Annotated in this window: 40 protein-coding genes, 1 other RNA gene and 1 pseudogene; 16 read left to right on the top strand and 26 right to left on the bottom strand. The window is 60.3% G+C overall.

Annotated features, from left to right (window positions below):
• Positions 1-34: 34 nt before the first annotated feature.
• From ACW9HW_RS10650 to argE, 4 genes are all read right to left on the bottom strand, one after another.
• Positions 35-1396: an OprD family porin gene (locus ACW9HW_RS10650; protein ID WP_457399772.1), complete on the bottom strand. Its 1362-nt coding sequence runs from the start codon at positions 1394-1396 to the stop codon at positions 35-37.
• Positions 1397-1779: 383 nt separating this feature from the next.
• Complete coding sequence (locus ACW9HW_RS10645) at positions 1780-3105, bottom strand: OprD family porin (protein WP_207267669.1); 1326 nt, start codon at positions 3103-3105, stop codon at positions 1780-1782.
• Positions 3106-3655: 550 nt separating this feature from the next.
• Positions 3656-4954, bottom strand: coding sequence for an amino-acid N-acetyltransferase (gene argA / locus ACW9HW_RS10640; RefSeq protein ID WP_095196287.1), 1299 nt, complete (start codon positions 4952-4954; stop codon positions 3656-3658).
• Between the two features lie 265 nt (positions 4955-5219).
• Positions 5220-6389: an acetylornithine deacetylase gene (argE, locus tag ACW9HW_RS10635; protein WP_095196286.1), complete on the bottom strand. Its 1170-nt coding sequence runs from the start codon at positions 6387-6389 to the stop codon at positions 5220-5222.
• A 157-nt stretch (positions 6390-6546) separates the two neighbouring features.
• Here argE and ACW9HW_RS10630 point away from each other — a divergent pair, with 157 nt between their 5' ends.
• A complete protein-coding gene (locus ACW9HW_RS10630) occupies positions 6547-7914 on the top strand; it encodes a CYTH domain-containing protein (RefSeq protein WP_457399770.1) in 1368 nt (455 codons plus the stop codon).
• A gap of 97 nt (positions 7915-8011) precedes the next feature.
• Here ACW9HW_RS10630 and ACW9HW_RS10625 read toward each other — a convergent pair whose 3' ends face one another.
• On the bottom strand, positions 8012-8476 hold the full coding sequence (locus ACW9HW_RS10625; protein WP_095196284.1) for an Lrp/AsnC family transcriptional regulator: 465 nt from the start codon (positions 8474-8476) through the stop codon (positions 8012-8014).
• 126 nt (positions 8477-8602) lie between these two features.
• Here ACW9HW_RS10625 and ACW9HW_RS10620 point away from each other — a divergent pair, with 126 nt between their 5' ends.
• The 3 genes from ACW9HW_RS10620 (at position 8603) to ACW9HW_RS10610 (ending at position 11197) form a co-directional block, all read left to right on the top strand.
• On the top strand, positions 8603-8932 hold the full coding sequence (locus ACW9HW_RS10620) for a hypothetical protein (protein ID WP_457399768.1): 330 nt from the start codon (positions 8603-8605) through the stop codon (positions 8930-8932).
• Between the two features lie 90 nt (positions 8933-9022).
• The gene (locus tag ACW9HW_RS10615) at positions 9023-10807 is read left to right on the top strand and encodes a GspE/PulE family protein (RefSeq protein WP_457399766.1); all 1785 of its coding nucleotides are present in this window, start codon (positions 9023-9025) and stop codon (positions 10805-10807) included.
• Positions 10808-10879: 72 nt separating this feature from the next.
• Positions 10880-11197 carry a DUF2388 domain-containing protein gene (locus ACW9HW_RS10610; protein ID WP_457399765.1) on the top strand — a complete coding sequence of 106 codons (318 nt, stop codon included), beginning with the start codon at positions 10880-10882 and terminating at the stop codon, positions 11195-11197.
• Positions 11198-11374: 177 nt separating this feature from the next.
• Here the strand turns inward: ACW9HW_RS10610 and gcvP are convergent, their stop codons facing one another.
• From gcvP to ACW9HW_RS10560, 10 genes and pseudogenes are all read right to left on the bottom strand, one after another.
• Positions 11375-14248: an aminomethyl-transferring glycine dehydrogenase gene (gene gcvP / locus ACW9HW_RS10605; protein ID WP_457399763.1), complete on the bottom strand. Its 2874-nt coding sequence runs from the start codon at positions 14246-14248 to the stop codon at positions 11375-11377.
• Between the two features lie 268 nt (positions 14249-14516).
• Positions 14517-14900, bottom strand: a complete 384-nt coding sequence (gene gcvH / locus ACW9HW_RS10600; protein ID WP_457399761.1) for a glycine cleavage system protein GcvH — start codon at positions 14898-14900, stop codon at positions 14517-14519.
• 49 nt (positions 14901-14949) lie between these two features.
• On the bottom strand, positions 14950-16032 hold the full coding sequence (gcvT, locus tag ACW9HW_RS10595; protein ID WP_095196278.1) for a glycine cleavage system aminomethyltransferase GcvT: 1083 nt from the start codon (positions 16030-16032) through the stop codon (positions 14950-14952).
• Between the two features lie 156 nt (positions 16033-16188).
• The gene (locus ACW9HW_RS10590; RefSeq protein WP_457399758.1) at positions 16189-17805 is read right to left on the bottom strand and encodes an ABC transporter permease; all 1617 of its coding nucleotides are present in this window, start codon (positions 17803-17805) and stop codon (positions 16189-16191) included.
• A gap of 197 nt (positions 17806-18002) precedes the next feature.
• Positions 18003-19007, bottom strand: a complete 1005-nt coding sequence (locus ACW9HW_RS10585) for an extracellular solute-binding protein (RefSeq protein WP_095196276.1) — start codon at positions 19005-19007, stop codon at positions 18003-18005.
• Between the two features lie 221 nt (positions 19008-19228).
• Positions 19229-20446, bottom strand: a complete 1218-nt coding sequence (locus ACW9HW_RS10580) for a 2-octaprenyl-3-methyl-6-methoxy-1,4-benzoquinol hydroxylase (RefSeq protein ID WP_457399774.1) — start codon at positions 20444-20446, stop codon at positions 19229-19231.
• Between the two features lie 9 nt (positions 20447-20455).
• Positions 20456-20596 (bottom strand): annotated as a pseudogene (locus ACW9HW_RS10575) (tetrameric acyl-CoA thioesterase); the annotation flags it as partial.
• 4 nt (positions 20597-20600) lie between these two features.
• Positions 20601-21788: a 2-octaprenyl-6-methoxyphenyl hydroxylase gene (gene ubiH, locus ACW9HW_RS10570; RefSeq protein WP_095196274.1), complete on the bottom strand. Its 1188-nt coding sequence runs from the start codon at positions 21786-21788 to the stop codon at positions 20601-20603.
• Complete coding sequence (gene pepP / locus ACW9HW_RS10565) at positions 21785-23119, bottom strand: Xaa-Pro aminopeptidase (RefSeq protein WP_457399756.1); 1335 nt, start codon at positions 23117-23119, stop codon at positions 21785-21787. The genes ubiH and pepP overlap by 4 nt, the downstream gene beginning before the upstream one ends.
• A 26-nt stretch (positions 23120-23145) precedes the next feature.
• Positions 23146-23706 carry a YecA/YgfB family protein gene (locus tag ACW9HW_RS10560; RefSeq protein WP_095196272.1) on the bottom strand — a complete coding sequence of 187 codons (561 nt, stop codon included), beginning with the start codon at positions 23704-23706 and terminating at the stop codon, positions 23146-23148.
• 194 nt (positions 23707-23900) lie between these two features.
• On the opposite strand from ACW9HW_RS10560, the gene ACW9HW_RS10555 reads away from it, so the two are divergent.
• From ACW9HW_RS10555 to ACW9HW_RS10540, 4 genes are all read left to right on the top strand, one after another.
• Entirely contained in the window at positions 23901-24110 is a 210-nt protein-coding gene (locus tag ACW9HW_RS10555) for a TIGR02449 family protein (RefSeq protein WP_007982902.1), read from the top strand.
• On the top strand, positions 24107-24424 hold the full coding sequence (locus tag ACW9HW_RS10550) for a cell division protein ZapA (RefSeq protein ID WP_008055229.1): 318 nt from the start codon (positions 24107-24109) through the stop codon (positions 24422-24424). Before ACW9HW_RS10555 ends, ACW9HW_RS10550 begins: the two co-directional genes overlap by 4 nt.
• 30 nt (positions 24425-24454) lie before the next feature.
• Positions 24455-24633, top strand: a non-coding RNA gene (gene ssrS, locus ACW9HW_RS10545) — 6S RNA.
• A gap of 104 nt (positions 24634-24737) precedes the next feature.
• A complete protein-coding gene (locus tag ACW9HW_RS10540) occupies positions 24738-25343 on the top strand; it encodes a 5-formyltetrahydrofolate cyclo-ligase (RefSeq protein ID WP_095196271.1) in 606 nt (201 codons plus the stop codon).
• A 35-nt stretch (positions 25344-25378) separates the two neighbouring features.
• On the opposite strand, the gene ACW9HW_RS10535 is transcribed toward ACW9HW_RS10540, so the two are convergent.
• Positions 25379-25534, bottom strand: coding sequence for a hypothetical protein (locus ACW9HW_RS10535; protein WP_095196270.1), 156 nt, complete (start codon positions 25532-25534; stop codon positions 25379-25381).
• A gap of 195 nt (positions 25535-25729) precedes the next feature.
• Between ACW9HW_RS10535 and ACW9HW_RS10530 the strand changes: the two genes are divergently transcribed.
• Both ACW9HW_RS10530 and ACW9HW_RS10525 read left to right on the top strand, forming a co-directional pair.
• A complete protein-coding gene (locus ACW9HW_RS10530) occupies positions 25730-26182 on the top strand; it encodes an EVE domain-containing protein (RefSeq protein ID WP_095196269.1) in 453 nt (150 codons plus the stop codon).
• Between the two features lie 109 nt (positions 26183-26291).
• Positions 26292-26750 (top strand): GNAT family N-acetyltransferase, encoded by a 459-nt coding sequence (locus ACW9HW_RS10525; protein WP_457399752.1) that lies wholly within the window; start codon positions 26292-26294, stop codon positions 26748-26750.
• On the opposite strand, the gene ACW9HW_RS10520 is transcribed toward ACW9HW_RS10525, so the two are convergent.
• The 5 genes from ACW9HW_RS10520 to ACW9HW_RS10500 form a co-directional block, all read right to left on the bottom strand.
• Positions 26723-27619, bottom strand: coding sequence for a protein kinase (locus ACW9HW_RS10520; RefSeq protein ID WP_457399751.1), 897 nt, complete (start codon positions 27617-27619; stop codon positions 26723-26725). The genes ACW9HW_RS10525 and ACW9HW_RS10520 overlap by 28 nt on opposite strands.
• 181 nt (positions 27620-27800) lie before the next feature.
• Positions 27801-29450, bottom strand: a complete 1650-nt coding sequence (locus ACW9HW_RS10515; protein ID WP_095192662.1) for an arylsulfatase — start codon at positions 29448-29450, stop codon at positions 27801-27803.
• 521 nt (positions 29451-29971) lie between these two features.
• On the bottom strand, positions 29972-31471 hold the full coding sequence (locus tag ACW9HW_RS10510; protein ID WP_457399749.1) for a transglycosylase SLT domain-containing protein: 1500 nt from the start codon (positions 31469-31471) through the stop codon (positions 29972-29974).
• Between the two features lie 262 nt (positions 31472-31733).
• Positions 31734-32039: an NIPSNAP family protein gene (locus tag ACW9HW_RS10505; protein WP_457399747.1), complete on the bottom strand. Its 306-nt coding sequence runs from the start codon at positions 32037-32039 to the stop codon at positions 31734-31736.
• A gap of 20 nt (positions 32040-32059) precedes the next feature.
• Entirely contained in the window at positions 32060-32950 is an 891-nt protein-coding gene (locus tag ACW9HW_RS10500) for an AraC family transcriptional regulator (protein ID WP_457399745.1), read from the bottom strand.
• Positions 32951-33103: 153 nt separating this feature from the next.
• On the opposite strand from ACW9HW_RS10500, the gene ACW9HW_RS10495 reads away from it, so the two are divergent.
• From ACW9HW_RS10495 to ACW9HW_RS10480, 4 genes are all read left to right on the top strand, one after another.
• Positions 33104-33823 carry a cysteine hydrolase family protein gene (locus ACW9HW_RS10495; RefSeq protein WP_457399743.1) on the top strand — a complete coding sequence of 240 codons (720 nt, stop codon included), beginning with the start codon at positions 33104-33106 and terminating at the stop codon, positions 33821-33823.
• A 61-nt stretch (positions 33824-33884) separates the two neighbouring features.
• Positions 33885-34127 (top strand): DUF2798 domain-containing protein, encoded by a 243-nt coding sequence (locus tag ACW9HW_RS10490; protein WP_457399740.1) that lies wholly within the window; start codon positions 33885-33887, stop codon positions 34125-34127.
• 193 nt (positions 34128-34320) lie between these two features.
• The gene (locus ACW9HW_RS10485) at positions 34321-34806 is read left to right on the top strand and encodes a (2Fe-2S)-binding protein (RefSeq protein ID WP_095192656.1); all 486 of its coding nucleotides are present in this window, start codon (positions 34321-34323) and stop codon (positions 34804-34806) included.
• Positions 34803-36965 (top strand): molybdopterin cofactor-binding domain-containing protein, encoded by a 2163-nt coding sequence (locus ACW9HW_RS10480; RefSeq protein ID WP_457399738.1) that lies wholly within the window; start codon positions 34803-34805, stop codon positions 36963-36965. The genes ACW9HW_RS10485 and ACW9HW_RS10480 overlap by 4 nt, the downstream gene beginning before the upstream one ends.
• 6 nt (positions 36966-36971) lie before the next feature.
• Here ACW9HW_RS10480 and ACW9HW_RS10475 read toward each other — a convergent pair whose 3' ends face one another.
• Together ACW9HW_RS10475 and ACW9HW_RS10470 are read right to left on the bottom strand one after the other, a co-directional pair.
• Positions 36972-37898: a LysR family transcriptional regulator gene (locus tag ACW9HW_RS10475; protein ID WP_095192654.1), complete on the bottom strand. Its 927-nt coding sequence runs from the start codon at positions 37896-37898 to the stop codon at positions 36972-36974.
• A gap of 289 nt (positions 37899-38187) precedes the next feature.
• The gene (locus ACW9HW_RS10470; protein WP_457399736.1) at positions 38188-39093 is read right to left on the bottom strand and encodes a LysR family transcriptional regulator; all 906 of its coding nucleotides are present in this window, start codon (positions 39091-39093) and stop codon (positions 38188-38190) included.
• 130 nt (positions 39094-39223) lie between these two features.
• Between ACW9HW_RS10470 and ACW9HW_RS10465 the strand changes: the two genes are divergently transcribed.
• Positions 39224-40054, top strand: coding sequence for an oxidoreductase (locus tag ACW9HW_RS10465; protein ID WP_457399735.1), 831 nt, complete (start codon positions 39224-39226; stop codon positions 40052-40054).
• Between the two features lie 221 nt (positions 40055-40275).
• Here the strand turns inward: ACW9HW_RS10465 and ACW9HW_RS10460 are convergent, their stop codons facing one another.
• The 3 genes from ACW9HW_RS10460 to ACW9HW_RS10450 all read right to left on the bottom strand — a co-directional run bounded on the left by ACW9HW_RS10460 (position 40276) and on the right by ACW9HW_RS10450 (position 42425).
• The gene (locus ACW9HW_RS10460; protein ID WP_457399733.1) at positions 40276-40953 is read right to left on the bottom strand and encodes a phage infection protein; all 678 of its coding nucleotides are present in this window, start codon (positions 40951-40953) and stop codon (positions 40276-40278) included.
• Between the two features lie 256 nt (positions 40954-41209).
• Positions 41210-41614 carry a cupin domain-containing protein gene (locus ACW9HW_RS10455; protein WP_457399731.1) on the bottom strand — a complete coding sequence of 135 codons (405 nt, stop codon included), beginning with the start codon at positions 41612-41614 and terminating at the stop codon, positions 41210-41212.
• Positions 41615-41672: 58 nt separating this feature from the next.
• On the bottom strand, positions 41673-42425 hold the full coding sequence (locus tag ACW9HW_RS10450; protein WP_137805697.1) for an SDR family oxidoreductase: 753 nt from the start codon (positions 42423-42425) through the stop codon (positions 41673-41675).
• 244 nt (positions 42426-42669) lie between these two features.
• Between ACW9HW_RS10450 and ACW9HW_RS10445 the strand changes: the two genes are divergently transcribed.
• Positions 42670-43059: a c-type cytochrome gene (locus ACW9HW_RS10445; RefSeq protein ID WP_457399730.1), complete on the top strand. Its 390-nt coding sequence runs from the start codon at positions 42670-42672 to the stop codon at positions 43057-43059.
• The last annotated feature ends 78 nt before the right edge of the window (positions 43060-43137 follow it).

Genomic DNA, 43137 nt, shown 5'->3' with positions numbered 1-43137 from the left:
ACACCGCTTCGCGAGCAGGCTCGCTCCCACAGTATTACAACAGCGGGATCGAGTAGCTGACGATCAGGCGGTTTTCGTCCTGCGAGCGAGTGTTCGGCAGGTCGGTACGCCACATGGCGTTTCTCCACTGCAGGCCGAGGTTCTTCAGCGGGCCCGACTGGACGACGTAGCCTACGGTCAAGTCGCGTTCCCACTCGGAAGCACCCTTAGCTGCTTGTCCACCGGCCGCGTTGACGGTATCGATATCATCACCGCGCAGGTAGACCACGCCCGCCGTCAGGCCAGGAACGCCGACCTTGGCGAAGTCAAACGAGTAGCGTGCTTGCCAGGTTTTCTCGCCGGCACGGGCGAACTTCTGGATTTGCATGTCAGTAATGATATAGGCCGACGAGCCATCACCCTGGTTCAGAAACGGGAAGTCGCTGCTGCCGTTGCTGACCTGATAACCACCACCGAAGGTGTGACCTTCAACGGTGTACAGGAACAGGCCGCTGTACAGGTTGTTGTCGACCTTGCCTTTACCATTAGGCGCGTTGTAGTCGCCCGAGGTGTAGTAGAACGGATCGTGACCGTTGGCACCGTCATCACGGCTGTTGAAGTAGCGCAGATCGGATTTCAGTACGCCTGGCCCGATTGCCCAGTTGTGTGTCAGACCCAGGAAGTGCTGTTTGTAGAAGTCTTCCAGATTGCCGTAATAGTACTGGGCAGTCAGGTCTTTGGTGATTTTATAGTCACCGCCACCGTAGATGAACTTGTTGCTGTCGCGACCAGCAGCCGTGCGACCGTTGGCACCGGCAATCGACAGCTCTTCATTGTTGCTGGAGTTACGACCCTTGGCGTGTTCGATCTGACCACCGATCAGTGTCAGGTCTTTGATATCGCCCGAGGTGATCTGGCCACCCTGGAAAGTTTGTGGCAGCAGACGACCGTCGTTGGTCACGATCACCGGCAGTTTCGGCTGCAAAGTACCGAGCTTCAGCTCAGTCTGGGAGATCTTGGCCTTGGCTGTCAGGCCCAGGCTGGAGAAGTTATCAACTGCTTCGCCGTTGGATTTGCTTGGGAATACAGTGCCGCCATAAGCGTTACCAGAGGTGCCATTGGCGTTAACGTTGCCATTAGTGCCGCCGCCCGAATCCAGACGCACACCCAGCAGGCCGATGGCGTCGATACCGAAGCCAACGGTGCCTTGGGTGTAGCCGGAAGTGAAACGCAGATCGAAACCTTGGCCCCATTCTTCGTTTTTGTTCGGCTCGGCACTCCCGTCACGGAAGTCCTGGTTGATGTAGAAGTTACGCAGCCCCAAAGTAGCCTTGCTGTCTTCGATGAAACCGGCGGCGCTTGCTTGCTGCGCCAGAACCCCTACGGCCACAGCCAGGGCCAGGGTGGACTTGTTCATGTGTTTCGCTCCTATCGTTTCTAATTTTTTATGTTGCTGGTCCGGGGTCGAACGCCCTGGATCCTTGAATTTGGGCCGCGCAGGATACCTGTTCATAAATCCAAAAAGAATCAGCACATCGTTATTCATATCGCAATGGAATATGGATTGGCAGCAGTTGCCCGAGCCGGGACATCGGTATCGGCTCAAAAACCAATTCCTGAAGTGTTCTTCTTTGGAGGACTGAAACAGGTAGTGCGGGGCCTGATGTGTCAGGTGGGCCTACTGTAGGTGTTCACGATAAAATCTAAAAAGAATAAAAAATCATCAGCATCGCTATTTATGGAATATAAAAATCGACCCGAAAAAAAGCCTCGTCCGCGGACGAGGCTTTTCGCTACGGCTTACTTGAAGGCGTAGGTGTAGTTGAAGATCAGACGGGTCTGGTCCTTGTCGGGCAGGCCGGCTGCGTCGCCACGGTAGACGCCATGACGCACGGTTGCGCCCAGGCCTTTGAGCGTGCCTTGCTGGATGGTGTAGTCCACCCGCATGTCGCGTTCCCACTCGGATGCATCGCTACCGCCGGTAGCGGACTTGATGTTTTCACCCTTCAAGTACGCCACGGACGCTTTCAGACCTGGCACACCCGCAGCGGCGAAGTCGTAGGTGTACTGGCCGAAGGTGGTGTTTTCACCGGCACGAACGAAGCCGTTGATCATGGCATCGGTGAACAGGTAGAAGCTGGTACCACCGTTCCCCTCAGGGCGACCGTTGCTATCAACCACGTTGCCCTGGTTCAAATAAACGAAGCCGCCGTCATCGTTGACGCGCTGATGACCGAGCAGGAAGGCGTTGCCACCCAGGGTGTAGGTGAACATGGCGCTCCAGGTCTTGTTATCGACCTCGCCCGGGGTCTTGGCGAAACCACCGTTGTTGTTGAAACGATAACCGGCGTCACCGTTCTTGCCGTCGGAACTGCTGTCGAAGTAACGAACATCGGTCTTGAAAGACTGATTGGCACTGATCGGGTAAACGTGCACCAAGCCGAGGAAGTTCTGCTTGTAGTAATCTTCCAGGTTCGCGTAGTAGTACTGCAGCATCAGGTCTTTGGTGACCTTCCAGTCAGCACCGGCGTAACGGAATTTGTTGCTCTCCTCGGTACCGCCAGCTACAGCCAGGCCAGTGGAGTTCGACGAGGCGCGACCGGCCGAATGCTCCAGCTGACCGACGTTGAAGGTGACGTTGTCGATTTCCTTGGAGGTGATGGTGCCGCCTTCAAAGGTCTGTGGCAGCAGACGGCTATCGTTCGCTACCAGGATCGGCATGTTTGGCTGCAGAGCGCTACCGTAGTGGGCTTCGGTCTTCGAGAAGCGTGCCTTGACGTTCCCCCCCACACGGCTCCACTCGTGCACTGCCGAACCGTCAGTGTCGCTTGGGAAGAAGGTGTTGGCGTCCGGATGGTGGCCCTTGCCACCGTCCAGATGGATACCCACCAGTGCCTGGGCGTCGAAACCGAAACCGACGACACCCTGAGTGAATCCAGACAGGTAATCGAACTTGAAGCCCTGAGCGGTCTCGCGCTGATCTGCGCCACCGTCACGGTTATCGTCGTTGTAATACATGGTGCGCGAACTGATGGAAGCCTTGCTGTCTTCGATGAAACCCGCGGCGCCTGCCTGCTGCGCCAAAACCCCTACGGCCACGGCCAGGGCCAAGGTGGACTTGTTCATTGTTAAGCTCCTCTCGTCTCTAATTCTTGTAGTCCTGGTCCCGGGTCCATTGCCCGAAATCCTAAGATGCGCGATTAGCGCCGGACGGTGACTCACAAGTCAATCGTAACCATGTGTGTCTACGACCATAGTCTAATCCCCAGATTTTTGGTCCATGCAGGGTCATGAGTTCGTCATGAACCTGAAAAGAATGGGTGGATTCTTTTCTCATACCGTTTAGGAATTAAGCTCCCCGTCCTGCGACTGCTCAGAATAGAGCGGCGGCTGATCAGCTAATTCCTAAAGGGTATTCTCCAAACGATCTATAGATCGATCCGGCCTTGACACAATGCCGCAACAATTACTGTCGAAATGGCCAACGCCCTGCCGAACAAACGCGCACTATCCGGCCCATTTGTTACAGTTTATGTATCGGAGATTTTATTTTTCGCAGGACTTGCAGGAGCGAGCTTGCTCGCGATGGACGTCAACGATGACGAAGGCGTCCTGGATGAACGCGGTGCCTTCGAGTTCATCGCGAGCAAGCTCGCTCCTACAGTGAGTGGGGCGATCAGAGGGCTTTTTCGAAGATCTTCGAGTTACGCTGATAGTTGTACAACGACGCCCGCGCTGACGGCAGGCGTTCGACGCTGCTCGGCGCAAAACCACGCTCGCGGAACCAGTGGGCCGTGCGAGTAGTTAGGACGAACAAGGTTTTCAATCCCTGGGCCCGGGCGCGGGTTTCAATGCGCTCCAGCAGTTCATCGCCGCGACCGCCATGACGGTACTCCGGGTTCACCGCCAGACACGCCAGCTCACCGGCATCCGAATCGGCAATCTGATACAGCGCCGCGCAGGCGATGATCATGCCTTCACGCTCGACCACGCTGAACTGCTCGATCTCGCGCTCCAGCACTTCCCGGGAACGCCGCACCAAAATGCCCTGCTCTTCCAGCGGGCTGATCAAATCCAGCAATCCACCGACGTCTTCAATGGCCGCTTCGCGCACCACTTCGAACTGTTCCTGGGCCACCAGCGTACCGCCGCCGTCGCGGGTGAAGAGTTCGGTCAGCAGCGCGCCATCCTCGGCATAGCTGACGATGTGGCTGCGGGCCACACCGCCCCGGCAGGCTTCAGCTGCGGCATCGAGCAGCTCCGCCTGGTAGTTGCTGCCCAGACGCTGCAGATGCGCCGGCACCTGTTGCGGACGCAACTCACGCACCAGTCGCCCGTGTTCATCGATCAAGCCTTCTTCAGCACCGAACAGCAGCAGTTTGTCCGCGCCCAGGTCGATGGCGGCGCGGGTGGCGACGTCTTCACAGGCGAGGTTGAAGATTTCGCCGGTCGGCGAGTAACCCAATGGCGACAGTAGCACGATGGAACGCTCGTCCAGCAGGCGGTTGATGCCCTTGCGGTCGACCCGGCGCACTTCGCCGGTGTGGTGATAGTCGACGCCTTCAAGCACACCGATCGGTCGTGCGGTCACCAGGTTTCCGCTGGCCACCCGCAGGCGCGAGCCCTGCATGGGTGAGGAAGCCATGTCCATCGACAGCCGTGCTTCGATGGCGATGCGCAGTTGGCCAACGGCGTCGATCACGCATTCCAGGGTCGCGGCATCGGTGATGCGCATACCGTGGTGGTAATGCGGGGTCAGGCCACGGGCGGCGAGGCGCGCTTCAATTTGCGGGCGGGAGCCGTGCACCAGCACCAGCCGCACGCCCAGGCTGTGCAACAGCACCAGGTCGTGGACGATATTGCCGAAGTTGGAGTGCTCGACACCGTCGCCGGGAAGCATGACGACAAAGGTGCAATCGCGGTGGGCGTTGATGTAAGGCGAAGCGTGACGAAGCCAATTGACGTATTCGGGCATGAACCTGGGCCTGTAATAAATAGCAGCCTAAAAAAGGGCGAAACAGAAAACGCACAGCGGGCTGATGGTTATCGTCGGAACAGGCTTGGCGACACGCGCGCTCTCCTCATGAATACGGGTTGGGATACCGGCAATTTATACGGCCTTTCGGCCAAAACACAGACCTTGTGGGAGCGAGCCTGGTCGCGAAGGCGGTCTTTCAGTCGACATCGATGTGCCTGTCCCATCGCATTCGCGAGCAGGCTCGCTCCCACATTGATCGCATTTAACCCATTGGCACAGAAGTTTTGGCCGGTGTCAGGCAGTAATGTTCAATCAACTGACGTAATAGATGCACCGTAGGCTGCAAACGTGACATTTCGAGGAATTCCCCCGGCTGGTGGGCGCAGGCGATATCGCCAGGGCCAAGCACCAGTGTTTCACAGCCAAGTCGCTGAAGATAAGGCGCTTCGGTGCCGAACGCCACCGCTTCGGCACGATGGCCGGTCAGCTTTTCGGCGATTCGCACCAGCTCCGCGTCCTCGGCCTGCTCGAACGGCGGCACTTCGGGGAACAGCGGCGCGTAATCGATCTTGACCTGATGCCGCTCGGCGACCGGCCTGAGCCTCTGCAAAATCTCTGCACGGAGCGCCTTGGGGTCCATGCCCGGCAAGGGTCGCAGGTCGAATTCCAGCGAACACTGGCCGCAGATGCGGTTCGGGTTGTCGCCACCATGGATGCAACCGAGATTCAGGGTCGGGGTCGGCACGCTGAACTGTGGGTTGCGAAATTCACGCTGCCACAGCAAGCGCAAGCCGCGCAGTTCGCCGATGGCATCGTGCATGGCTTCCAGGGCGCTGTGGCCCAGGCGTGGGTCTGAGGAATGACCGCTCTGCCCAAGGATATCGATGCGCTCCATCATGATGCCCTTGTGCATGCGGATCGGTTTGAGTCCGGTCGGTTCGCCGATCACCGCTGCCCGTCCCAAAGGGCGCCCCGCTTCAGCCAGCGCCCGGGCACCGGACATCGAGCTTTCTTCATCACAGGTGGCAAGGATCAGCAGCGGCTGTTTGAACGGTTGATCGAGCAGCGGCTTCACCGCCTCGATGGCCAGGGCGAAAAAGCCCTTCATGTCGCAACTGCCCAGGCCGACCCAACGACCGTCGACTTCGGTGAGCTTCAGCGGATCGGTCTGCCACAGCGCGCCATCGAACGGCACCGTGTCGCTATGACCGGCGAGCACCAGGCCGCCGGGGCCGCTGCCGAAACTGGCCAGCAGATTGAATTTGCCGGGGCTGACCTGCTGGATGTCGCAGGCAAACCCGAGGTCACCGAGCCAGGCGGCCAGCAGGTCGATCACCGGACGATTGGATTGATCGAGACTCGCCTGGGTGCAACTGACGGACGGTGCAGCGATCAGTGCAGCGAACTGATCTTTCATGGATGGCAAAGGCATCGCTGGCTCCAACTCCCGAATTGAAGTCCATCATAGAGCCATCCAATGACAGGAATAAACCGTTGCGGCACGCAGCGCCGATCAGTCCTGTACACTGCACAGCCTTGGCAGCCACACATTCCCCCCGGCTGCGCTCCCGATCCTGGATTTTCCGGCCATGCAGAAAGAAACCGAAATCAAACTCCGCGTCAGCCGCGAAACCCTCGCCGCCCTGCGCGAGCACCCGTTACTGAAAAAACGCAACAAAAGTGGCTGGGAAAGCCGTGAGTTGATGAACCAGTACTTCGACACGCCCGAGCGCGACCTGGCCCGCGCCAAGGTGGCCCTGCGCCTGCGCAAAGATGGCGATGCCGTGATTCAGACCCTCAAGACCCGCGGCCAGAGCGTCGCCGGTCTGTCCGAGCGTAACGAGTTCGAATGGCACCTGCCCAAAGCCAAGCTCGATGTGAAGAAACTCGACGGCGAATGCTGGCCCGAAGCGCTGGCCGAACTGGACAAGAAAACCCTGAAACCGATTTTCACCACCGATTTCGTGCGCGAATACGCCGAGATCGCCTGGGGTCGCGGCAAGTCCAAAGTGGTCATCGAAGCCGCGCTGGACCTGGGCCAGGTGATCGTCGGCAAGCAGAAAGAAGAAATCTGCGAACTGGAACTCGAATTGCGCGAAGGCGAACCGGCCGCGCTGCTGGAACTGGCCGCTGAACTGGCCGCGACCCTGCCACTGATGCCGTGTGACATCAGCAAGGCCGAACGCGGTTATCGCTTGCACGACGCCAACAGCTATTCGTTGAGCTTGCCGGCACCACAACTCACTGCCGAAACGCCGCTGGACGACGCCTTCGCCGCCCTGTGCTGGCATTTGCTGGCCAGCAGTCAGCGTCTGGCCGAGCAGTATCGCTTCAACGGCCACTGGCGATTGCTGCAAGACTGGGTGGAAAACCTCGCCGAGTTGCGTGCACTGGTGAGCAGCCTCGGCCAGGCCGCGCCGCGTCAATCGACCCACGACCTGCGCGCCGCACTGGATGCCTTGCTGGAAGACTGGCGCCCTCTGGTCCAGGCCGGTATGGATGATGAAGACGTGCGTAAAGCCGCGCCGGAACAGTTCCTCGAAGAACTCGAAGATCCGCGCTGGGGCCTGTTCTCCCTGAGTACTTCACGCTGGTTGCTGGCCCGCACCTGGACCGCCGACCGCAACACCCGCGGCAATCGCCAGGGCGCGGCGCAGTTGGGCAGTTGGTTGCCGCGACTGTTGGGCGAAGAAGCCAACTCGCTGCAATTGCAACGCTACCAGCAACAACCGGAAGACCTGGCCGAGCAACTGCCGCGTATCGAACGTATCCAGGCCTGGCTGCACCACGCGCGCAACGTGCTGGAAATCCCGGAAATGGATCGCCTGTATGGCGAGCTGAACAAACTGGCGCAACTGGCCAACGAACCGATCACCGACGAAGCCCTGGATGCGCGCAAGCAGCAGGCGATTGCGGTGTATCAGAATCGGGCCTGGAAGACTTTGCTGCGCCTGTAATACCGCCTTCGCGAGCAGCCTCGCTCCCACATTGAAATGCGTTCTCCCGTGGGAGCGAGCCTGCTCGCGAAGAGGCAGCCACATCCCCCGCAAAACATCAGACCGGCAAACTCGTCGTGGACTTGATCTCTGACAAAGCCACGATCGAGTTGACCTCCTGAATCCCCGGCACCATCGACAGCTTCTCGAAGAAGAAGCGTTCATACGCCTCGATGTCCGCCGCGACGATCCGCAACATGAAATCCACCGCCCCCATCAATACGTAACACTCCAGCACCTCCGGAAACCCACGAATCGCCTCGGTGAATTCGGTGAAGTTCGAGCGTCCGTGGGCGTTGAGTTTGACCTGGGCGAAAATCTGCGTATTCAGACCGATTTTCTTGCGGTCAAGCAGGGTCACCTGGGCGCGAATGATCCCCTCCTCTTTCATCCGCTGGATCCGCCGCCAGCAGGGCGACTGCGAAAGTCCCACCTGCTCGGCGATCTGCGCACTGGAAAGCGAAGCGTCCTCCTGAAGCAACGCCAGGATCTTGCGGTCGTAGCCGTCCAGTTCGCTTTGCATAAAAAAACCTGTGATGGATGACTTTATGAATCATGCGATTCGATTTAACCGCGATTCATCCCATCATAGATAAGAAATACCCGCCACCGAATGTAAAAATTTCTCCATTGATTTTGGAGAACGACCATGCCGCACCTGGAAGCCGTGAACACCCGCGCCGATGTCTGGAATGTCAGTAACGTGCACTCCCGCGTGCGCTACCAATTACTGGCCGAAGCCGAGCCCGACCTGCTGTGCCGCGCGCTCAACTTGTTCGCTTTGCAGTTCTTGACGCCCGAAGAGGTGCACGTGCAGCGCCAGGACGACTTGCTGGCCATCGAGGTTGTCATCGACGGACTGAGCTGGCACCGCGCCCAGGTGATCGCAGAAAAACTTCGCAACCTGATCAGCGTCTGCTCGGTGGATCTGCAAAGCGCCGACCCTGCCTGGGTTGAAGCCGCTCAGGCAACCGGCTGAAAAAAACCGATACGGCTTCGTCGGGTAGTGGCCCAACGGTCTGTGGTGCCACGACTATCCTTTGCGCACTGTTGTTCAAAAGGAGCCCGCATGTCCGTTCAACTCACCATTCAGGACCGCTGGCTGGATCTCAATGATGTGCTGCGCGAACTGGTCGCCCAGGGCTTTATCAGCCAGAACTCGGCTGAACACGCGCTCAATGCCCGTCGCCGCCACGCCAACCATGGCCAGATGCACCCACTGGAGTTCATCGCCAGCCAACAGCTGAACGACCTCAGTCGCCCCGGCAAGCACCTGGACCTGGAAAACCTGACCCTGTGGCTGTCCCAACAGGCTGGTCAGCCTTACCTGCGTATCGACCCGCTGAAAATCAACGTCGCGGCCGTGACACCGCTGATGTCCTACGCCTTCGCCCAGCGCCACAAGATTCTCGCGATCTCCATCGACCGCGACGCCGTGACGGTGGCGAGCGCCCAGCCCTACGTCAACGGCTGGGAAGCCGACCTGACGCATGTGCTGAAATTGCCGATCAAGCGCGTCGTGGCCAACCCGGTGGATATCCAGCGTTTCAGCGTTGAGTTCTTTCGCCTGGCCAAATCGGTCACGGGGGCGAGCAACGCCGATCAGCAGACCAGCACCCTGGGCAATTTCGAACAGTTGCTCAATCTCGGCGCCAGCGATCAGGAGCCGGATGCCAACGACGCGCATATCGTCAACATCGTCGACTGGCTGTTCCAGTACGCCTTCCAGCAGCGCGCCAGCGATATCCACATTGAACCCCGGCGCGAACAAGGCACGGTGCGCTTTCGCATCGACGGCGTGTTGCACAACGTTTACCAATTCCCGCCGCAAGTCACCATGGCCATCGTCAGCCGCCTGAAAAGCCTGGGGCGGATGAACGTCGCGGAGAAACGCAAACCCCAGGATGGCCGGGTCAAGACCAAGACCCCGGATGGCGGCGAAGTGGAGCTGCGGCTGTCGACCCTGCCGACTGCCTTCGGCGAAAAAATGGTCATGCGGATCTTCGACCCGGAGGTGTTGCTCAAGGACTTCGATCAGCTGGGGTTTTCAGCCGATGACCTGCGCCGCTGGCAGGACATGACCCGTCAACCCAACGGCATCATTCTGGTCACGGGGCCGACCGGTTCCGGCAAGACCACCACGCTGTACACCACACTGAAGAAACTGGCGACGCCGGAGGTCAACCTCTGCACCATCGAAGACCCGATTGAAATGGTCGAGCCGGCGTTCAACCAGATGCAGGTCCAGCACAACATCGACCTGACCTTCGCTTCCGGGGTGCGTGCACTGATGCGACAAGACCCGGACATCATCATGATTGGCGAAATCCGCGACCTCGAAACCGCCGAGATGGCGATCCAGGCCGCCCTCACCGGTCACCTGGTGCTGTCGACGCTGCACACCAACGATGCGCCGAGCGCCATCAGCCGCCTGCTGGAACTGGGCGTGCCGCATTACCTGATCAAGGCCACGGTGCTCGGGGTCATGGCCCAGCGGCTGGTGCGAACCTTGTGCCCGCATTGCAAGGCTCCGAACACCCTGGGGGAAGAAGACTGGCAAACACTGACCCGGCCCTGGCAAGCCCCCCTGCCCACCAACGCTCAACGCGCCATCGGCTGCCTGGAATGCCGCGACACCGGCTATCACGGCCGCGCCGGGGTGTACGAAATCATGCAATTGACCGACGGTCTGAAAGCGCTGATCAGTCCCGACACCGATTTACTGGCGGTGCGGCGTCAGGCATTCAAGGAAGGCATGCGCAGCTTGCGCCTGTCAGGCGCACAGAAGGTGGCGGCCGGCGTGACCACGGTCGAGGAGGTCCTGCGCGTGACGCCGCAGAGCGAGCAGAAGTAGGTAAGCGGCAATGGAACTCGATTGGGGGAATCGCTATCAAAGGCGGTAGTTTATCCAGTGGAGTTACCTTCTATGCGTCTCAAACTTGCTGTCGCTACCATCGTCCTGTTGTCCCTGCCTGTCGGTTCGGCGATGGCTGATAGCTTTTGGCGTAACGTTCTTACTTCCGGTGCAACCACCGGTTCGACCTACCTGACCTTCAAGGATCACAAGCTGATCGTCGCTGCCCAGGACGATGCCGGCAGTTTCGTCGCCAGTGACGGCGGCATCCGCGGCCCGTATCTCGAAGCTGCGATGCAGAAAGTCCGCGCCGACAACCCGGGCCTGCAGGCCACGGACATGGAACTGGCGAATGCGATCCTGGCAAAGAATGCCGTGGCTTCGGAATAAGCTTCCAGCCAAACAGAAAATGCCGCTCACTTGAGCGGCATTTTTATTGGCCTACAGAAATCCCCTGTGGGAGCGAGCCTGCTCGCGAAGGCGATAGGTCAGTCGAAATCATCGTGACTGTTGAAACGCTTTCGCGAGCAGGCTCGCTCCCACAGGGGTTATGCGTAGCCAGAAGTCTCAGCGGTACTCATCCAGCGGCACACAGGCACAAAACAGATTCCGGTCGCCATACACATTGTCCACCCGGTTCACCGCCGGCCAGTACTTGTGGGCCTTGGTGTGAGCATCCGGCGTCACGCCTTGTTCGATGCTATAGGGACGTTCCCAAATCCCGGTGATATCGGCCAAGGTATGCGGCGCTCGTTTGAGCGGGTTGTCCTCGGCCGGCCAGTTGCCGTTCTGCACCTCGGTGATTTCCGCGCGGATGCTCAGCATTGCGCCGATGAAGCGGTCCAGTTCCGCTTTCGATTCACTTTCGGTCGGTTCGACCATCAACGTGCCCGGCACGGGGAACGACATGGTCGGTGCATGGAAGCCATAGTCCATCAGGCGCTTGGCGACGTCTTCCTCGCTGATGCCGGTCAACGTCTTGAGCGGTCGCAAATCGAGAATGCATTCGTGGGCCACCCGCTCGTTGCGCCCGGTGTAGAGCACCGGGAACGCCCCGGACAAGTGCCGAGCCAGGTAATTCGCGGCGAGGATCGCCACTTCGCTGGCATCGGCCAGCTGCGGGCCCATCATGGCGATGTACATCCAGCTGATCGGCAAGATGCTCGCGCTGCCCCAGGGCGCGGCACTGACGGCACCGTTCTGCGCCAGCGGCCCCTCGATCGGCACCACCGGGTGATTGGCCACGAACGGCGCCAGGTGCGCACGTACGCCAATCGGCCCCATGCCCGGCCCGCCACCGCCATGGGGAATACAGAAGGTCTTGTGCAAGTTCATGTGGGACACATCGGCGCCAATGTCCGCCGGTCGCGCCAGCCCGACCTGGGCATTGAGGTTGGCGCCGTCCATGTAGACCTGGCCGCCATGGCTGTGGATAACTTCGCAGATCTCGCTGATGCCTTCCTCGTACACGCCGTGGGTCGACGGATAGGTCGCCATCAGGCAGGAGAGCTTGTCGCCGGCTTCGGCGGCCTTTTCTTTCAGGTCATCCAGGTCGACGTTGCCTGCTTCGTCACATTCGACAATCACCACACGCATCCCGGCCATCTGCGCCGAGGCCGGGTTGGTGCCGTGGGCCGAAGACGGGATCAGGCAGACATCCCGCCCGCCCTGCTGACGGCTCTCATGATATTTGCGAATCGCCAGCAGCCCCGCGTACTCGCCCTGGGCACCGGAATTGGGCTGCATGCAGATTGCATCGAAACCAGTGATCGCGCAGAGCCAGCGCTCCAGTTCTTCGATCATCAATGAATAACCGACCGCCTGCTCTTTCGGTGCGAATGGATGCAGATTAGCGAACTGCGGCCAGGTAATCGGAATCATCTCGCTAGTGGCATTGAGTTTCATGGTGCAAGAGCCCAGCGGGATCATCGACTGATTAAGTGCCAGGTCCTTGTTTTCCAGCTGCTTGAGGTAGCGCAGCATCTCGGTTTCGCTGTGGTGGGCGTTGAACACCGGATGGCGCAGATAGGGGGTGGTTCTTTGCAAAGGGCTCGGGATACCGGGAGCCAGCACCTCGGCATCGAGTTCATCGACACTCAGCCCATGATCGGCTCCCAGGAATACATCGAACAGCTTGGCTACGGTGGATTCGTCGCAGGTTTCGTCAAGACTCAAGCCCAATTGCCCGCGCCCCAGAATGCGCAAATTGATCTGCGCGGCCTGGGCGCTTTCGATGATCGCGGTCTGGGTGCCGCCGACTTCCAGGGTCAGGGTGTCGAAGAAATGCCGGTTGAGGCGCGTGACGCCCTTGCGTTCAAGGCCCGCGGCGAGGATGCAGGTCAGTCGGTGCACGCGCTGGGCTATGCGCTTGAGCCCTTCCGGGCCGTGGTAGACCGCATAGAAACTGGCGATGTTGGCCAGCAGCACTTGCGCGGTACAGATGTTCGAGTTGGCTTTTTCACGGCGAATATGTTGCTCACGGGTTTGCAGGGCCATGCGCAGGGCAACGTTGCCGCGTGCATCTTTCGACACGCCGATGATCCGCCCGGGAATCGCCCGTTTGTACTCGTCGCGACTGGCAAAAAAAGCCGCATGCGGACCGCCATAGCCCATGGGCACGCCGAAGCGCTGGGAAGAGCCAAACACCACGTCAGCGCCCAACTCCCCAGGCGGCGTCAACAGCAGCAGGCTCAGCAGATCAGCCGCCACACAGGCCAGCGCCTGCTGGGCGTGCAGATGATCGATCAACGGACGCAGGTCGCGGATCTCGCCATGGGTGTCGGGATATTGCAGCAGCGCGCCGAACACCTGGTGCTGCTTCAAGTTATCCACAGCGTCGATGATCAACTCGAAGCCGAAGCCTTCGGCGCGGGTCTGCACCACGGAAATGGTCTGTGGATGGCAGTTTTCATCGACAAAGAACACATTGCTTTTCGACTTGGCCACCCGTTTGGCCAGGGCCATGGCTTCCGCCGCCGCGGTAGCTTCATCCAGCAGCGAGGCATTGGCCAGCTCCAGCCCGGTCAGGTCGATGGTCAATTGCTGGAAATTCAGTAGTGCTTCGAGCCGCCCCTGGGCGATTTCCGGTTGATAGGGTGTGTACGCGGTGTACCAACCGGGATTTTCCAGCACATTGCGCAGGATGACAGCCGGCGTGAGTGTGCCGTGATACCCCATGCCGATCAGGCTGGTCCAGACCTGGTTCTGTTCGGCGTAGCCTCGCAGCTTGGCCAACGCGGCCTCTTCGTCGAGGGCCGGCGGCAAATCCAGCGGCCGGTTCAGGCGAATCCCCGGTGGCACTGTCTGCTCGATCAGCTCGACCCGGCTACCAAGGCCGAGACTGTCGAGCATGGCCTGCTGCTCGGCGGTATCCGGCCCGAGGTGGCGGCGAAGAAAGGCATTGGGGTCGCGTAATTGGCTCAAGGACGGCAACTGGGACATGACGGGCTCTCTCTTGACTGGCGCTCAACGTCGATGCAACACGGTCAAACCAGCATAGCAGTCACTGCCAACAGCGAACCTGCAGGAAAACCTGATTCCCTTGTGGGAGCGAGCCTGCTCGCGAAAGCGGTGGGTCAGTCGAAATCAATGTCACATGTTAAGCCGTATTCGTCGGAACGCCGCCCGGAGCCGGCTCGCTCCCACAAGAAGGAACCGGGCAGACAAAAAAGCCCCGACAAGTCGGGGCTTTGGGGATGACGCTAAAGGCTTATTCGCCGATGGCGGCCTTGTATCCGGCCGCATCGAGCAGCTTGTCCAGCTCAGCCTTGTCGCTTGGCTTGAGCTTGAAGATCCACGCGCCGTACGGGTCGCTGTTGAGCAGTTCCGGCGAAGCGCTCAAATCTTCGTTGACCGCGATCACTTCACCGGCAATCGGGGCGTAGATGTCGGAAGCGGCTTTGACCGATTCAACGACACCCGACTGATCACCGGCAGCAAACACGTTGCCGACTTCAGTCAGCTCGACGAACACCACATCACCCAGCGCTTCCTGCGCGTGATCGCTGATGCCCACGGTGACGGTGCCATCGGCTTCCAGGCGAGCCCATTCGTGACTTTCGGCAAAACGCAGGTCGGCAGGGATATCGCTCATGTTCTGTGTCCTCAAGGATATTGTCAGCGGTGATTGCCGCCAGAAAAGGTTAGATCAAGGTTTTGCCATGGCGTACGAAGGTCGGTTTGACCACTCGGACCGGGTACCACTTGCCACGGATTTCCACTTCCGCGCGGTCGGCAGTTGCCATCGGCACGCGCGCCAGTGCAATCGACTTGCTAAGCGTAGGAGAGAAACTACCACTGGTGATCTCTCCTTCGCCAACATCGGCGATACGGACCACTTGATGAGCGCGCAAAACCCCACGCTCCTCAAGGACCAGACCGACCAGTTTGTGCTGTACGCCAGCGCTGCGCTCGGCTTCCAGCGCGGTGCGCCCGATGAACTGGCGGGCGGCCGGTTCCCACGCAATGCTCCAGGCCATGTTGGATGCCAGCGGTGAAACGTCTTGATGAATATCCTGACCGTACAGGTTCATGCCGGCCTCGACCCGCAAGGTATCCCGCGCGCCCAGGCCGATCGGGGAGATACCCGCGCCCACCAGGTCGTTGAAAAACCCCGGCGCCTGATCGGCCGGCAGGATGATTTCCAGACCGTCTTCACCGGTGTAACCGGTGCGCGCGATGAACCAGTCACCGTCGGGCTGCCCTTCGAAGGGTTTGAGCAGCTGGATCAGGTTGCCGCGGGACTGGGTCACCAATTCAGCAACCTTTTGCCGGGCGTGAGGGCCTTGAATCGCCAGCATCGCCAACTCGGAGCGTTCGCTGAGCTGCACGTCGAAGCCGTCGAGATGGGCTTGCATCCATGCGATGTCCTGATCGCGGGTTGAAGCATTGACCACCAGACGATAACCATCGTCCAGACGGTAGACGATCATGTCGTCGACGATGCCGCCGCGCTCGTTGAGCATGGTGCTGTACAACGCGCGGCCGGAGCTGTGCAGGCGCTCGACATCATTGGCCAGCAAATGCTGCAACCAGGCTTTGGCCTGGGGGCCGTCGACATCGATCACGGTCATGTGGGATACATCAAAAACACCGCAATCGCGGCGCACCTCATGGTGCTCCTCGACCTGCGATCCGTAATGCAGAGGCATATCCCAACCGCCAAAATCGACCATCTTCGCGCCGAGGGCGAGATGAAGGTCATACAGAGGCGTACGCTGTCCCATGGGTTTCTCCTTCCGGGCGTGGCGAAGGTGCGGGCGAGTGCTCTATCGAGTAAAAGCCTTGAAACAAAAGGCTTCCAGCCGACTTCTACTACCTTGTCTGTCAGACAGACCGCACCGAATGCCGCGCATTGTAGCCGCAAGGTGTAGGACTGACACCTAGCTGTTTCGATGCGCCGAACGTCGTATCAATCCGATGACCGGTAGCAGTCCGACCAAAACCAGGGTCAGTGCCGGCAAAGACGCCCTCGCCCACTCGCCCTCGCTGGTCATTTCGAAGATCCGCACGGCCAGTGTGTCCCAGCCAAACGGGCGCATCAGCAGGGTCGCGGGCATTTCCTTGAGCACATCGACGAACACCAGCAGCGCCGCGCTCAACGAACCAGGCAGCAACAACGGCAGATACACTTTGAAAAACAGTCGCGGCCCACTGACGCCAAGGCTACGTGCCGCTTCGGGCAAAGATGGCCGTATACGCGCCAGACTGCTTTCCAGCGGCCCGTAAGCCACGGCGATGAAGCGCACCAGGTAGGCCAGCAGCAACGCCGACAGACTGCCCAGCAGCAGTGGTTTGCCGGCGCCACCGAGCCAGCCGGAGAGCGGGATCACCAGTTCGCGGTCCAGGTAACTGAACGCCAGCATGATCGATACCGCCAGCACCGAGCCGGGCAAGGCGTAGCCAAGATTGGCCAGACTGACCCCGGCGCGGATCCCTTGGGTCGGCGCGAGGCGTTGGGCAAATGCCAATATCAGCGCGACACTGACGGTGATCAACGCGGCCAGCGCGCCCAGGTACAGGGTGTGGAGAATCAAACCGCTGTAACGCTCATCCAGATCGAAGCGCCCACGTTGCCAGAACCACACCAACAGTTGCAGCACCGGAATGACAAAGGCACAGGCGAACACCAGAGCGCACCACCCCGTGGCCAACAACGCTTTGATGCCATGCAAGTGGTACAACGCCTTGACCCGTGGCCGTTCATTGCTCGCCCGATTGGCCCCGCGCGCACGACGCTCGCCGTACAGCACCACCATCACCACCAGCAATAACAGGCTGGCCAGTTGTGCGGCGCTGGAAAGACTGAAAAACCCGTACCAGGTCTTGTAGATCGCGGTCGTGAATGTGTCGAAGTTGAACACCGACACCGCGCCAAAATCCGCCAGGGTTTCCATCAGCGCCAACGCCACGCCAGCGCCGATGGCGGGACGCGCCATGGGCATGGCCACCCGCCAGAATGCCTGCCATGGCGATTGCCCCAGCACCCGCGCGGCTTCCATCAGGCCTTTGCCCTGAGCGAGGAACGCGGTACGCGCCAGCAGGTAAACGTACGGATAAAACACCAGCACCAGAACCAGAATCACCCCGCCCGTGGAACGCACGCGCGGCAAACGCAGGCCCGTGCCGAACCACTCGCGCAGCAGGGTTTGCACGGGACCGGAAAAATCCAGCAGACCGACGAAAACGAAGGCCAGCACGTAGGCCGGAATTGCAAAAGGCAGCATCAAGGCCCAATCCAGCCAACGCCTGCCGGGGAATTCACAGAGGCTGGTGAGCCAGGCCAGGCTTACACCGAGGATCGTCACCCCGACACCGACGCCAAGCACCAGGGTCAGGGTGTTGCCCAGCAAACGCGGCATCTGTGTGTCCCACAGGTGGGACCAGATTTGTTGATCGATGGATTGCCAGGAAAGCAGCAACACACTCAGGGGCAGCAGGACCAGCGCAGCGATGGCGAAGACCAGGGGGTACCAGCGGCGTTGGGCGGGGTGGGCCAAGGGAAAGCTCTCTAACGGATGGGAGAAGCCCCTGTAGGAGCGAGCTTGCTCGCGAAAAACGTCAACGATTACGCGGGGTGCCTGACTGTTCGCGGTGCCCCGACGTTCATCGCGAGCAAGCTCGCTCCTACAGGGTCAGCGGTGCTTTCAATAAAACAAAACGCCCCGCATAAGCGGGGCGCAGTATATCGGGCAACTCAGTTCCAGCCAGCCCGATCCATCATGCGAATCGCTTCGGCCTGGCGCTTGCCCGCGACTTCGACAGGCAGGGTATCGGCCACGAACTTGCCCCAGGCCGCGACTTCGGCGGAAGGTTGCACAGCCGGGTTGGCCGGGAACTCCTGATTCACGTCAGCGAAGATTTTCTGCGCTTCAGGCGTGGTCATCCATTCCACCAGGGCCTTGGCCGCTTCCGGGTGCGGAGCGTATTTGGTCAGGCCGATGCCCGACAGGTTGACGTGCACGCCACGATCCGCCTGGTTCGGCCAGAACAGCTTCACCGGCAGGTCAGGCTTCTGCTTGTGCAGGCGACCGTAGTAGTAGGTGTTGACGATGCCGACATCACACTGACCGGCACTGATGGCCTCCAGTACCGCAACGTCGTCGGAGAACACGTCAGTGGACAGGTTGTTGACCCAGCCCTTGAGGATCTTCTCGGTTTTCTCGGCGCCATGGACTTCGATCATGGTAGCGGTCAGGGACTGGTTGTAGACCTTCTTCGCCGTGCGCAGGCACAGGCGACCTTCCCAGTTCTTGTCGGCCAGCGCTTCGTAAGTGGTCAGCTCACCCGGCTTCACCCGGTCAGTGGAGTAGGCAATGGTCCGCGCCCGCAGGCTCAGGCCGGTCCAGGCGTGAGAGGCGGCACGGTACTGCAGCGGGATGTTGGCATCGATGGTTTTCGAGGTGAAGGGCTGGAGGATGCCCATTTGCTCGGCTTGCCAGAGGTTACCGGCATCGACAGTCAGCAACAGGTCAGCGGTGGCGTTCTCGCCCTCGGCCTTGATCCGCTGCATCAGCGGCGCTTCCTTGTCGGTGATGAACTTCACCTTCACACCGGTTTTAGCGGTGTAGGCATCAAAGACCGGCTTGATCAACTCGTCGATACGCGAGGAGTAGACCACCACCTCGTCGGCGGCCTGGGCGGCGGTGCTGCCGATCAGAGTCAGGGCCAGTGCGGTCAGTAGACGCTTCGGTGCCAACATGGGAGCGCTCTCTCGATTGAAAAATTGAGGATAAATGATAAGGACTCACATTTGCCTTCTCAATCGAACAGTTCGTGGAGGCGTTACCAGATGTTGCACAACCAGAGTTGGGTGGTGAATGTGCCGCCGCCTTCGCGCGCAGGCTCGCTCCCACAGTTGAAATGCATTCCATTGTGGGAGCGAGCCTGCTCGCGAAGAGGCCATCAGCCTCAAAGAAATTCTCAGGCCTTGGCAAGTGCCGGCAAATCCCCGGTCAACCCCAGCGCCTCGCGCACGAACAACGACTTGGCCTCGGGCATCCGGTCGACCATTTTCAATCCGGTATTACGCAACCAGCGCACCGGCAACGGATCAGCCTGGAACAAGCGCTCGAAACCTTCCATCGCCGCCATCAGTGCCAGGTTGTGAGGCATGCGTCGACGCTCGTAACGGCTGAGCACCTTCACATCCGCCAGGCGCTCACCGCGGGCGGCCGCTTGCTGCAGCACCTCGGCCAATACGGCGGCATCGAGGAACCCGAGATTCACGCCCTGCCCGGCCAATGGGTGAATGGTGTGCGCCGCGTCGCCGATCAGCGCCAGGCCTTCAGCCACGTAACGCTTGGCATGACGCTGACGCAGCGGCACACACAGGCGCGGGTCAGCGTTGAGTACGCTGCCCAGCTGGCCTTCGAAGGCTCGCTCCAGCTCGCGACAAAAACCTTCGTCATCCAGTGCCATCAGGCGTTCGGCTTCGCTTGGCGTGGTCGACCAGACGATCGAACACCAATCCTGCCGGCCATCACGTACCAGCGGCAGGAACGCCAACGGGCCGTTATCGGTAAAGCGTTGCCAGGCGGTCATTTGATGAGGTTTCGAGCAGCGCACGCTGGTGACGATGGCGTGGTGCAGATAATCCCACTCCCGTGTCGCGACGCCGGTCAGGCGCCGAACCGCCGAGTTGGCGCCATCCGCCGCGATCACCAGGGGCGCGCGCAAGGTGCGGCCATCGGCCAGGGCCAGCAGCCAGTCATCGCCGGAGCGGCGCATTTGTTCCAGGCGCGCGTTGGCGAGCAGGCCAAGATCGCAGTCGTGCAAGCGATCGAGCAAGGCATCCTGCACCACCCGATTCTCGACAATGTGGCCCAGTACATCGGCGTGGACGCTGCCCGCCGAAAAGTGGATCTGCCCGGTGCCGCTGCCATCCCAGACCTGCATGTCGCTGTAAGGACTGCTGCGTCGGTTGGCGATGCCGTCCCAGACACCCAGGCGTTCGAGAATCCGTTGACTGGCGATGGACAAGGCACTCACCCGGGGTTCAAACGGTGCCTGGGCATCAAACGGTTTGACGCTCAGGGGGCTGCCGTCCAGCAGCAGGACTTCCAGCCCGCTGTCCTGCAACGCCAGCGCCAGGGCGCTGCCGACCATTCCGGCCCCGACAATCAGCAGATCTGCGCGCATTTCCATGCTTTAAGCCTGTCTCGCTTGCGGCTTGAGCCGCACGTAAAGGGTTGTTCCGACGCGCGCCACCAGGTTGCCGGCGCCGTCGTGAATATCGACCTGCAATTGCGGCAGGTATTTTTGGCCATCGACCGTCTGCCGACGGATCTTCGGGCTAAACATCAGGACGCGTACCCAGCCCCATGGCCTGCCGGGCGAACCAGCGCTTGGCTGGCGGCAATAGATCGAGACCAAGCAGGCCGAGATTGCGCCCCAGCGAAACCAATGGCTGCGTGCTGCCGAACAAACGCGTGACCTGATCGGAAAAGCCGACGGTCAGGTTCTGATCCAGGCGCTGGTGTTCGCGATAGGCCTGCAAGGTCGCGAAGTCCCCCAGCGCCTGTTCGCTGGCGAGCAACGCATCGGCCAGCGCCTGGGCATCGCGCAGGGACAGGTTGAAACCCTGACCGGCAATCGGGTGCAGGCTGTGAGCGGCGTTGCCGAGAATCGCCAGGTGCGGTCGCACCTGCTCTTCGGCCTCCACCAGCGACAGCGGATACAGGTGCCGCGCACCGACCTGCTTCAACGTGCCGAGGCGATAGCCGAATACGCCCTGCAATTCACTGAGGAAATCGCGTTCATCGAGGGCGGCCAGGCGTTGTGCGTCCATTCCCAGGCGGGTCCAGACCAAGGCACAGCGGTTGTCCGGCAGCGGCAGCAAGGCCATCGGACCATCGTCGGTGAAACGCTCGAAGGCCATGCCGTTATGGGCTTCGCTCGGGGTGATGTTGGCGATCAGCGCGCTCTGGTTGTACGGACGCGTCTTGATGCCGACGCCCAGCTGCTCGCGCAGGCCGGAACGGCCACCGTCGGCGAGTACCGCCAGATCGCAATCCAGCGTGGTTTCGTCATTGAGCGTCAGGCGATAGCCGTCGGTGAGCGGCTCCATGCGCGTGACTTCCGCCGGGCAGCGCCAACTGATCACGTCCTTGTCCAGGCCTTGCCACAGGCATTGGCCAAGCCAGGCATTTTCCACTACGTAACCCAGCGCCGGGACGCCTTCTTCCATCGCCGACAGCCGCGCCGTGGAAAAACGTCCCCGGTCCGAGACATGAATCTGCTTGATCGGCTCGGCGCGGCGGGAAATTTCCTGCCAGACGCCCAACCGCTGATAAATCTGCCTCGCGCCAAAGGACAATGCCGTGGAACGCGCGTCGTAGCTCGGTTGGTACGTGTCGCCAGGTGCGAACGGCTCGATCAGCACGATCTTCCAGCCACGGGCCTTGGCCCCGGCCTGCAACGCCATCGCCAAGCTGGCGCCCACCAGGCCGCCGCCGATAATCGCCAGATTGACCCGATTCATGCCGCTTGTGTCCGTGCTTGCGCCATCAAGGCCTCGATCTCCGCGACTGTTTTCGGTACGCCTTTGGTGAGGATTTCACAACCGCTTTTGGTGACCACGACATCGTCCTCAATGCGCACACCAATGCCGCGCCATTTCTTCGCAACATGCTTGTTGTCCGGTGCAATGTAGATACCCGGCTCCACGGTCAGGGCCATGCCGACTTCCAGCACTCGCCATTCGCCGCCGACCTTGTACTCGCCCACGTCATGTACATCCATGCCCAACCAGTGCCCGGCGCGGTGCATGTAAAACGCTTTGTAGGCTTCGCCGGCGATCAACTCGTCGACGTCGCCTTGCAACAGACCCAACTCAACCAGACCGCGGGTTATCACCCGAACCGTGGCTTCGTGGGCCTGGTTCCAGTGTTTGTTCGGAGCGATTTCGGCAAATGCGGCTTCCTGGGCAGCCAGCACCAGTTCGTAGATCGCCTTCTGCTCCGCGGAATACTTGCCATTGACCGGCCAGGTACGGGTGATATCGCTGGCGTAACAGTCAATCTCGCAGCCGGCGTCGATCAACACCAGGTCCCCGTCCTTGAGCACGGCGTCATTCTGCTGGTAATGCAGGATGCAACTATTACGCCCCGCCGCGACGATCGAGCCATAGGCCGGCATCTTCGCCCCGCCCTTGCGGAACTCGTAATCGAGCTCGGCTTCCAGGCTGAACTCGTGCAAACCGGCACGGCTGGCCTGCATTGCGCGCACGTGGGCCTGGGCGGAAATCCGTGCGGCCTCGCGCATCACTTTCACTTCTGCCGCCGATTTATACAGGCGCATGTCGTGAAGCAGATGATCCAGGGCAACGAATTCGTTCGGTGGCTGGGCACCGAGGTTCGCCTTGGAGCGGATCACGTTGATCCAGTCCATCAGGTGGCGGTCGAATTCCGGGTTGCTGCCCATGGCCGAATAAACCCGGTCACGACCTTCGATCAAGCCGGGCAGGATGTCGTCGATGTCCGCGATCGGAAAAGCGTCGTCGGCGCCGAAATCGCGAATCGCGCCTTCCTGGCCGGCACGCAGGCCGTCCCACAGCTCCCGCTCGGCGTTGCGCTCGCGGCAGAACAGAATGTATTCGCCGTGCAGCCGCCCCGGCATCAAGACCAGCACGGCCTGTGGCTCGGGGAAACCACTGAGGTACTGGAAGTCACTGTCCTGACGGTAGACGTGCTCGACGTCACGGTTGCGAATGGCCACCGCGGCGGCGGGAAGGATAGCGATGCTGTTGGGTTCCATCTGCGCCATCAGGGCCTTGCGGCGACGGCTGTATTCCGCTTTCGGGATATGAATCATGGGCAGATGGCGTTCCCTGTCTTCGATTAGTGCAACGACGGTTTGGCAGCCGCCGGCTCGTCCGCTTTCCTGGTTTCGGAGAACAGCAGCAGCGGCGCGACGCGCAGATACTCCATGACTTCCATGTAGTCGGTTTCGCCGTCCTCGGACTCTTCCAGAGCGTCCTGGACCTGGGAAATGGCGGCCAGGTCCTGCAACACTTCGGTGGCCTCGGTGCTCAGCATGCTGCTGTCACGGCAGTTCAGACCGAAACCGCTGAGGAAGCCCTGGCACCATTGGCCCAGTGCCGCGGCGCGTTCGGCCAGCGGAGCGTCGTCGGTCGGCAGCAACAGAACGACGGTCACGTCTTCGCCGGTGAGTTCGCCCTTGACCATCTCTTGCAGGCCGATCAGGGCAGCGCGAACGTTGTCCTGCGGCTCGCTTTCGAGCAATTCGGCGGCGTCGATCAACCAGCCCTCGGCATCGAAACCGGCGCCGGCGCAGCTGCGGCCGAGCAACAGGCCGTGCAGTTCGGCAGGCGAGACAGGGTGGCCGCTGGAAGTCAGCAGGGTGGCGAAGGCTTGGTACGGAGAATTCTGAATGGGCATGGGCAGCTAGGCGCCAGACGGCGCTATGTCTAGAATGAAGGCCTTGTATCCTACATCGACTACCCCTGTAGGAGCGAGCTTGCTCGCGATGGTCGTCAACGATAACGCTGGGTACCTGACACCCCGCGGCGTTCTCGGGTTCATCGCGAGCAAGCTCGCTCCTACAGTCCGCCCCCCATCAGACAGTGAAGACAATGGAAGACACCGACCTGCAAGCGCTGATGGCCAGACTCGAACTGCTGATTACGCGAGTCGAGCAACTTAAGAGCCAAAACGGACTCTTACTAGCTCAGGAAAAGACCTGGCGCGAGGAACGCGCTCACCTCATTGAAAAAAACGAAATCGCCCGGCGTAAGGTCGAATCGATGATTTCGCGCCTCAAGGCCCTGGAGCAAGACTCATGAGTTCAAGCAATAGCGTCACCGTGCAGATCCTCGACAAAGAATATTCGATCATCTGCCCCCAGGAAGAACGCAGCAACCTGGTGAGCGCCGCCCGTTACCTGGACGGCAAGATGCGCGAAATCCGCAGCAGCGGCAAAGTCATCGGCGCCGACCGCATCGCCGTCATGGCCGCGTTGAACATCACCCACGACTTGCTGCACAAGGAAGAACGCCCGGATATCCAGGCCAGCGGCTCGACCCGCGAGCAGGTACGCGACCTGCTCGATCGCGTCGATCTGGTGCTCGCCACCGATCCGGACGTCACCAAAGGCTGATTCGCGCTACCGCTTGCGGTATACTCTTTTCACTCCCTGGGGTGCTTGCCAGTTGACGACGTCCCTGAGCCGATTTGCTATACCCTGGAGGTCGCACGTTGGGCTGGTGTGCATGTCCGCTAGACGGAAAGCCTTAAAGCCTACTGCGTCTTCCACCTTGAACTCTCGGGTTCAAGGGCTAAGTCGACAGCGGCACATTCGGGGAGCCTGATTCCAGCCGATGCCGGTTTTTATACCGGCATCGGCTTTTTTATAGATTCGCTTTTCTACAGAAGATACGCTTCACGTACCTGTACTGCCGAAGCCGGAATTCATGAACGAACCTGCGCTGCTTCCCCGCCCGCAACTTCGACGCATGCTGCGCAAGGCCCGCCGCGCACTGACACCCAGTCAGCAGCGCCAGGCGGCTCGCGGGCTGTACAAGCAATTGGCCCAGCAACCGCTGTTCCGCCGCGCCAAACACATCTCTCTTTATCTGCCCACCGACGGCGAAATCGATCCGCGCCTGCTGCTGCGTGCCGCCCAGCGTCGGGGCAAGGCCACCTATCTGCCGGTGCTCAGCGCCTGGCCGCGGACCAAGATGGTGTTCCAGCGCATCCGGCCCGGCGAAAAACTCACGCCCAACCGTTTTCGCATTCTCGAACCCAGGCACAACCTCGCCCGGCAACGTAAAGTCTGGGCGTTGGATCTGGTGTTGTTACCCTTGGTGGGATTCGATGATGTCGGCGGGCGCCTGGGCATGGGCGGTGGTTTCTATGATCGAAGCCTGGCCTACCTGGCGCGCCGACATGACTGGCGCAAGCCGACGCTGCTGGGGCTGGCCCATGAATGTCAGAAGGTGGGGCGACTGGCTCAGGCGAGCTGGGATGTGCCGTTGCACGGAACGGTAACGGACAAGGCCTGGTACGGAGCACGCTAGACGCCACTACCCTCGGTGGCGTCGAAAAAACAGGATCAGCGCTTGAAGGCTGTCGACTGTTGCTGCAACGCCGAGACCTCGATTGGCGCATCAGTCTTGTTGCTCCACAGGCTTTGGGCATAGCCAGTGGTCACGACGCCAAGGCCGAACAAAATAACCAAAATCCATAGTAAATCCGGTTTGCGTTTCATCGATTGCCCCCCAAAGGCATATCAACACGATGACAGCAGCGGTTTCCGTTTGTAGGCCGTGCAGCAGCGTCAAGCTTTAAAGGCCGGCATTTTGCGACAACGTGAACCGGCACGCAAATGCTGGCGTCAACCGACTGTCGGTTTGTCATAAAATTGCCGGACAACCTGTCCACACACCTCGCAAGGAGCCAAACCATGGCCTATTGGCTGATGAAATCCGAGCCCGACGAACTCTCGATCAAAGCTCTGGAAAAACTCGGCAAAGCGCGCTGGGACGGGGTTCGCAACTATCAGGCGCGGAATTTTCTACGGTCCATGGCAGTGGGGGACGAGTTCTTCTTCTATCACTCCAGTTGCCCCGAACCGGGCATCGCCGGGATCGGCAAAATTGTCGAAGCCGCGTATCCGGACCCGACAGCGCTGGAGCCTGAAAGCCATTACTACGATCCGAAGGCTACCGCAGAGAAAAATGCCTGGAGCGCGATTGATGTCGCGCATGTGCAGACATTCTCCAGGGTATTGAAGCTGGACTATCTGAAGCAGCAGGTGGCGCTGGCGGAAATGCCCTTGGTGCAGAAGGGTTCGAGGCTGTCGGTGATGCCGGTGACGGCGGAGCAGTGGGCAGCCGTTATTGCGCTCAAGCCGTAAGGCTTGTGGCGACATACTAAATGCTTTCGCGAGCAGGCTCGCTCCCACAGGAAAAAGTTGATTCCCATTGCTAGGCTTTAATTCCCCGAACCCGCAACGGAACACCCCCATGGCTATCCAGGCCCTGCGCGCCGACGCTTCCCACATCGAAAAAATTGCCCCGTTATTCGACGCCTATCGCGGCTTCTACGGCCAGCCTTCGAACCTGCCGCAATCCCGTGAATTCATCGCCGAACGCATCGCCCGGGACGAATCGGTGATCTTCTACGCCGAGGACGCCAGTGGCGATACCCTGGGTTTCGTGCAGATGTTCCCGACGTTTTCCTCCATCGACGCGCACCGCACCTGGTTGCTCGGCGACCTGTTCACCGCGCCTGCCGCCCGTGGCAAAGGCGTCGGCAGGCTACTGATGAACACTGCCCGCGATTTTGCGCGGTTGATGGGCGCCAGGGGCATGACCCTGGAAACCGCGACGGATAACATCAGCGCACAACGTTTGTACGAGTCATTGGGCTATGTGCGTGATCCGGGTTACTACACCTATTGTCTCGATTTGACCCAGGGCTGATCCGTTGATGACCCAAGCTCGCGCAGAAACTCGCCCTGGGATCTGGCGCAGGTAAGAATGCGATAACGCGTGGTGCGAGAAACGCCGCTGTCGCGAAACCGTGCATACACCGGTTGGAAAATTTCTCGGTTCACGGTCGGGTGCGCCATGCTCAGGTAGCGCTCGCAGCAAGCGTCGTAGTCTTCCAGCGCCATGAACTTCTGGAACCAGTAGCGATAGAAATAACCCAGCAGAAAGCCCAGGCTGAAGTCGTGATCCAGCACCGAATGTGCGCAGCATTCGAAATCGATCAGCCTCAGCGCGCCATCGGGACCGATCAGGATGTTCTTGGGGTGCGGGTCCATGTGCACAAAGCCTTCGATCAGGGTCTGGCCAAACAGGTGGAAAATGTCCGGCAGCAGGGTGGCGGCCTGTTCCGGTTTTGCGATGAGTCGCTCATCGACGCTGCAATGGTTATCGAAAAAACTGACCAGCAAATACTCTTCCTTGAGAAACGGAAAACGTCCGCGGTGGCCGAAGGCTGCGACTCGGGGCGAGGTTTGCGATTTGGCGGACACCACTGACAAATTGATGAACTCATTGGTCAGGTCATGCAGGCCGAACACTCGCTTGAGCCCCAGGAAATTCTGCAGCTGCTTTTTCCAGTGGGTCAGCCGGTTGTGTTTCAACACCCATTTACGCTCACCTTCAAGCAGGAACACGCTGCGGGTTTCCTCAGGGATATCCAGCAAGGCGTACTGCCCGGGTTGGGCAAAAAAGCGCTGCAGCAAGGTCGCCAGTTCGGTCTGGTGAGACGGGTCGAAGTGGAAGGTGACGCCGGCGATTGTTTGCGGGTTGAGGCCAGAAGTGAGGTGTCGCAAGTGACGCATGTGAAGTCCCTGTCAAAGCATTCGGATGCATGAAGCGGCGGCAAACGGGCACGACGCTGCGACGTTATCGGCAGGTAACGGCTCAGCGTAAACGGTCGACGATGTTTTTTTGAGAATGAGGGCTCAAGAATGTCTTTTGTTCAACGGCAGTGGCAGCCTCGACGAGGCTGCCACCCCAGGGCTAGTTAGGGATTGGAATGGTCACACCTTCCTTCTGCAGGTCTTCGCGCACCGACTGGAACTTCTGGTACTTGGAAATTTCAACCGGGCCATCATAGGTCATGCTCTGCATCTTGCGAGGCGGATATTTGATGTAGGTCTGCATGAGCCTGGCGATGGACTGACTGATCGGCACCATGGTCCAGGTGCGCTCGGTGACGTTGCTCATGAAAATGTCATAGCGCTCCTGCGGGTCCTGATACAGGTCGAAGACCTGCGGTACCGTTGCCACGTATTTTGCCGCACCTTTCCAGCCCAGGTTGGTGTCCACGGCCAGGCCTCCGGTCGGGGCGCCATCGTCGCCACGCAGGTTGAACACGGCTTTGTAGTTGCCCACACGGGCAGCCCCCGGGGATAACTCGTTTTCGGTGAAGTAGAACCACTCCTTGCGTGGATCGGGACCGGTGCCCTTCAACACCGGGGTCATGTCATAGCTGTCGAAGATGATCGGCTGACCTTCGCGATCTTTCTCCGGCAGTTTGATCCCGGCCACCGAGGCGAATGTCGCCATCAGATCGAGGCCACCGATGATGTCGTGGTTTTTGGCGTTCGCCTTGATCTGGCCGGGCCAGACCATGATCGCCGGCACCCGGTTGCCCCCTTCGCGCACCGTGCCTTTGGTGCCCCGGAATGGCGTGTAACCGGCGTCCGGATAAACGTCCTGCCAGGCGCCGTTATCGGTGGTGTAGACCACCAGGGTGTTCTTATCCAGCCCCAGCGCTTTCAACTTGTCCATGATGCGTCCGATGCGGGTGTCGAGCTCGACTATCGAGTCGGCGTACTTGCTCTTGGAGATCGACTTGTGGACGAACTCGGGTGCGGGCAGGTTGGGTTGATGCACTTTCATGAAGTTGACGTTGATAAAGAACGGCTTGTCGGATTTGGCCGCGGTGTCGAGGAACTCCAGTGCTGCTTTCTCGACATAGCTGTCGAAGAACGGAATCCCGACCACGCCAGGCTTGCCATCCACCACTGGCGTATCCACGTATTGCCCATTGATCTTGAATTCCTCGACCGCTTTTTCCCCTGCCTTGCCGGACAACGCGCCTCTGGTCACTTGGGTGAACATGGCGCGGGTCTCCGGATCCATGTCCGGGAACCAGGTGGCATCGGCGTAGGTGTAGGCATTGAGGTGATAAAGGCCGGCGTATTTCATGACGTCGTAGCCTTGCGCATTGGGCAGGGCGTAGTCGGCCTCGCCCAAGTGCCATTTGCCGGTGAAATAGGTTTCGTAACCACCGGTCTTGAGCACGGAGGCCAGCGTCCATTCCGCCGCCGGCAAGCCACCGCCCTGACCCTGAAAGGCTACCGTGGTCATGCCGCTGCGGTTGGGGATGCGCCCGGTCTGCATCGCGGCCCGGCCCGGGGTACAACTGGGTTGGGCATAGAAGGAATAGAAAGTGGTGCCTTCTGCCGCCAACTGGTCGATGCTGGGCGTCGGCATGCCTCGTCCGACACCGCCGCCGTAAGGGCCGAGGTCACCGTAGCCCGTGTCGTCGGAGACGATGAACAGGATATTGGTTTTTTCGGTTTGTGCCGCCTGGGCAACGTTGATTGCCAGCAACAATGAACATACGAGGTAAAGCCTGGAGCGGTGCGCGAACCTGTTCATAAGGGTGTCCTTTCTCAAGTTCAGATCCTCGTTGTAGGCCGCTCAGGCATCGAGGGCAAAACAACAAGCATCTTCGTGAGTAACCCCCCCAACATTTAGCCTGGACAGTTCAAGGAAATCGCCTGACGACACAATGGCATTTCCGTTCACTGCTCAAGACAGTCGTGGAAGATTAGTTCGACAATTCAAGCCCCGCGTGGTCGCAGGTCGCGGAATAGGCGTCGTTCGTCGATTTGTTGCCGAACCTTGATCCAGACGGCACTCATCCTTCAGCGGTACGCCACCGGGGTGGCAACGGCGTCAAAACCCGCTTTCGCGCATCAGTACGGCGGGAAAATGGAATCCTCGCTGGGGTGTGACAGGCCGCAAACACCAGCGGCTGATGAAACGGCAGCAGCGGATACAGATCGTTGGCCATGCTGAAGGCCAAGGCGTTCAGCGTAGATCGATATTTGGAGTTATCCAGGCTGAAAGCCGCTGTTTATGGGGGTTGAGATCTTCGGCGCAGAAGCTGCTTGCCATCACTGGGTGGGTTTTGCAGCGCCCGAGGCGGATTTTTCCTCTACAAGCTTGTACGCCACGTAGTACTTGTAGATGTTGCCGACGTAATCCACGGTCTCACGGCCAACCACTTGTGCCGCCCCCTGCTCGACATTACCAAACCAGACGTTTTTGTTCAGATTGGACTTTTCTGCCAACGCCCGGAATTTGCGCAGATTGCCCGGCCCGGCGTTGTAGGCGGCGAAGGTCATCAGGGTCCTATTCATTTGCGTCAATTGAGGGTCGTTCAGGTACTTGTCCGCGAGCAGGCGCATGTACTTGCTGCCGGCTTCGATGTTTCTGTCGGCACTCTTGTCGATGTCGTCAATGGCCACCTTTGGGTCCTTGGCGGTTGTCGGCAGCAACTGCATGACACCGACCGCACCTCTTGGGCTACGGGCCTTCTGATCGAGTTGCGACTCCTGAAAACCCTGCGCCATGAGCATCAAATGATCGAAACCGTAGGTGCTGGCGTGGCGGTTGAAGATCTCCACCATTTCCTGAAACTTCTTCATCTCGGCTTCGGACGTTGCGTTGACCACCCGTTTGCTGCTGTTGGTGACGTACTTGGTGCGCAGGCTGTTACCAAAGGTGGTTCCGATCTTGTGGGTTTTGACGAAACCGGCGAGCTGGCTTTTCAACTGTGGGCTGTCCTTGCGAATCGCCCAGGCAAACTCGGAGTTGTCATGCACAACAATGCCCTCGTGAATCTGCATATCGGTGTACAGCGGCGCCCAGATTTTTGCGATATATCGATCCACCACTGTGGACTTGAGCAACCCGGCATTGACCATTTGCAGCAGGTCTTCGGATTCCAGGTTTTCATCGGCGGCCTTCAGGTCGATGGGCGCCAGGCCTTGCTCCTTGAATGAGGCGCTCAACGCCTGGAGGTGCTCGTAGTAGCTGCTGGACGCCCGCACGGTAATTTCCTGACCGGACAGGTCTTCAAGTTTTTCCACGGGTTTGCTGCCAGGGGCGGACACCAGGATTTCCGGGATGTTGACTGCAAACGGATCGCTGAAATCCACGTCCTTGAGTCGTGCCTCGGTCACGGTGAGCCCGCCGGCGGCGATGTCGCCAACGCCTTTGATCAGTTTGGGCATCAACTCGTCGCGGGCGGTCGGGATGAACATGACCCGCCATTGCATGGATTTTTTCGAATAGGGTTGGGTCTTGTTCAGCCAGGCTTCGAGCCCCTTGCCTAGCTCATAACTCAGCCCTCGTTGCCGACCGCGATCAAGCTCGAAAAAGGTCTTGCTGTAAGGCACCAGCACTCGGATCAACCGGCGTTCGCGCATGCCTTCGAAATCCCCGACCCAGTCCGGCAGAACGGGCAACACCATTTTTTGCACCTCGGCTTCTTCAGCCGGAGTCAGTTCGACGGCAGGCAGTTCGGGTTGGGTCTGTGCCAGTGCCGTGTTGAGGCAGCACAGCGTCAGCAGCAGGATTAATGCGCGAAAACGGCTCCACGGGATGTTCATGTTCGCTCACCAGGCTGGGCAGGGAGATCGGGAGGGGGGGCACATTGCAGTATGGCCAATGGCTGGCCATTCACATGGCCGAAAGGTGCTGAAGGGAAATTTTTTGCCGCAGCGAAGTCTCTCGAGGATCCAGTGCTCTGTGGCAGCGAGCCTGCTCGCGATAGCGGTGGGCCGGTCGACATGAATGTTGATTGATAAGCCGCTTTCGCGAGCAGGCTCGCTCCCACAGGGGATTGTTGTCAGGCGCAGGCTGCGTTTTTGATCAGCCGAAGACGGGCCGGAAAAAGCTGCGCTCGTAACTGAGGATGCAACGGGTTTCTTCGGCGTACTTGAACGCGGCGATGCATTCCGGGTCGTTCATCGACTGTTGCCGGTACGTTTCGTAGGCGGCAAGGCTGGGGAAGGTGAACATGGCCAGGGCGATGTTGTTGGCACCTTCGGACGGCAGAAAGTAACCGTGATGCTGGCCGCCGAATTTTTCCACCAGGGGAATCCACAGTTTGCCGTAGTGTTCGAACGCGTCGAGCTTGTAGGGGTCGAGCACATATTTCAGGTAGCAGGTGATCATCTGTTGTCCCTCTGACTGGGTTATTGATGGGTTGAATCGTCCGGCAGGTCGCGCTGTACGTGGGCCGTTACTTGCGGCACGTCTTCACCGCTTGCATCGCGCTTGAGCCATTCGGCCGGCGGCAGGCCCACCACGTTGAGGAAGGTTCTGGAGAACGAGGCTTGCGAGCTGTAGCCCACCGAGTCGGCGATCACCTTGATCTGCACCCCGTCGCGCAGCAGGTCCTGGGCCAGTTTCATTCTCCAGGCGGTGACGTAGCCCATCGGTGAGATCTGCATGATCCGGGTGAAGCACGCCGAGAATTTCGACCGCGACATGTTCGCAAGCTGAGCCAGTTTCTCCACGGTCCAGAGTGCCTCCGGTTCCTGGTGAATCCGGCTGAACACGGTCGCAAGGCGCCCATCCTGCAGGGCATAGAGCAGGCCGCTGGAAATCTTGCCTTCCATCACCGAGCGCCGAACCAGCCGCACGAAGAGATATTCGAGCAGCAGGTTCAATGCCTTGCTCCGGCCCGGGGCCTGGTCCTGGAATTCGTTGATCAGGATGCCGAGCAGGGGGACGAGGTTGTCCAGTTGCCGGAACGGAAACACCAGGGTTTCCTTGAGCCCGAGGGGGAAGGGCTGCACGGCATTGCGCCCGAACTGGATCGAAGCGCAGATCAACTCGGCGCCTTGCGCGGAATTGGAACGCAGCTGATAACGGCAGCTGCTGGGGCAGAACAGCACGCTGGGTTCGTTGATGGAAATTTTCGGCAGCCCCGGTTGGACCATGTCGATGCCGCCGCGGCTGATCACATGGATAAACGCCATGCCCGGCGGCTTGTCGAGCACCAGCGTACCGTCCACGGGACCGGCGAAGAACAGTCGGCCCTGCAGATGCGTGCGTTCGAAGAATTGGGAAAGGATATCCATGCTGGAGACGCCCGGGTAAAGACTCTGCACGTCCTGGCAAAAGTGGAGCAGGGCGCGACCGTAGGATGCAGCTCTCGCCGATGGTAATCAACGCCCCTCAAGGGTGTCACGGCGCAGAGCGATATTTCTCGTCCACGACCGGAGTCCACCGCTATGAGCAACGATTCGATTCGCATCGCCCCCCAGTACACCGACCCGGCGGAGCCCGCATTGCCGGACCCGGGCATGAAACTCGACCTGTCCCGCACCGCGCTGGTGGTCATCGACCCGCAGATCGACTTCCTCAGCCCCGAGGGCGTGAGCTGGAGCGTGTTCGGCAAGAGCGTCGTCGAACACGATGTGGTCAATCACCTGGGTCAGTTGTTCGCCGCGGCCAAAGACGCGGGCATTACCGTCGCCGTTTCCCCGCATTACTACTATCCGTGCGACCACGAATGGCAGTTCGGCGGGCCACTGGAGAAAGTCATGCACAGCATCTGCATGTTCGATCGCAAGGGGCCGCTGACTCTCGACGGTTTTGAAAACTCCGGTGCCGATTTCATGCCCGAATTCAAGCCCTACATCCTCGATGGCAAAACCATCATTGCCTCGCCGCACAAGGTGTACGGTCCGGAAACCAATGACCTGGCGCTGCAACTGCGCAAGCACGGCGTGTCGCAGGTCATTCTGGCGGGCATGGCAGCCAACCTTTGTGTCGAGTCGCACTTGCGTGAGCTGCTGGAGCAGGGGTTTGAAGTGGCCGTGGTCCGTGACGCCACCGCCGGCCCGAGCACTCCGGAAGGCGATGGTTACCTGGCGGCGCTGATCAACTACCGCTACATCGCCAATGCCCTGTGGACCACGGCGCAAACCCTGGACTACCTCAAGGCCTGATCCACACCCTGGCGGTGCACCGTTGCACGGGGCACCGCCATACCCGCAGGAGGTTCGCAGCATGCGCAGACTTTCCCCACGCTACCGTCAGCACGCCACTGGCGTGATCCAGTCGGCCATTACCTGCGCCATTGCCGCCGCGGTCGCCAGTCCCTCCGGCCTTTCCCCCGATGCATTGCTGGTTTACTGGTTCAAGGCCTGGTTGTTGGCCTGGGCCACCCTTATTCCTTTCGTGCTGCTGGCGACGCCGTTGATCAAGCGCCTGGCCGCGTTGCTGGTGGAGGATGAGCCGAGCCGGGGGTGAGCGAAGCGCAACCGCCCGTTGCACGGCATCATTGTTAAGTTTCCCTTCAAGGCTCTTGCAGGAATTGGCGGTACTTCAAAAGAGCAGACTCTCTACTCTAGTGAGCTGACGCGCGTCCCCTGCAAGGTGGCATCCGGGGACGAGCGCCAAAACCATAACAATTGTTTCAGCACCGGATGGATGAGGAGGCTTCATGGCTCAGAGTCTCAAGATCAATGGGGTTGTCCATCAGGTTGATGTGGATGACGACACACCCTTGTTATGGGTGCTACGCGATGTGCTGGGCATGACCGGCACCAAGTTCGGCTGCGGGATGGCGTTGTGCGGCGCGTGCACGGTGCACATGAACGGCACGCCGATACGTTCCTGCATGATGCCGGTCAGCGCTCTGCTGGCGGCGGAAATCACCACCATCGAAGCGATTGGCGAAACACCGACGGGCAAGCGCGTACAGGACGCCTGGCTGGCGCACGAAGTGGTGCAGTGCGGTTATTGCCAGTCCGGGCAGATCATGTCCGCCACGGCATTGCTGGCCACCAATCCACACCCGGACGATCAAGCCATCGACAGCGCGATGGCGGGCAATATCTGTCGCTGCGGCACTTATGTGCGGATACGCGAAGCGATCAAGACCGCTGCCGGCCCGGTCGTTGTTGCCACTACGGAGGCCGCATCATGAACCCGATCGATACCAGCGAAGGCCTCACTCGACGCGGTTTCATCAAGGCCGGCGCGGCGATAGGCGGCGGGTTGCTGATCAGCTTCTCGCTGCCGGGGCTGATGCGCGGCGCCCAGGCGGGGGAGGCTGAGTTTGCCCCCAACGCCTATGTGCGCATCGACCGCGAGGGGCGGATTTTCCTGACGATACAACCGGTCGAGATGGGCCAGGGCACTTACACCTCGATGCCGGCGCTGATCGCCGAAGAGCTGGAAGTGGGCCTCGATCAAGTGGTCATCGAACACGCCCCCGCCGACGACAAACGCTACGCCAACCCGATGCTGGGCTTTCAGGTCACCGGTGGTTCGACCTCGGTTCCCGGCAACTGGAAGCCGCTGCGCGAGGCCGGGGCGGCGGCGCGGATTCTGCTGGTCAGCGCGGCGGCCAGGCAATGGGGCGTCCCGGTCGAGAGTTGCAAGGCTGACAAGGGCGTGGTGCTGCACCCTGACAGCGGCCGGAAACTGGGCTATGGCGAACTGGTGGACGCGGCGTCGACATTACCCTTGCCATCGCCCATTCCTTTAAAAGATCCCAGTGAATTCAAGCTGATCGGCACGCCCGCCAAACGCACCGACTCGCCGGACAAGGTCAATGGCAAGGCGGTGTTCGGCATCGATGTCCGTCCGCCCGGCATGAAAGTCGCGACGCTGATGTTGTGCCCGGTGGTTGGCGGCACCTTCGAGTCCGTCGACCCGGCACCGGCGATGGCCGTCAAAGGCGTGCGCCAGGTGCTGCACACCGACAACTCGGTTGCTGTCGTGGCCGATCATATGGGCGCGGCGCGCAAGGGTTTGTCACTGTTGCAGATCAAATGGAACGCCGGGGCCAACGCCGGGGTGTCCAGCGAGTCGATGCTCAAGAACATCACGGCGGCCTCGCTCGAACCTGGCGTCCAAGTGCGCAACGAAGGTGATGTGAAGGCGGCACTGGCCAAGGCCGACCGGAAAGTCGAAGTCACTTACCAGGTGCCGTTTCTGGCCCATGCCTGCCTGGAACCGGTGAACTGTACGGTGCATGTGCGCAAGGACGGCTGTGACCTGTGGCTGGGTATCCAGGTGCCGGCGCGGGCCAAAGCGGTGGCCGCGCAATTGACGGGCCTGCCGGAAGCGTCCGTGCAGGTGCACAACCATTTGATCGGCGGTGGTTTCGGCCGTCGCCTTGAAGTCGACTTCGTCGCCGACGCGGTGAAACTGGCCCGGCAGGTGGACTACCCGTTGAAAGTCATCTGGTCCCGGGAAGAGGACACCCGGCACAGCACGTTGCGGCCGTTCCACTACAATCACCTCAGTGCCGGACTGGATACCCAGGGCCGTCCGGTGGCCTGGACGCACAAGGTCACCGGCGGTTCGATCCTGGCCCGTTGGGCGCCGGCGGCGTTCGTCAATGGCATCGACCGTGATGCCATCCGCGATGCCTGCGGCCCATACGCGTTCCCGAACCTGAACGTGCATTACGTGCGTCACGATCCGCCGGCGGGTATCTTGCCGGCGTTCTGGCGCGGGGTAGGGCATACCCAGAACGCGTTCATGGTCGAAGGTCTGGTCGACGAACTGGCTCATCTGTCGAAGACCGATCCATTCGAATTCCGCTACCCGCTGTTGGAGAAACACCCGCGGGCAGTGAAGGTGCTGCAAATGCTCCGGGAGAAATCCGCCTGGGACACGCCGCCCGCCGCGGGGCGTGGCCGTGGCCTGGCGCTGACCTCCTGCTTCAGCACCTACGCGGCGCAAGTGGCGGAAGTGAGCGTCAAGCCCAATGGCGAAGTGCAGGTGCACAAGATCATCACGGTGGTCGATTGCGGCATTGCGATCAATCCCGACAGCGTGGTCGCCCAGGTACAGGGCGGCACCATTTTCGGCTTGAGCGCCGTGCTGTTCGGCAATATCACGTTCAAGGACGGTCAGGTCGAGCAGGGCAATTTCGACACCTATCGGGTCTTGCGGATCAACGAGACGCCGCAGATCGAGACGTTCCGGGTCGAGAGCGGCGAGTCGCCGGGGGGATTGGGTGAAGTGTCGACCGTGACGATCGCGCCGGCGGTGGTGAATGCCATTTTCGCCGCCACCGGCAAGCGTCTGCGCAGTCTGCCGGTGGACCCGCAGGCGCTTCGTCAGGCCTGACAAACGTTAGATGATGAGTTCTTCGATTGGCCCCAGGCTGTGGCGTTCGTTGCGCAGGAAGTCAATGAGCGCCCGCAGCTTGGCCGGCACCCGGCGTCGATCCGGGTAGTACAAATGCAGGGAAGGGAAGGTCGGGCTCCAGTCCGGCAGTAGCCGGATCAGCCGACCCTGCTCGATAAAGGGCTCGATGTAGCCGTTGATCATGTAGGCGATGCCCAGGCCGTCCAGTGCCGAGCGCACCAGTATTTCCGAGTCGTTGACGATCAGCCGGCCCTTGACCGGCAGCTCGAATTTCTCGTCGGCCTTTTCGAATGCCCAGCGTTCGATTTGCCCGCTGGTGCTGTGACGAAAGCCGATGCAGTCGTGCCTCAGCAAGTCCCTGGGGTGTTCCGGTAAACCGTGGCGGTCCAGATAATCGGGCGCGGCGATCACCTGCGCCTGCATGTCCGGGCCGATGGGCAGCGCGACCATGTCCTTGTCCACCGCGTCACCAAAGCGGATGCCGGCGTCGAAACCCTGGCTGACAATGTCCTCCAGCAGGTTTTCCACGCGGATCTCCAGATTGATTTCCGGGTAGGTCGCCATGAAGTGGCGCAACATCGGTTGCAGCACGATCAGGTAGGCGGCGCGCGGCACATTGATGCGCAGCAGGCCGGTGGGATGGCTGGCTTCGCGCCCGAGTTCGCGGGAGGCCGAGGTCAGTTGTTCCAGGGCCGGTTGCACGCGCTCCAGGTAACGTTCGCCGATCTCGGTCAGGCATACGCTGCGGGTGGTGCGGTTGAACAGCACCAGGCCCAGGCGTTCCTCGAGTCCGCGGATGCTCTGGCTGACCGCGGACGGCGAAATGCCGAGTCTGACGGCCGCGTTCGAGAAGCCTTTTTCCTCGGCGACAGCGATGAAGGTCACCAACCCGTCCAGATGGTCCTGACGCATGGTTTATCTCCGTCGGCGGCTGAAGAAATCATCTGTAACACTGCGTCCGATGCGTTGTACAGATCGCCGCCAATGACATGATTACTGAATGTTGCCTGATGTGATCTGTTGCACTTGAGTCAATCCTGTGGCGAGGGAGCTTGCTCCCGCTTGAGTGCGCAGCACTCATATCATTGCAACGGCTGGCAGATTTTTGGGGCCGCTGCGCAGCCCAGCGTCGGAACGCCGCCCGGAGCAAGCTCGCTCGCCACAAATGTGGTCCCCACGCTTAAGTGAACGGCTTTGCGGGTCAACGGGGACTCTGCTCCCGGGCCGCACGGGCAAACTCGATGAAGGCCTTGAGTGTCGCGGGTACATGGCGCCGGCTCGGGTAATAGAGGTGCAGTCCCGGGTAGTAGGGGCACCAGTCGCCCAGCACCTGGATCAGGCTGCCGTCGGCCACCTGTGCCTTGACCATGTCTTCGAAGATGTAGGCGATGCCGACGCCTTGCAGGGCCGGGCCGACCATCAGGCTCACATCGCCCAGGGTCAGGGGGCCGTCGACTTCGATTTCCTGGGCGATACCGCCACGTTCGAACTCCCAGCGATACAGCGAACCGCTCGGAAAACGATGGCGGATGCACGGCAGGCCGTGAATGTCTTCGGGTTTCTGCGGAACCGGGTGCCGGGCAAAGAACGCCGGCGAGCCCACCACCACCGAGCGCATGTAGGCGCCGATCGGCAAGGACACCATGTCGGCCTCCAGGCGCGCGCCGAAACGCACGCCGGCATCGAAACCGGCGGAGACCACATCGACCAGGCCATCATCGGCCACGATCTCCAGCTTCACATCCGGATAGACCTCCAGGAACCGGCCGGCCAGTGGCAGCAGCACCAATTCCGCGGCCTGGCGACCGGCCGTGATGCGCAGGCTGCCGGAGGGTTTGTCGCGGAAGTGGTTGAGGTCTTCCAGGGCATCGTCGATATCCCGGAAGGCCGGTTTCAATCGTGCGCAGAGTCGCTCGCCAGCCTCGGTCAGCCCGACGCTGCGGGTGGTGCGGTTGAACAGCCTGACGCCGAGCCGGTTCTCCAGGGTGCGCACCGCATGGCTGAGTGCTGAAGGCGTCACGCCCAGCTCGACCGCTGCCCGGCTGAAGTTCAGGTGACTGGCCACGCACAGGAAGATCGAGAGATCCGCCGCTGAAGGTGCTTTCATATGTGAATGCCTTTCACAAAGTCATGCAAAATTATTGGGATTATCACATCAGTAGTGGAGTTTTAAAGTTGCGTCAACTCATCAAGAAGGCCCGGCAATCACGCTCGGGCCGCTGACAGGAGGAGTTGATATGCGTACTTGGCTCATTACTGGTGCTTCCCGTGGTTTTGGCACTCTGATCGCAGAACAGGCTCTGCGTGCTGGCGACGCGGTGATTGCCACGGCCCGTAAACCCGAAGAAATCACGGCCAAACTGGGTGATCATCCAAACCTGCTGGCCGTGCGTCTGGACGTGACCCGCGAAGAAGAAGCGCATCAGGCCGTGGCAGAAGGCATCAAGCGTTTCGGTCGGATCGACGTGCTGATCAACAATGCCGGTTTCGGTGTGTTGGGTGCAGTAGAGGAAACCAGCGCCAGCGAGACCGAGCGCCTGTTCGCCACCAACGTCTTCGGCGTGCTCAACGTGACCCGCGCGGTACTGCCGCACATGCGTCGCCAGCGCTCCGGACATGTGATCAACATTTCCTCCATCGGCGGCTACCAGGCCTACATGGGCTGGGGGGTCTACGGTTCGACCAAGTTTGCGGTCGAAGGCATCACCGAGGCGCTGCATCAGGAACTGGCGCCACTGGGCATCCACGCCACGGTGGTGGAACCGGGCTTCTTCCGCACCGACTTCCTTGACGAGCAGTCACTGGTGAAGACCGCGCTGGAGTTGCCGGATTACGACGAAACGGTCGGTGCCATGCGCAAGCATGCCGAGGCCGCCAACCATGCCCAACCCGGTGATCCGGTGAAATTTGCCGAGGCCATGCTGGCGCTGGTCAATGCGTCGAACCCGCCGCAACGTCTGGCACTGGGCAGCGACACCATTGCGCGGATCGAAGCGAAAAACCGCTTCGTCGCCCAGGAACTGGCCGAGTGGAATGAGCTGGCGCTCTCGACCGATTTCAAGGACTGATAGCCGACCCAACAAAAAATCCGGAGCCCTTCACGGGGCCCCGGATTTCATTTTTTTCCCTGCCATACACAGATTTTGTGTTCACAGGAAATCTACTGTAGGAGCGAGCCTGCTCGCGAAAAACGCCCGGACAATGCGTTCATCCAGACAGCCCGTATCATCGTTCACGCCCATCGCGAGCAGGCTCGCTCCTACAATTGGTATCTGGGTTGTCCCGGATTTCAGCGGCATTCCAGGCAGAAGTAGGGCATGACGTCGGAGCTGGCATCGTAGCCGTTGCTGCCGTCGGCGTAATGATTCTGCAGCAGTCGGTCGGAGCCGCCTTCCGCCACCCGTGTCCCGCGCATCGAGTTGTACCCGCCCGCTGCAACGCTGTTTTGTTTCAGGCGCTCGGAACCGTCCGCCGCCAGTTGACGCTCCCTCAGGCGATCGGCGCCGCCCTCGGCAAGCTGGCGTTCCTTCAGGCGATCAGCGCCGCCTTCGGCGAGTTGGCGTTCCCTCAGGCGATCGGCACCGCCTTCGGCGAGTTGGCGTTCTTTCAGGCGATCAGCGCCACCCTCGGCGAGTTGGCGTTCCCTCAGGCGATCAGCGCCGCCTTCGGCGAGTTGGCGTTCTTTCAGGCGATCAGCGCCGCCTTCGGCGACCTGGTTCTGTTTGAGTTGCCGTTCTCTCAGACGGTCAGCACCCCCTTCTGCAACCTGATTGCCCTTGAGACGATCCGCACCGTCCGCGGCCAGTTGCCTTTCCTTGATGCGGTCGGCGCCGCCTTCGGCAGCGTTGTGCGCGGCGGTGCTGGCACCGGCTGTTCCGGTACCGGTCTCGGCGGCGTGAAGGTTTGTCGCGATCAATCCAAGGGTCGAAAACAGGGCAATCCCTAATGCATAACGAGGGGTGTTCATCATGTTCACCTTTTGGGTCAGGGGGGTTATTCAAGCAATAACCTGGCAGGCATGAATGCAGGCCGTTTCAGCCCGGACATTCGATGCGTGCATCTTAATTGGCCCAGAAATCACGTCACTTATGCATAGGTTGTGCGGCTGGATATCTTGGTATGAACGCGTCATACGCAGGTATGGGTCGAGTGGAGGGCAGGAGGCTGCCGACCCTTTTTTTTGCGCAGGGCAATGAGTCGGCAGCAGTAGCAAAGCGACCCGTTCAAGGCACCGGGATGACCGGTGGCTTGCCTTGGTCTTTCAACAGAAATACGACGAATTTGGCGGGTTTGTCCTGACTCGCGTTGCGGCCCACGGTGTGGATGTCGTTGGGGCCTTCGTGAAAACTTTGTCCGGGCATCAGCGTGACTTCCTTGCCACCCTTGACCCCCATGACGATGGAGCCTTCGAGCACATAGATGAAACCATGGGCGTCGTGCCGGTGAACCGGGTCGGCACCGCCTGGCGGGTACTCGACGGTGAGAATCAACATTTCCTTGCCGGGGTAATCGGGAAGTGCCGTGACCGACACCTCCTTGACGTCCGGGTGTGGCGCGTCGGCAGCCAGGGCCGGCGTGGAGGCGGTGAACGACAGGGCAAGCAGGGTGAAGATAAAGGGAGTTCGCATGGGACGCTCCTGATGAAGTGAGAGAGCGGGGCGAGTCGCACACCCCTGTTCGTCAGCGCTAGGCGCTGGTGCTCTTGAGCCATTGATCGAAGTGAATCTTGCCGAGGATGGGGTTGGCGCCAGGCGTCAGCGACTGGTCGTTGATGATCGCGCCGTAGTACCCGGCCTTATCGTCCGTAATCACGTCGCGCTGATCCTGGGTGTGCTGCAGGTAGGTTTTGGCGAACGAGACCAGGGGCTGCTTGTCGGGACCGGCCACTTCCTCGGTCTTGCCGGTGGGGGCGGCCACGGCAATCGTGGCCAGTGCCGCCGCGACATCGGCCGAGGCAATCGGCTGCAGGGCGGCCGAAGTCAGGCGAATGGTGCCGTCTGCTTGAGCACCGGATTGCGCAATGGCGCCGAGGAATTCGAAAAACTGCGTGGCGCGCAGGATCGTAAAGGGCACCCCGGATTTTTTGATCAATTCCTCCTGGGCCATTTTGGCGCGGAAGTAACCGCTTTCGAGCATCCGCTCCGTACCGACCACCGAGAGCGCAACGTGGTGCTTGACCCCCGCGGTCTTCTCGGCAGCGGCGAGGTTGCGCCCGGACTTTTCAAAGAACTCGAGTACGGCGGCGTCTTCGAACGAGGGTGAGTTGGCGACATCGACCACCACCTCGGCGCCTTGCAACGCTGCCTGCAATCCTTCCCCGGTCACCGCGTTGACACCGGTACTCGGTGTGGCGGGCACGACATCATGTCCACTTTCGCGCAGGATTTTGCAGAGTTGTGTTCCGATCAGGCCTGTACCGCCGATGACGACAATTTTCATGATTGTGCCTCCGTCTGTTGGTGGGCGGTGGCAGGTGTTCATGCCACACACTGGGTGAGTCGATGCGCCTTGCCGTTGAGACGCATTGATAGGCTAGTCTAGGCGGGCAACGGCTGCGCGCTCGTTGGCGGGATGGACGGCAGGCTTAGTTGGCATGCGCCTGAAGTGCTTCGGGAAAGCGGCCAAGTCATGATCAAATGGCGGCCATTTTTTGCGATGGGCAATGCCTGATCTGGAGCGGTAAATGAACCAAGCGGCCGTGATGACCTTCATCCTGAGTCTCTGTACAGGCCTGTTCGCCGCGCAAGCGACCGCGCAGGGGGATGCCGAGGCGGGCGGGAAACTGTTCAAACGGGTGTGTGGCGGCTGCCATCAGGTCGGGGAGGGCGCGCGCGCATTCTTCGGCCCGCAACTTAACGATGTGTTCGGACGCGTGGCGGGCAGCACCACGGACTATCAGTATTCTGATGCCATGAAATCATCGGGCATTGTCTGGACGCGGGACAAACTCGCGGCGTACATCGAGGATCCCAAGGCCGTGGTATCGGGCACGCGGATGATTTTCTGGGGGATCAGCGATCAGGAGAAGATCGATGATTTGCTGGCTTATCTGGAAACATTTCAGGCTCAGTGATCAGGGTGAGTCAGGGCCAGGATCGTTCACAGTGATGCCGCCTTCGCGAGCAGGCTCGCTCCCACAAGGGATATGCGA

It is taken from the genome of Pseudomonas sp. SDO5532_S415, from assembly GCF_054071155.1.
This window is presented reverse-complemented; position numbering and strand designations above follow the sequence as displayed.

Excerpts from the sequence above, each read along its gene's own strand:
- ACW9HW_RS10650 (WP_457399772.1), bottom strand. The coding sequence starts at position 1,396 with ATGAACAAGTCCACCCTGGCCCTGGCTGTGGCCGTAGGGGTTCTGGCG.
- ACW9HW_RS10645 (WP_207267669.1), bottom strand. The coding sequence starts at position 3,105 with ATGAACAAGTCCACCTTGGCCCTGGCCGTGGCCGTAGGGGTTTTGGCG.
- argA (WP_095196287.1), bottom strand. The coding sequence starts at position 4,954 with ATGCCCGAATACGTCAATTGGCTTCGTCACGCTTCGCCTTACATCAAC.
- argE (WP_095196286.1), bottom strand. The coding sequence starts at position 6,389 with ATGCCTTTGCCATCCATGAAAGATCAGTTCGCTGCACTGATCGCTGCA.
- ACW9HW_RS10630 (WP_457399770.1), top strand. The coding sequence starts at position 6,547 with ATGCAGAAAGAAACCGAAATCAAACTCCGCGTCAGCCGCGAAACCCTC.
- ACW9HW_RS10625 (WP_095196284.1), bottom strand. The coding sequence starts at position 8,476 with ATGCAAAGCGAACTGGACGGCTACGACCGCAAGATCCTGGCGTTGCTT.
- ACW9HW_RS10620 (WP_457399768.1), top strand. The coding sequence starts at position 8,603 with ATGCCGCACCTGGAAGCCGTGAACACCCGCGCCGATGTCTGGAATGTC.
- ACW9HW_RS10615 (WP_457399766.1), top strand. The coding sequence starts at position 9,023 with ATGTCCGTTCAACTCACCATTCAGGACCGCTGGCTGGATCTCAATGAT.
- ACW9HW_RS10610 (WP_457399765.1), top strand. The coding sequence starts at position 10,880 with ATGCGTCTCAAACTTGCTGTCGCTACCATCGTCCTGTTGTCCCTGCCT.
- gcvP (WP_457399763.1), bottom strand. The coding sequence starts at position 14,248 with ATGTCCCAGTTGCCGTCCTTGAGCCAATTACGCGACCCCAATGCCTTT.
- gcvH (WP_457399761.1), bottom strand. The coding sequence starts at position 14,900 with ATGAGCGATATCCCTGCCGACCTGCGTTTTGCCGAAAGTCACGAATGG.
- gcvT (WP_095196278.1), bottom strand. The coding sequence starts at position 16,032 with ATGGGACAGCGTACGCCTCTGTATGACCTTCATCTCGCCCTCGGCGCG.
- ACW9HW_RS10585 (WP_095196276.1), bottom strand. The coding sequence starts at position 19,007 with ATGTTGGCACCGAAGCGTCTACTGACCGCACTGGCCCTGACTCTGATC.
- ACW9HW_RS10580 (WP_457399774.1), bottom strand. The coding sequence starts at position 20,446 with ATGCGCGCAGATCTGCTGATTGTCGGGGCCGGAATGGTCGGCAGCGCC.
- ubiH (WP_095196274.1), bottom strand. The coding sequence starts at position 21,788 with ATGAATCGGGTCAATCTGGCGATTATCGGCGGCGGCCTGGTGGGCGCC.
- pepP (WP_457399756.1), bottom strand. The coding sequence starts at position 23,119 with ATGATTCATATCCCGAAAGCGGAATACAGCCGTCGCCGCAAGGCCCTG.
- ACW9HW_RS10560 (WP_095196272.1), bottom strand. The coding sequence starts at position 23,706 with ATGCCCATTCAGAATTCTCCGTACCAAGCCTTCGCCACCCTGCTGACT.
- ACW9HW_RS10555 (WP_007982902.1), top strand. The coding sequence starts at position 23,901 with ATGGAAGACACCGACCTGCAAGCGCTGATGGCCAGACTCGAACTGCTG.
- ACW9HW_RS10550 (WP_008055229.1), top strand. The coding sequence starts at position 24,107 with ATGAGTTCAAGCAATAGCGTCACCGTGCAGATCCTCGACAAAGAATAT.
- ACW9HW_RS10540 (WP_095196271.1), top strand. The coding sequence starts at position 24,738 with ATGAACGAACCTGCGCTGCTTCCCCGCCCGCAACTTCGACGCATGCTG.
- ACW9HW_RS10535 (WP_095196270.1), bottom strand. The coding sequence starts at position 25,534 with ATGAAACGCAAACCGGATTTACTATGGATTTTGGTTATTTTGTTCGGC.
- ACW9HW_RS10530 (WP_095196269.1), top strand. The coding sequence starts at position 25,730 with ATGGCCTATTGGCTGATGAAATCCGAGCCCGACGAACTCTCGATCAAA.
- ACW9HW_RS10525 (WP_457399752.1), top strand. The coding sequence starts at position 26,292 with ATGGCTATCCAGGCCCTGCGCGCCGACGCTTCCCACATCGAAAAAATT.
- ACW9HW_RS10520 (WP_457399751.1), bottom strand. The coding sequence starts at position 27,619 with ATGCGTCACTTGCGACACCTCACTTCTGGCCTCAACCCGCAAACAATC.
- ACW9HW_RS10515 (WP_095192662.1), bottom strand. The coding sequence starts at position 29,450 with ATGAACAGGTTCGCGCACCGCTCCAGGCTTTACCTCGTATGTTCATTG.
- ACW9HW_RS10510 (WP_457399749.1), bottom strand. The coding sequence starts at position 31,471 with ATGAACATCCCGTGGAGCCGTTTTCGCGCATTAATCCTGCTGCTGACG.
- ACW9HW_RS10505 (WP_457399747.1), bottom strand. The coding sequence starts at position 32,039 with ATGATCACCTGCTACCTGAAATATGTGCTCGACCCCTACAAGCTCGAC.
- ACW9HW_RS10500 (WP_457399745.1), bottom strand. The coding sequence starts at position 32,950 with ATGGATATCCTTTCCCAATTCTTCGAACGCACGCATCTGCAGGGCCGA.
- ACW9HW_RS10495 (WP_457399743.1), top strand. The coding sequence starts at position 33,104 with ATGAGCAACGATTCGATTCGCATCGCCCCCCAGTACACCGACCCGGCG.
- ACW9HW_RS10490 (WP_457399740.1), top strand. The coding sequence starts at position 33,885 with ATGCGCAGACTTTCCCCACGCTACCGTCAGCACGCCACTGGCGTGATC.
- ACW9HW_RS10485 (WP_095192656.1), top strand. The coding sequence starts at position 34,321 with ATGGCTCAGAGTCTCAAGATCAATGGGGTTGTCCATCAGGTTGATGTG.
- ACW9HW_RS10480 (WP_457399738.1), top strand. The coding sequence starts at position 34,803 with ATGAACCCGATCGATACCAGCGAAGGCCTCACTCGACGCGGTTTCATC.
- ACW9HW_RS10475 (WP_095192654.1), bottom strand. The coding sequence starts at position 37,898 with ATGCGTCAGGACCATCTGGACGGGTTGGTGACCTTCATCGCTGTCGCC.
- ACW9HW_RS10470 (WP_457399736.1), bottom strand. The coding sequence starts at position 39,093 with ATGAAAGCACCTTCAGCGGCGGATCTCTCGATCTTCCTGTGCGTGGCC.
- ACW9HW_RS10465 (WP_457399735.1), top strand. The coding sequence starts at position 39,224 with ATGCGTACTTGGCTCATTACTGGTGCTTCCCGTGGTTTTGGCACTCTG.
- ACW9HW_RS10460 (WP_457399733.1), bottom strand. The coding sequence starts at position 40,953 with ATGAACACCCCTCGTTATGCATTAGGGATTGCCCTGTTTTCGACCCTT.
- ACW9HW_RS10455 (WP_457399731.1), bottom strand. The coding sequence starts at position 41,614 with ATGCGAACTCCCTTTATCTTCACCCTGCTTGCCCTGTCGTTCACCGCC.
- ACW9HW_RS10450 (WP_137805697.1), bottom strand. The coding sequence starts at position 42,425 with ATGAAAATTGTCGTCATCGGCGGTACAGGCCTGATCGGAACACAACTC.
- ACW9HW_RS10445 (WP_457399730.1), top strand. The coding sequence starts at position 42,670 with ATGAACCAAGCGGCCGTGATGACCTTCATCCTGAGTCTCTGTACAGGC.